The organism is Micromonospora sp. NPDC023633, assembly GCF_040640035.1.
GTDB lineage: Bacteria > Actinomycetota > Actinomycetes > Mycobacteriales > Micromonosporaceae > Micromonospora.
Genome location: NZ_JBFABB010000027.1, coordinates 1 through 56,556, shown reverse-complemented (window position 1 = coordinate 56,556; position 56,556 = coordinate 1). Strand labels below are relative to the sequence as shown.

Below are 56,556 nucleotides of genomic sequence, written 5' to 3'. Positions count from 1 at the left end.
GGCGAGATCGACACCGTGGTGCTGGCCCTGGTCGACATGCAGGGCCGGTTGCAGGGCAAGCGGTTCCACGCGCCCTACTTCCTCGACGAGGTGGTCGCGCACGGCAGCGAGGGCTGCAACTACCTGCTGGCCGTCGACGTCGACATGAACACGGTCGACGGCTACGCGATGTCCAGCTGGGAACGCGGCTACGGCGACTTCGCCATGGTGCCGGACCTCGACACGCTGCGCCGGGTGCCCTGGCAGCCGGGCAGCGCGCTGCTCCTGGCCGACCTGGCCTGGCTGGACGGGTCCCCGGTGGTCGCCTCGCCCCGGCAGATCCTGCGCCGGCAGCTCGACCGGCTGGCCGCGCACGGGCTGACCGCGTACGCCGGCACCGAGTTGGAGTTCGTGCTGTTCCGCGACTCGTACGAGGACGCCTGGCAGCGCGGCTACCGGGACCTGACCCCGGCCAACCAGTACAACGTGGACTACTCGCTGCTCGGCACCGCCCGGGTGGAGCCGCTGCTGCGCCGCATCCGGCGGGAGATGGCCGGGGCGGGGCTGACGCCGGAGAGCGCGAAGGGGGAGTGCAACCTCGGCCAGCACGAGATCGCCTTCCGCTACGACGAGGCGGTGGCCTGCGCCGACCACCACGTGATCTACAAGAACGGGGCGAAGGAGATCGCCGCCCAGGAGGGCATGTCGATCACCTTCATGGCCAAGCCGAACGCGCGGGAGGGCAACTCCTGCCACATCCACTTCTCGCTGCGGGACGCCGACGGCCGGTCGGCGATGCTCGGCGACGGGCCGGCGCACCTGTCGGTGACCGGGCAGCGGGTGCTGGCCGGGCTGCTGGCCACCATGCGCGAGTTCAGCCTCCTGTTCGCGCCGAACATCAACTCGTACAAGCGCTACCAGCCCGGGTCGTTCGCGCCCACCGCGCTGCGCTGGGGCACGGACAACCGCACCTGCGCGCTGCGCCTGGTCGGGCACGGGCAGGGCATGCGGGTGGAGAACCGGGTGCCGGGGGCGGACGTGAACCCGTACCTGGCGATCGCCGCCCTCGTCGCCGGCGCGGTGCACGGCATCGAGCGGGAGTTGGAACTGGGCGAGGAGTGCACCGGCAACGCGTACGACGACCCGGCCGCCGAGCGGGTCCCCGGCACGCTCCGCGACGCCCTGGCCCTCTGGGAGGGCTCGACGGTGGCCGCCGAGGCGTTCGGCGACGAGGTGGCAGCGCACTACGCCAACCAGGCACGGATCGAGCTGACGGCCTACGACGCCGCCGTCACGGACTGGGAACTCTTCCGTGGCTTCGAACGCCTCTAACCCACCCCCACCCCATCGATCATGGAGTTCTGGTGGGCGACTGATGGCGATCGGCGGCTTTCGTGAGGCGCCACAACTGCATGATCGACGCCGCCCGGGGGCCGGGGGCGTGGGGCGCGGGCTCGGGGTGCGGGGGTGCGGGGGTGCGGGGGTGTTGCGATGGAGGGAGGAGGTGGGCGCGTGAGTGAGGTGGTGGATCCGGCAACCGGGGAGGTCGTGGGGTTCGTGGCCGACACGTCGGTCGAGGAGGTCGACGCGGCGATCGCGCGGGCGGACGCGGCCTTCCGGCGCTGGCGGGGGGTGGCGCCGGGGGAGCGGGCGCGGGTGCTGCGGCGGTTCGCGGCGGTGGTCGACGCGCACCTGGAGGAGCTGGCGCAGCTGGAGGTGCGCAACGCCGGGCACACCATCGGCAACGCGCGGTGGGAGGCGGGCAACGTCCGGGACGTGCTCGACTACTACGCGGGCGCGCCGGAGCGGCTGACCGGGCGGCAGATCCCCGTGCCGGGCGGGCTGGACGTGACGTTCCACGAGCCGCTGGGCGTGGTCGGGGTGATCGTGCCGTGGAACTTCCCGATGCCGATCGCCGCCTGGGGCTTCGCGCCGGCGCTCGCGGCCGGCAACGCCGTGGTGCTCAAGCCCGCCGAGCTGACCCCGCTGACCGCGCTGCGCCTGGCCGAGCTGGCGCGCGAGGCGGGCGTGCCCGACGACGTGTTCACCGTGCTGCCGGGCCGAGGGTCCGTGGTGGGGGAGCGGTTCGTCGCCCACCCCGCCGTCCGCAAGGTCTGCTTCACCGGCTCCACCGAGGTGGGCACCCGGATCATGGCCGGCTGCGCCGCGCAGGTGAAGCGGCTCACCCTGGAGCTGGGCGGCAAGAGCGCCAACCTCGTCTTCGCCGACGCGGACCTGGAGCGGGCGGCGGCCACCGCCCCGTACGCCGTCTTCGACAACGCCGGTCAGGACTGCTGCGCCCGGTCGCGGATCCTGGTCCAGCGGCCGGTGTACGACCGGTTCCTGGAGCTGCTCGAACCGGCGGTGCGCGCGCTGCGGGTGGAGGACCCGGCCCGGGAGAGCGCCGAGATGGGCCCGCTGATCTCCGCCGCCCAGCGCGACCGGGTGGCCGGGTACGTCGACGGGGCGACGGTCGCCTTCACCGGCTCCCGCCCCGACGGTCCGGGCTTCTGGTACGCCCCGACGGTGCTGCTCGCCGACTCGGCCGCGGACCGGCACTGGCGCGAGGAGATCTTCGGCCCGGTCGTCTCGGTGCTCCCGTTCGACGACGAGGCCGACGCGATCCGCCTCGCCAACGACACCGAGTACGGCCTGTCCGGTTCGATCTGGACCCGGGACGTGGGCCGGGCGGTGCGGGTGGCGCGGGCCGTGGAGGCGGGCAACCTCAGCGTCAACTCGCACTCCTCGGTGCGGTACTGGACGCCGTTCGGCGGGATGAAGCGTTCCGGGCTGGGCCGCGAGCTGGGCCCGGACGCGCTGCACGCCTTCACCGACGTCAAGAACGTGTTCATCGCAACGGAGGAGTGAGCAGGTGCGGGGTCGTCTTGAGGACCGGGTGGCCGTGGTCACCGGAGCGGGCAGCGGGATCGGGCTGGCCACCGTGCGGCGGTTCGCCGCCGAGGGGGCCCGGGTGGTCTGCGTGGACGTCGACCCGGAGGCGGGTGGGCGGGCCGCCGAGGAGGTCGGCGGCGAGTTCGTCGCCACGGACGTCGCCGACGAGGCGGCCGTGCGGGACCTCTTCGACGGGGTGGCCGAGCGGCACGGGCGGATCGACGTGGCGTTCAACAACGCCGGCATCTCCCCGCCGGAGGACGACTCCATCCTGGCCACCGGGCTGGACGCCTGGGAGCGCGTGCTGCGGGTCAACACCACGAGCGTCTACCTCTGCTGCAAGCACGTCATCCCGCACATGCGCCGGCAGGGCCGGGGCTCGATCATCAACACCGCGTCGTTCGTGGCGCTGATGGGGGCGGCCACCTCGCAGATCGCGTACACGGCGAGCAAGGGCGGGGTGCTGGCGATGACGAGGGAGCTGGGCGTGCAGTTCGCCCGCGAGGGCATCCGCGTCAACGCGCTCTGCCCCGGCCCGGTCGCCACCCCGCTGCTGCTGGAGCTCTTCGCCGCCGACCCGGAGCGGGCCGCCCGCCGGCTGGTGCACGTGCCGATGGGGCGGTTCGGGAAGCCGGAGGAGATCGCCGCCGCGGTGGCGTTCCTGGCCAGCGACGACTCGTCCTTCATGACCGCCGCGCAGTTCGTCGTGGACGGCGGCATCACCGGCGCGTACGTCACCCCGCTGTGAGCCGGCCACTGATCGGGATCTCCGCGTACGCCGAGCCGGTCGCCTGGGGGGTGTGGCGGGACGTGCCGGCGGTGCTGGTGCCCGAGGCGTACGTCCGGGCGGTCACCGCGGCCGGGGGCCGGGCGGTGGTGCTCCCCCCGGACGACCGCGACGCGGACGTGCTGCGGGTGCTCGACGGGCTTCTCCTGGCCGGCGGCGCGGACGTCGACCCGGCCCGGTACGGCCAGTCACCGGCGCCCCGCACCGAGAGCCGGCCGGGGCGCGACGCGGGCGAGCTGACCCTGCTCACCGCCGCGCTCGACACCGACCTGCCGGTGCTCGGCGTCTGCCGGGGGATGCAGCTGCTCGCCGTCGCCGCGGGCGGGTCGTTGCACCAGCACCTGCCGGACCTGGTGGGGCACGACCTGCACCGCCCCGCCCCGGGCGTCTACGGCGGGCACGGCGTGCGTTTCGCCCCGGGGAGCCTGGCCGCCACGGTGATGGCCGGCGTAAGCCGGGTCAACTCCTACCACCACCAGGCGGTGGCCGACCCGGGCCGGCTGACGGTGACCGGCTGGTCCGACGACGGGGTGGTCGAGGCGGTCGAGGATCCGCACCGGCCCTTCCTGCTCGGCGTGCAGTGGCACCCGGAGAACGAGCCCGACCCCCGACCGATCGCCGCGCTGGTCCGGGCCGCCGGGGAAGGCTGAGCCACCCGGGAGGGCCGGGCCGGACCGGCGCGTCGGTGACACCCTTCCCCCCACCGCCGGGGAACGGGCGGGGGTGTCGCACATCACAGTCGCCCGCCGGGCAATACCTGGGCGGCGCGGTATCGTCCCGTGCACGGGACTGAAAATGTCGCGCTGGTGCGGATTCGGCTGACCAGCCGTCCCGTGTGGACCCGACCCCACGACGCCGCTGTCGGAAGATGGCAGCCGGTGAGGCGAACGTAAACAGCGCACGCCGGGCTGTATGCGTTACGTTGCTCGTCCGTCGGGGTACCAAGCGGGCACGGCCGGTTGGATCACCGGGCCGAGGCGGTGATGGCCGGAGCGGGAGGAACTATGAGCTCGGCCCAGGGGGGCGTGGACGGGGGTTGCCCGTCCGAGGCAGGCCGGGACGCCGAGTTCCCCCCGTTGCTGGCCGCCGCCTTCGCGAGCGGCGGTGAGATGGGCGACCTGCTGCGGCGACTCGACTGGTCCGCCCATCCGCTCGGCACCCCCGACCGCTGGCCGACGACGCTCTGCGCGGCGATCGGCATGATGCTCGCCTCCAGCGCGCAGATCGTCGTGTTCTGGGGCGAGGACGAGCTCGCCTTCTACAACGACGCCTACCGCCCCGCCATCGGTGACAAGCACCCCGACGTGCTGGGCCGGCCGGCCCGCGAGCACTGGGCGGAGACCTGGAGCGTGCTCGGGCCGCTGCTGGCGGGCGTCCGGCGCGACAGCCGGTCCTACCGCGCGCAGGACCACCCCTTCCCGCTCGACCGCCGCGGGTTCCTGGAGGAGACGTACTTCGACGTCTCCTACGACCCGATCCTGGGCGCCGACGGCACCGTCGACGGTGTCTTCTGCATCGTCAACGAGACCACGGACCGGGTGATCGGGGAGCGCCGGCTGCGGCTGCTGGCCGAGCTGGGCACCGAGCTGGCCGAGGTGGACAGCAGGCCCGAGCTCGGTCGGGTCGCTGCGGCGGTGCTCGACCGGCACCGGTCGGACGTGCCGTTCGCACTGGTGCACCTGCCCGACGAGGCCGGCGGCGTGGCGTTGGCCGGGTGCAGCGGCGTCGCCCCCCGGGCCGTCACCACACCCCCACCGGCGCGGCTCGCCCAGGTCACCGCCGGCGCCGCCGCCGTCGCCGTGGCGGACCTGCTCGCCGAGGCCCCGGTCGACGCGACCGGCCAGGCGCTGGTGCTGCCGGTCACCGCCGGGAACGAGACCGTCGGCACGCTGGCGGTCGGCGTCGCCCGCCAGCTGCCGCTCACCGACGAGTACCGGGACTTCTTCGACCTGGTCGCCGCGCAGATCTCCCGGGCCGTCGGGCGGCAGCAGGCGTACGAGCAGGAACGCGCCCGCGCCGCCGAGCTGGCCGCCCTGGACCGGGCCAAGACCAACTTCTTCGCCAACGTCAGCCACGAGTTCCGCACCCCGCTGACCCTGGTGCTCGGCCCGCTGGAGGACCTGCTGGCCGACCCGGCGCTGCCCGAGGCGTACACCGACCGGCTGACCACCATGCACCGCAACGCGCTGCGGCTGCTCAAGCTGGTCAACACGGTGCTCGACTTCTCCCGGCTGGAGTCCGGGCGGCTCGCCGCCCGCTACCAGCCCACCGACCTCGCCGACTACACCGCCCGCCTGGCCAGCACGTTCCGGTCGGCCACCGAGCGGACCGGGCTGCGCCTGGTCGTGGACTGCCCGCCGCTGCCGGCGCCGGTCTTCGTGGACCGGGACATGTGGGAGAAGGTCGTCCTCAACCTGGTCTCGAACGCGGTGAAGTTCACCTTCGACGGCGAGATCCGGGTGCGGATCCGCGCGGTCGACGGGGCCGCCCGGCTGGAGGTCACCGACACCGGCGTCGGCATCGTGCCGGAGGAGCTGCCCCAGATATTCGAGCGCTTCCACCGGGTGCCCGGCGTGCGGTCGCGCAGCCACGAAGGCACCGGGATCGGCCTGGCGCTGGTCCGCGAGCTGGTCGAGATGCACGGCGGCGAGGTGGCCGTGCGCAGCCGGGTCGACGAGGGCAGCAGGTTCACGGTGACCGTTCCGTTCGGCGCCGGGCACCTGCCGGCCGAGCGGGTCGTCGACTCCGGCACCCCGGCGCAGGTCGAGCTGGCGCAGGCCGACCTCTACGTCACGGAGACGGCGCTCTGGACCGGCGCCACCGGATCGGCCGGCGGCGGTGGGTCGACCCGGGGGACCGGCGCGGCCGGCCGGATCCTGGTCGCCGACGACAACGCCGACCTCCGCGAGCACGTCACCCGGCTGCTCTCCCCGTCCTGGGAGGTGGTCGCGGTCTCCGACGGCGTGGAGGCGCTGCGGCACGCCGTCGACGGCTCGTTCGACCTGGTGCTGACCGACGTGATGATGCCCCGGCTGGACGGGTTCGGGCTGGTCGCCGCGTTGCGCGCGGATCCGCGTACCCGGCACGTGCCGATCGTGCTGCTCTCCGCCCGGGCCGGTTCCGCCGAGGAGGTCGCCGGGCTCGCGGCCGGCGCCGACGACTACCTGACCAAGCCCTTCTCCGGCCAGGAGCTGACCGCCCGGGTGCGGGCCAACGTCGAGCTGGGCCAGCTGCGCGGCCAGATCATCCGTGGGCTGCGGGGCCTGGCCGACGCGGCGGTCGCGGTCAACACCGCCCGCTCCACCGCCGACGTGCTCCAGGTCGCCGCGCGGCACGCCCTGAGCCTCGCCGAGGCCGCCCGGGTGGTGGTCTCGGCCACCGGGATGCGCTTCGAGGCCGACGGCGGCGGGCTGGCCTCGATCGAGCCGTCCTTCGTGCTGCCGCTGACCGGCACCACCGGCGAACGGCTCGGGGAGCTGCGGGTCTGGCGCCCGGACGGCGACGGGACCTACACCGACGAGGCCGCGCTCACCCAGCTCGCCCGGCTGGTCGGGGTGCGGCTGGAGAACGCCCAGCTCTACGAGGCCGAGCACCGCATCGCCACCACGCTCCAGCACAGCCTGCTGCCCCGGTCGCTGCCGCAGCTGCCGGGCGCCGTGGTCGCCAGCCGCTACCTGCCGGGCAGCGCGGACGTGGAGGTCGGCGGGGACTGGTACGACGTGATCGCGCTCGGCGACGACGAGCTCGTGCTGGCCATCGGCGACGTGGTCGGCAAGGGCGTGCGGGCGGCCGCGGCGATGGGCCAGCTCCGCAACGGGCTGCGGGCGTACGTCCTGGAGGGCTTCGACCCCGGCGAGTCGCTGACCCGGCTCAACCGGCTCGTCGGCACCACCGAGGGCCGCTCCTTCGCGACCGTGTTCTGCCTGTGGTTCAGCCCCCGCACCGGCCGGCTGCGGTACGCCAGCGCCGGTCACCCGTCCCCCCTTCTGATCCGAGGAGACGACGTGGCGTTCCTGCACGACCGGGCGCTCGGGCCGCCGGTCGGGGCGATCCCCGACACGACCTACCGGATGGTCGAGGGGGCTCTGACCGCCGGGAACCGGCTGCTGCTCTACACCGACGGGCTGATCGAGGACCGGCAGCGCGGCATCGACGCCTCGCTGGACCTGCTGCGGCAGGACGCGGCCACCCCTGGCGAGCACGTGACCGACCTGATCGACGCCGTGGTGGAACGGGTCGCCGGTCGGCCCCTGCGCGACGACGTCGCGGTGCTCGCCCTGGAGGCGGCGGAACTCAACCGGTTCGCGCTGCGGCTGCCGGCCGATCCCACCCGGCTCAGCCTGCTGCGCAAGCGGCTGGAGGACTTCCTCGTCGCGCACCGGGTCACCGAGACGGACCTGTTCGACCTGACCGTCGCCGTCTCCGAGGCGGCCGCCAACGCCATCGAGCACCCGGTCGAGCCGGCCGAGCCGACGATCAGCGTCGAGGTGACCATCTCCGACCGCACGGTGGTCGCCACCGTGCGCGACAGCGGCCGGTGGCGGGAGTCGACGGGATCGGGCTTCCGGGGCCGGGGACTGTCCCTGATCGAGGCCCTGGGGGAGCTGTCGGTGACCCGTACCGCCGAGGGGACCGAGGTGACGCTGCGCCGGCGGCTGGCGGACTGACCGCGCGGCCGGCGGCGCTCCGGCGCGCGAAGGCGGCGGGCCCGGTGACGGGAGGGCTCAGGCCGGGCGCAGCCAGGCCTGGTCGCCCAGGCCGGAGATGTCCAGCACCCGGTGGACCTGCCGCGACGGCAGCACGGTGAGCGCGTCGGGGAGGTGCTGGGCCAGCCGGACCACGGCGTGGATCGCCGCCGAGTCGAAGAAGGTGACCGCCCGGAGGTCGAGCGTCACCCGCTCGGCCGGCTCCCGCAGCGCGGTCTGGTACATGACGTCGGCGGTGGCCATGTCGACCTCGCCGGTCACCAGGACGCGAAGGTGGCCGCCGTCGATCTCCGCCTGGGCGGAGAAGACGGGAGTCGCGCCACCCCCTTGATCCACGGAGCCACAATGGCACAGCGGGCCTGCCGCGGCAACAACCGCTCCGGGCGGCCGGTGGCGGCGGTCACCACCGCGCGCGGCGATAAACTCGCCTCATGACCGTCCGTGCGCCGCTGACCCCAGGCACGCTCACCCCGTTGCGGCCCGTGCCCGCCCACATCGTCCGCCCGGAGTACGTGGGCAAGAAGCGTCCGCAGGAGTGGCGCGGTTCGCACGTGCAGACCCCGGAGACCATCGAGAAGATGCGGGTCGCCGGTCGGCTCGCCGCGCAGGCCACCCAGCTCGCCGGCGAGCACTGCAAGCCCGGCGTGACCACCGACGAGATCGACCGGGTCGTGCACGAGTTCCTCTGCGACCACGGCGCCTACCCGTCGACGCTGGGCTACAGGGGCTTCCCCAAGTCCTGCTGCACCAGCCTCAACGAGGTGATCTGCCACGGCATCCCCGACTCCACGGTGCTCGCGGACGGCGACATCATCAACGTCGACGTCACCGCGTACCTCGACGGCGTGCACGGTGACACGGACGCCACCTTCTGCGTGGGCGAGGTCAGCGAGGAGGCCCGGCTGCTGGTCGAGCGGACCCACGAGGCGATGATGCGCGGCATCCGCGCGGTCGCCCCGGGCCGCCAGATCAACGTGATCGGCCGGGTCATCGAGTCGTACGCGAAGCGCTTCGGCTACGGCGTCGTGCGCGACTTCACCGGCCACGGCATCGGCGAGGCCTTCCACAGCGGGCTCTACGTGCCGCACTACGACAGCCCCCGCCCCACGGACGTCATGGAGCCGGGGATGACCTTCACCATCGAGCCGATGATCACCCTCGGCACCCATGAGTACGACATGTGGGACGACGGCTGGACCGTGGTGACGAAGGACCGCAGGTGGACGGCCCAGTTCGAGCACACCATCGTGGTGACGGAGGACGGTCACGAGATCCTCACGCTGCCGTGACGGACACCCCGGCGGCGCTGCGTGAGGCGCACCACGCCGACGTCTCCGGCGGCTGGCTGCGCCCCGCCGTCTTCGGAGCGATGGACGGGCTGGTCACCAACATCGCCCTGATCGCCGGCGTGGCGGGTGGCGGGGTGTCGCCCCGCAACGTCGTGCTCACCGGCGTGGCCGGCCTGGTGGCCGGTGCCATCTCGATGGGGCTGGGGGAGTACACCAGCGTCCGTTCGGCCAACGAACAGGTCGCGGCCGAGGTCGCCAAGGAGCGCCGCGAGCTGGAGCGGCACCCCGAGGCCGAGGCGCGCGAGCTGGCCCAGGCGTGGATCGCCCGGGGGCTCCCGCACGACCTCGCCATGGAGGTCGCCCAGGCCGTCCGGCGCAACCCGCAGGAGGCGCTGCGGGTGCACGTGCGGGAGGAACTCGGCGTCGACCCGGACGAGCAGCCCAGCCCCTGGGCGGCCGCGATCTCGTCGTTCGTGTTCTTCTCGGTCGGGGCGCTGGTGCCGCTGCTGACCTACCTGTTCGGCGCGACGAGCCTGTGGCTGGCGCTCGCGGTCGGCGGGCTCGGGCTCTTCGTGGCCGGGGCGGTGGTCGCCCGGTTCACCGCCCGACCCTGGTGGTCCGGTGGTCTGCGTCAGCTCCTGCTCGGCGCGGCGGCGGCCGGCGCCACGTACCTCATCGGCGCCCTCATCGGCGTCCAGGGCGGCCTCGGCTGACGGTCAGCCGTCGAGCAGGTCGTCGACCGTGCCGTCGACGGGGCGGCCCCGGGCCGCCAACTCGTCGGCCTGGCGGGTCAGGACGGCGCCCACCTCGGTCATGTCCGCGCCCGCCAGGCCCGTCCGGCGCACCGCGTCGCCGGGGTCGCGGAAGTAGGTGCGGCTGAGCAGGCCGTTGACCGTGGCCGCCGCCAGTCGCGCCTCGCCGAGCATCAGCAGCGCCTGGTCGGTCTCGTACCACTCGGCCAGCCGGGCGGCCCGGGCGTGCGCCGCGCCGCCCCGGTACCAGGCCCGGCGGGCCGCCGTGCTGAACTCGGCCGGCCGGGCCCGGGCCAGCCGACCGAGGTGCTCGTCGCGGAGCGTGCGCAGCCAGCCGGTCGGGTCGTGCAGCGCCCGGGTGCTGACGTACCGGTCGGCGGTCAACGGCCAGAGCGGGGAGATCACCCGGGCCTGGCGCAGGTAGTCGTCCGCGCCGGCCACGGTCAGGTCGACCAGCACGCCGTCGACCCGCCGGGTCGACGGGGACGGCCCGCCGCCGGGCCGGTACGTCACCACCAGCAGCCCGACCTCGCCGTTGCCGCCGCCGTCGTCGTCGCCGTGGGCGAGCGGGCCGTGCACCGCGACGGCCAGCACGTCGGCCGGGAACCGGCGGCGCACGGCGTCGGCGACGCGCCCGGCCACCGCCCACCGTGGATCGTCGGAGTGGACTCCGCCATCGGCGCCGGTCACCGCACCACCCTATTCGCGGGCGGCCGGCCCGCCCGGCACGCCGCGCCCGGTGGGCACCAGCCGGAAGACGAGGATCTCCCGGCCGCCGGCCCGCTGCGCGTACGCCCGGTAGGCGGGCCACTCGGTGACCAGCAGCGCCCAGAGGCGGTCCCGTTCGGCGCCGGTGGCGACCTGCGCGCGCACCGGGACGCGGCGGCCCTTGACGGCCACCTCGGCGGCGGGATCGGCGCGCAGGTTCATCGCCCAGCCGGGCTGGTGGGCCTGGCCGAAGTTGGAGCCGACCACCACGTACGCGTCGCCGTCGGGCACGTAGAGCAGCGGATTGCTGCGCGGCTTGCCGGAGCGGCGGCCGGTGGTCGTGATGACCAGCGACGGGATGAGCCCGAGCGCGACCACCCGCCCACGGGTGAGCCGCCCCACCAGCCGGTCGGCGGGGACGAGCAGGCGGACGGCGGCGCCGAACCAGCGGTGGTGACCGACCCGGCGGGTGAGGGCTCCCAGTACGGGCACGGCGACCAGTGTGCCCGCTTGCGGCCCGTCAGTCGAGACGTCGCTCGACCGGCAGCCGGGACCGGGTGAAGAGGCCCGCGCCGAGCATCGCGACCAGCGGCACCACCACCAGGACGCCGAGCGTGGTCCACGGGACCACCACGGGGTACGGCTCCGCGACGGGCCACAGGCCGGCGTACCGGCGGTTGAGGGCGGTCAGGATGATCGTCGCGGAGCCGAGGCCGGCGACGATGCCGAGCGCGGAGCCCAGCACGGCGATCACCCCGGACTGGCAGAGCGAGAGCAGCCGGCGCAGCCCCGGGCCGGCGCCGACCGCCGCGAGGGTGGACAGGTCCGCCCGACCCTCGGCGGCGGCCAGCCCGGTGGCGATGCCGGCGGCGCCCAGGGTGATCACCCCGGCCGCGGCGGCCAGCAGGAGCAGCAGCGGCCGGCCCGCGTTGGCCTGGTCGCCCCCCTCGATCTCCACCTGCGCGCCCAGCGGGCGCACGGCGGCGAGGAACCGGTCCTGCCGGTCCTCGTCGGGCACGCCGTCGGCGGTGATCGCCCAGCCGAGCGGGTGGACGGTCAGCCCGAGCCGCTCGGCGGCCGGCCGGGAGAGCAGCAGCCGGTGCGCGCCCAGCCCGGTGGGCAACGGGTACCCGGCGACGGTGGTGGTGGCCGGGGTGTCGGGCCGGGCCTGCCCGGGGCGGGTCACCCTGACCTCGACCCGTCCGTCCACCACGTAGCGCGGATCGGTCACCACCGCGCCGCCGGCCCGCAGCACGGCGGTGGCGGCGGCGACGTCGGCGGGGGCGGCGCCGGTGAGCACCGGCAGCGCCGTTCCGTCGTCCACCACCACGTGGAAGTACCCGCCGAAGTGGTCCTCCGGTCCGGTGCGGCAGCGGGCGTCCGCGCGGGCCCGTCGCTGCTGCGCCGGGCTCAGCCGGTCGTCCGGCGCCCACGGGCAGACGCGCTCGGCCGGCAGCACCGGCGAGACCACGCACAGCTCGGTCTCCGGGCCGCAACGGGGCTCCGCGAGCGGCGCCACCGCCCGGACCCCCAGGTGGGCGCGGGCCGCCTCGGCGACCCGGGGCAGCGCGGGCGGGCCGTCCGCGCCGGGGTTGGTCACCAGCACGGTGCCGGGCGGCAGGGCGGGCCGGTAGATCGTGGCAGACCGGGCGTCGTCGCTGGCCAGGTACACGCCGATGGCGACGCTGCCGGCGACCGCCGCCATCACGGCGGAGATCGCCGGCGCGGTCGACGACCGGTTGCGGCTGGCGTCGCGCAGCGCGATCCGGGGCGCCAGCGGCAGCGACCGCCCGAGGTGGGCGAGCAGGCCGACCAGCGTCGGGGTGGCGAAGACCAGGCCCAGCTCACCGAGGACGAGGCCGGCGAGGATCACCGCCGGCGCCGTCCGGGCCGCCCCGAACGCGGCCACCGCGGCCCCGCCGACAGCCAGGGCCACCCCGGCGGTCAGCCAGCGCCGCCGGTGCGCCGGCGGGGTGCGCCGGCCGGCCAGCCCCGCCACCACGTCCTGCCGGGCGGCCGTCCAGGCCGGGGCGAGCGCGGCCAACACCCCGGCCAGCACCGCGACGGCCGCGATCGCCGCGAGCGCCTCCGGCCAGCAGCGGTACCCGCCGAAGCGCGCGCCGTAGAGGTGCTGCTCCACCAGCGGGCGACCGGCGAACGCGGCGGCGACGCCCAGCGTGACGCCGACGGCGGCGCCGAGGGCGCCCAGCACCACGCCGTCGGCCAGCACGATGCGGCGCAGGTGGGCGTCGTCCCCGCCGGCCACGGCGACCAGCGCGAGCTCCCGGCGTCGCCGCCGTACGCCGACCGCGAAGGCCGGCCCGACGAGCAGCACCACCTCCAGCAGTCCCAGCCCGCCGACGAGCACCGAGACGCTCATCCCCTCCACGTCCATCGAGGAGTGGCCGTCCGGTGGGAACGTGACGGCGTCCGACGCGAGGGCGGGGGTGCGGGCGTGGACCAGGACGCCGTGCTCGTTGAGCCGGCGGAACAGTCCCTCGTCGACGGTCCCGGGCAGGTCGACCAGCCAGCTCGTGTCCGGCTCGGTCTCCGTCGGCGCCGCCGTCGGGTACAGCGTCACGACCGGGCCCAGGTGGTCGGGGTACTCGGCCACCCCGACCACCCGCCAGGAGCGGGCGCCGTCGCCGGAGGTGACGGTGCCGCCGAGGCGGACGTCGAGGCGGCGCAGCGCCGCCGGGCTGACCGCGATCTCGTCCGGCCCGGCGGGCGCCCGCCCCGAGTGGAACCGGACCAGCCCTCGACCGAGCGGGTCGGCGAGGTCCACGGCGCGTCCCGTGAGGTCGTCGTCGACCCGCTCGCCGACCCGGGCGTCGAACGACACCCAGCGGCGCAGCGGGACCACCCGGCTCCCGGCCGGCAGGAGGGCGGCCACCTGCTCGGCGGTGACGGCCCCGGCCGGGGGCGGGTCCTCCCGGCCGGCGTGCCAGACGTCGCCCCAGGCGCTCTGCGCGATCGGGTGCCGCACCACCCAGAGCAGCTCCGCGTCGGCCGCGCCGAGCTGGCGGTCGGTCCGCTCGGCCGGCGTCAGCTCGGACATCCGCCAGCTCACCGCGGTGAAGGTCAGCACCAGCACCGGCAGCGTGATCATCGCCAGCACCAGCGCCGTACGCCCCCGGGCCCGCCGGGCCTCCCGCCGGGCGATGCGCAGCGCGGCCCACCAGGAGCCGGTCGCCCGGGCGAGTCGGCCGCCCCGGCCCGGGCTCACCGACCGCTGCCGCTCAGCAGCTGCTCCACGCTGCCCAGCGGGGCCGTCGTGTCGACCAGCACCCCGTCGCGGAGGAAGACCACCCGGTCGGCCCAGGCGGCGTGCCGCGCCTCGTGGGTCACCAGCACGGCGGCGGCCCCCGCGTCGACCCGCCGGCGCAGCAGGTGCAGCACCGCCTCGCCGGTCTGCGAGTCCAGCGCGCCGGTCGGTTCGTCGGCGAGCACCAGCCGGCGCTCGCCGACGAGTGCGCGGGCGATCGCCACCCGCTGCTGCTGCCCGCCCGAGAGCTGGTCGGGAAACCGGTCGCCCAGCTCGGTCAGGCCCACCTCGGCCAGCGCGTCCAGCGCCAGCCGGCGGGCCCGCCGGACGCCCGTCCCGTCGAGTTCGAGGGGGAGGGCGACGTTCTCCACGGCGCTGAGGCTGCCGAGCAGGTTGAGGTCCTGGAAGACGTAGCCGATCCGGCGGCGCCGCACCTGGGCCAGCCGCCGCCGGTCCAGCGCGCCGAGCGGCTGTCCCTCCACGTGGACCTCGCCGGCGGTCGGGCCGTCCAGCCCGCCGGCCAGGGCGAGCAGGGTCGACTTGCCCGAGCCGGACGGTCCCATCACGGCGACGAGTTCCCCCGCGTGGACGGCGAGGCTCACCCCGCGCAGCGCGTGCACGGCCGCCGCGCCGGCACCGTGGGTGCGATGCACGTCACGCACGTCGAGCACGGGCGTGGTCGGGCTCCCGCCCGCCGGCCCGTTCCCCGTGCTCACCGTCGCGCCTCCTCGTCCGCCCGGTCCACCGCCTCGGCAGGCGTCGGCGGGACGCGGCCGGGCTCCGCCGGACGGTAGCGCACGAGGCTGGTCTCGCAGTGGTCCAGCCAGCGCACCTCGGCCTCGGCCTGGAAGACCATGGCGTCGAGCACCAGCCGCCACGGCAGGTCCTCGGGGCGGTCGCTGGCGTACTTCAACCGGGTCAACTCCTGCAACGCCCGCATGGTCGCGCTGCGCTGGGTCTGCACCACCGACCGGACGTCGACCCCCGGGGTGGTCAGCGCGAGGGCCAGCTTGATCGCCAGCTCGTCCCGGGGCCGGTCGGTGCGGCTGATCGGGGTGGCGAACCACAGGGCCAGGTCCGCCCGCCCGGCGTCGGTGATCTCGTACGGGCGCTGCCCCGCCTCGCTCTCGGGCAGCGACCGGACCAGCCCGTCCCGCTCCAGGCGGGACAGGGTGGTGTAGACCTGCCCGATGTTCAGCGGCCAGGTCGAGCCGGTCGACTCCTCGAACGCGGCGCGGAGCTGGTAGCCGTACATCTGGCCGCGTTCGAGCAGGGCGAGCAGCCCGTGACGGATGGACATGGCAACGGAGTATGCATACCTGGTATGCGACCCGCAACCGGAGCGGGGCCGACGGGCCGACCGGTCAGGCGGGTCGGCCCGGGAACGGCACCGTCAGCGGGGTGATCCCGGCCGCCCGCCGCCAGCGGGTGGCCCGCAGGGCGTACTCGACCAGGGCGGCCAGGGCCCGGTCCCGGTCGGCGCCGGTGGTGGCCGGCACCGCCGCCCGCCAGAACGCGGCCGTGCGCTCCTCCACCTCGACGGCCAGTCGCAGCGCGCTCGCCTGATCGGTGACCGGGAACGGCAGCGTGTAGCCGGCCCGGTCCGGCGGGACGCTCCCGCCACCGGCGCTCAGCTGCACGATCAGGTCGTCGCGGCGGCGCCGGTGCGCGGCCTCGGCCTCCCTCGCGGCGGTCCGGACGGCGCCGGTGAGGCGTACCCCGATGGGCCCGTACGCCCAGATCGCGGCGTACTCGGCGGAGAGCGCCGCGGCGAGCGCCCCGGCCGGCCCGGACGGTGTCGGTGCGGTCACTTCAGCGCCTCCACGTGCGTGGCCCGGGCGGCGGCGATCGAGGCGAGCAGCGCGGCCCGCTCGGCCGGCGCCGCCGCGCAGGCCCTGGTCGCGGCCTCGCGGCCGGCGCGCTCGTCCTCGCGCAGCGCGGCCCGCGCCACCGCCGGGTCGCCCGGCGCGGCGGGCGTGGCCGTGGCGGACCCCGAGGGCGGCGCGATGCCGATGACCCGGGCCAGCTCGGCCGCGTGCGCGCGGTGCGCCTCGGCGATCGGGGTGAGCAGGCCGGCGAGCGTGGGGTGCGCGGCGGCGGCGTTCCGGTGCCCGGCGGCGAGCCGGAGCGACTCGTCGAGCAGCGGCGTGAGCGGGTCGGGCCCGGGCGTGGGGTCGTCGTCGCGGTCGAGGAGGCCGCAGCCGGTCAGCGGCGCGGCCGCCCCGCCGAGCGCCAGGAGTGCCCCGGCGCGCAGCACGTTTCGCCGGGAATGCCCGGTTGTTTCGCCGCGTCGTGTCGTTCTGCCCGTCGCCACCGGACAAGTCAACACCATCACCGGCCGTACGTGGGTCACCGGCGTCGGTGCGCCGCCCGGCCCGGCGCCCGGCAGGCGCGTTACGCTCTGCGCAGCCACCGGCGCGTCAGCTCCGGTGGCGTGCCGGCATGGCGGCCGACCGGGTGCCGTCGATCAGCAGGAGGGTGCGGAGATGACGCAGCGTGGCCGTGCCACGAGGTCGACGGGTCCGGCGGGGAGGCCCCGACGCGCCGACGCCCCACGGGGCGGGGAGCGTGCCGGCGGCCCGCGCGGCGACCTCGCCGCCCGGCGGGCCCGGCTGCGTGAGGTGATCGAGCCGGTGGTCACCGCCGCCGGCTACGACCTGGAGGAGCTCTCCGTCTCCCGCGCCGGCCGGCGGCACGTGGTGCGGGTGATCGTGGACGCCGACGGCGGGATCAGGCTGGATGCCGTCGCCGAGGTCTCCCGGGCCGTCTCCGCGGCCCTCGACGCGGCCGAGGAGGCCGGGGGCGACATCGTCGCCGGGGAGTACCAGCTGGAGGTCAGCTCCCCCGGCGTGGACCGGCCGCTCACCCTGCCCCGGCACTGGCGGCGCAACGTCGGCCGGCTGGTGAAGGTGACCGCCCGCGGCGCGGGCGCCCTGCCCGGCCGGCCCGCCGAGCAGCCCGCCGGTGACCGGCAGGTCACCGGCCGGGTGGTGGAGGCCGACGACGAGCGCGTGGTGCTGGAGACCGACGCCGGCCGCGCCGCCTGGACGTACGCAGAGCTCGGCCCCGGCCGGGTGCAGGTCGAGTTCCACCGCCTCGAGGAGATCGAGGAGACGGACGAACCCGACGACATGGACGACACCGACGACGACTTCGACGACGAAGATGATGTGGAGGACGAGGAGAGGTGAACATCGACCTCGCGGCGCTGCGCGCACTCGAGCGCGAGCGGGAGATCCCGTTCGACACGATCCTCGCGGCGATCGAGACCGCGCTGCTGACCGCCTACCGGCACACCGAGGGGGCGGAGTCGCACGCCCGGGTGGAGATCGACCGCAAGTCCGGCGCGGCCCTGGTCTACGCGCAGGAGCTGGACGACGACGGCACCGTGGTGCGGGAGTGGGACGACACCCCGCACGACTTCGGCCGGATCGCCGCCATGACCGCCAAGCAGGTGATCCTCCAGCGGCTGCGGGAGGCCACCGACGAGGTGCACTTCGGCGAGTACGTGGGCCGCGACGGTGACCTGGTCACCGGCGTCGTGCAGGCCCACGAGGCGCGCAGCGAGAAGGGCATCGTCAGCGTCGACCTCGGCAAGCTGGAGGGCGTCCTGCCCCAGTCCGAGCAGGTGCCCGGCGAGCGCTACGCGCACGGCGAGCGGATCCGCTGCGTGGTGGTGCACGTGGCCAAGGGGATGCGCGGGCCGCAGATCACCCTCTCCCGGTCCCACCCGGCGCTGGTCAAGAAGCTCTTCGCGCTCGAGGTGCCGGAGATCGCCGACGGCACGGTCGAGATCGGCGCGATCGCACGTGAGGCGGGTCACCGTACGAAGATCGCGGTCCGCTCCACCACCCAGGGCGTCAACGCCAAGGGCGCCTGCATCGGGCCGATGGGGCAGCGGGTCCGCGCGGTGATGAGCGAGCTGCACGGCGAGAAGATCGACATCATCGACTGGTCGGACGACCCGGCGACGTTCGTCGGCAACGCCCTGTCGCCGGCCAAGGCCCTGCGGGTCGAGGTGGTCGACCTCGCCAGCCGCACCGCCAGGGTCACCGTGCCGGACTTCCAGCTCTCCCTCGCCATCGGCCGGGAGGGGCAGAACGCCCGACTTGCTGCCCGGTTGACCGGTTGGCGGATCGACATCCGGTCGGACGCCGAGCAGTCCGGCGCGGCCGGCCGGGGCGGGGCTGATCACGTCCCGGAGCCGGGCGGCGCGATCTCGGGCGCCTAGGGGTAGACTTTCTCCAGTGGTACGACGCGCGCTGCCGGAGCGCACCTGTGTGGGTTGCCGGCGACGTGCGCCGGCCAGCGAATTGCTGCGGATCGTCGCGGTCGGCGACGAGGCTGGTCACAGCCTTCGGCCCGATCCGGCCCGCAGGCTGCCGGGTCGGGGAGCGAACATGCACCCGGATCCGGCCTGCTTCGCGCAAGCGGTGCGGCGACGCGCTTTCGGGCGTGCGTTGCGCATCACCGGGGTCCCCGACCACGGTGAGCTCGCGGAGCACGTCGATGCGCCAACCACTACGTCCGGTCAGCCCGACCGGGCGAGGGTCGCTAGCAGGGTAGGACGACCGACATGAGCACACGATGAAGTCCCTGAAATGACCAGGCTTCAAGTGCACGAGTGAGGTCGCTGCGGGTGCTGCCCGCACGACCTCGGAGTGAGGAGTGCAGTGGCAGGTAAGGCCCGCGTACACGAGCTTGCAAAAGAGCTCGGGGTCGAAAGCAAGACCGTTCTCGCCAAGCTCAAGGAGATGGGCGAGTTCGTGAAGTCCGCGTCCAGCACCGTCGAGGCGCCCGTCGCCCGACGGCTGCGCAGCGCGTTCGTCGCCTCCGCCGGTTCGCCGGCGCCGGCCGCCCCACCGGCGGCCGCCCCGGCGCCGACCCCGACCCCGACGCCCTCCCCGGCCCCCGGTGGGCCCCGGGTCTCGGCCAAGCCGATGCCGCCCCGGCGGCCGGCCGCGCCGACGCCCGGCCCGAAGCCCAAGGGCCCGGTGCCCGGTCCGCCGCAGCCCGCGGCCCCGGTCGCCAAGCCGGCGAGTGCCCACGACATCGAGGTGGCGGCCGCCGAGGCGCGTGCCGCCGCGCTGAAGGCCGAGCAGGAGGCGGCGGTCAAGGCCGCCCAGGCCGCTCGGCAGCAGCAGCGTGAGAACGTCCGCCGGGAGCCCCCGGCGGACGGTGGCAACCGTCCCGGTCCCCGACCGGGTCCGGGTGCCATGCCGCCCCGCCCGGGTTCCCCGGCCGCCGGTCGTCCCGGCGCGCCGGCGCCGGGCCCGGGTGGTCGTCCGGGCGGGCGTCCGCCGGCGCGCGGCGCCGGTAACAACCCGTTCGGCATCCAGGGCAGCCAGCAGCAGCAGCGGCCCCCGGCCGCCGGTGCGGGTGGTCCCCGGCCCAGCCCGGCCGGCATGCCGCCGCGCCCCAGCCCGGCCTCCATGCCGCCCCGTCCGAGCCCGGCCTCCATGCCGAGCCAGCGTCCCGCTACCGGTCGCCCCGGCCCCGGTGGCGCCGGTCGCGGTCCCGGTGGCGGCGCGGGTCGTCCCGGTGGCGGCGCCGGTGGCGGTGGCTTCCGCGGCGGTCCCGGTGGCGGCGGCGGCGGTGCGCCGGGCGGCGGTTTCCGGCCGGGTGCTCCGGCCGGCGGCGGTGGTCGTCCGGGTGGTGGCGGTCGTGGCCGTGGCGGCGGCGCCGCGGGTGCCTTCGGGCGTCCGGGTGGCCGGCCGACGCGTGGTCGCAAGTCCAAGAAGCAGCGCAGACAGGAGTTCGACAACCTGTCGGCTCCGACCATGAGCTCGGGTGCCCCCCGGGGTCAGGGTCAGGTCGTCAGGCTCTCCCGTGGCGCCTCGCTGTCGGACTTCGCCGACAAGATCAACGCCAACCCGGGTTCGCTGGTCCAGGAGATGTTCAACCTGGGCGAGATGGTCACGGCGACCCAGTCGTGCTCCGACGACACCCTGCTCCTGCTGGGTGAGCACCTCGGCTTCAACGTGCAGATCGTCAGCCCGGAGGACGAGGACCGCGAGCTGCTCGCGCAGTTCAACATCGACCTCGACGCCGAGGTCGCGGAGGACCGCCTGGTCGACCGTGCGCCGGTAGTGACCGTCATGGGTCACGTCGACCACGGTAAGACCAAGCTGCTCGACGCGATCCGCAAGGCGAACGTCGTGGCCGGCGAGGCGGGTGGCATCACCCAGCACATCGGTGCCTACCAGGTCCACGTGCCGCACGAGGGCGAGGACCGCGCGGTGACCTTCATCGACACCCCGGGTCACGAGGCGTTCACCGCCATGCGTGCCCGTGGTGCCCAGGTCACCGACATCGTGGTGCTCGTCGTCGCGGCCGACGACGGTGTCATGCCGCAGACGATCGAGGCGTTGAACCACGCCAAGGCGGCCGACGTGCCGATCGTGGTGGCGGTCAACAAGGTCGACAAGCCCGAGGCGAACCCGGACAAGGTCCGCCAGCAGCTGACCGAGTACGGCCTGGTCGCCGAGGAGTACGGCGGCGACACCATGTTCGTCAACGTGGCGGCGAAGCCGGGCATCGGCATCGACGAGCTGCTCGAGGCGGTCCTGCTGACCGCCGACGCGTCGCTGGAGCTGACCGCTCCGATCGACGGGCCGGCGCAGGGTGTGGCCATCGAGGCGCACCTGGACAAGGGCCGCGGTGCGGTGGCGACGGTGCTGGTGCAGAAGGGCACCCTGCGGGCGGGCGACTCGATCGTCGCCGGTGGGGCGCACGGCCGGGTCCGGGCGATGCTCGACGAGAACGGCAACCAGGTCGCCGAGGCCGGTCCGGCCCGTCCGGTCCTGGTGCTCGGTCTGACCGCGGTGCCCGGTGCCGGCGACACGTTCCTGGCGGCCGAGGACGACCGCACGGTGCGCCAGATCGCCGAGCAGCGGCAGGCACGGCGGCGGGCGGCGTCGTTCGCCAACTCCCGCGGCCGGGCCACCCTCGAGACGCTCATGGAGCAGCTCAAGGAGGGCGAGAAGACCTCGCTCAACCTGGTGCTCAAGGGCGACGTCTCCGGTTCCGTGGAGGCCCTCGAGGACGCGCTGTTCAACCTCGACATCCCGGAGGAGGTCCAGCTCAGGATCATCCACCGGGGCGTGGGCGCGATCACCGAGAGCGACGTCATGCTCGCGAGCGCGTCTTCCGAGCCGGTCACGATCATCGGTTTCAACGTGCGGGCCGCCAACAAGGTCCGCGAGATCGCCGACCGCGAGGCTGTGGAGATCCGGTACTACACCGTGATCTACCAGGCCATCGAGGAGATCGAGGCGGCGCTCAAGGGCCTGCTCAAGCCGGAGTACGAGGAGGTCGAGCTGGGCACCGCGGAGATCCGCGACGTCTTCCGCTCGTCCAAGATCGGCAACATCTCCGGCTGCATCGTCCGGTCGGGCATCATCCGGCGCAACGCCAAGGCGCGCCTGCTGCGGGACGGGTCGGTGGTGGCGGACAACCTCACCGTCAGCTCGCTCAAGCGGTTCAAGGACGACGCCACGGAGGTGCGCGAGGGCTTCGAGTGTGGTCTGACCCTGGGTGGTTTCAACAACGTCCAGGTCGGCGACATCATCGAGACCTTCGAGATGCGGGAGAAGGTTCGCGCCTGATCCGCTGAACCACTGATCGGGGGGTTTACGCCGAAAGGCGTAAACCCCTTGATCATGTGGGGGTCCGTGCGGGTATCGTCCGGGGCGATGTTCACCGGAACCGCGGTCTTCGACCTGCTGCTGCCGGGCGACTCCCGGTCGCTCAAGGCCAAGAGATCATACGTACGGCCGATCGTCGCGGCGTTGCGCCGCTTCGAGGTCTCGGCCGCCGAAGTGGGAGCGCTCGACCTGCACGGTCGGGCCGAGATAGCCGTGGCCGTGGTGGCCGCCGAGGCGTCGCACGTCCGCGAGGTGCTGGACTCCTGCGAGCGCCTGGTGGCCGGCCGGCCGGAGACCGAGTTGCTCTCGGTGCGCCGGCGGCTGTACGGCGAAGAGGACTGACCCGGCGGCGCCCGTCCGCCGGAAGCCGGTACGCAGCCGGCGCCGCGCGACGCGGGTGGCCGCGCGGGTAGTGTTCGAGTTTGTTGGGCCGTCGGCTCCGGGGCGCTCCGCGTCGCCCGGACGGCGGCCGGGAGCGGGACGCCGTGGAGGTGGCGAAGATGTCGGATCCGGCCAAGGTACGCCGGCACGCGGAGCGGGTGCGTGAACTGGTCGCGTCGGTGGTGCGCAGCCAGATCAAGGACCCCCGGCTCGGCATGATCACGATCACCGACGCCCGGATCACCGCCGACCTGCGCGACGCCACCGTCTTCTACACGGTGCTCGGCGACGCGGCGGCCCAGGCGGGCACGGCGGCGGCGCTGGAGAGCGCCAAGGGCATGCTGCGCAGCACCGTCGGCAAGGCGCTCGGGCTGCGGCACTCGCCGACGCTGACCTTCGTCCTGGACGACGTGCAGGACCAGGTCAAGCACATCGACGACCTGCTCGCCCAGGCCCGCAACGCCGACGCCGAGGTGCAGCGCCTCGCCGCCCGGGCCGAGTACGCGGGCGAGCCCCAGCCGTACCGGCTGGACGAGGACGAGGACGGCGACGAGGCGCGCGACGAGGACGGCGACGAGGACGAGGACGAGACCCCGCCCCGGGGCGGGGACCCGCGGTGACGCAGTCCTCCGGCGGACCGGCCGGTGGCGCCCTCGCCGAGGCGACGCCACCGGCCGACTCCGGCCCGACCGAGGCGGAGTGGGCCGCCGGCGTCGCGGCCGTGCGGGACCTGCCGCCGGACGGGCGGGTGCTGCTGATCTGCCACGTCAACCCGGACGGGGACGCGCTGGGCAGCATGCTCGGCTTCGGGCTCGGGCTGCGTCGGCTGGGTGTGCGGCGGATGCAGGCGACCTTCCCCGGTCCGCCGGAGGTGCCGGAGCCGTTCCGCGGGCTGCCCGGGCTCGACCTGCTGGTGCCGGCGACCGAGGCATACCCGGACCCGGACCTGGTCATCTGCTTCGACGCGGCCAGCGAGTCGCGGCTCGGCGAGCTGGTCGACCGGCTGGAGACCGCCGGCGCCGCGCTGGTGCTCGACCACCACGCGTCGAACACCCGCTTCGGCCGGACCAACCTGGTGGACCCGCACGCGGCGGCCACCTCGGTGGTCGCCGAAGGGCTGCTCGCCCGGCTCGGCGTCCCGCTGGACGCCGGGATCGCGGAGTGCCTCTATGTCGCACTGAGCACCGACACCGGCTCGTTCCGGTTCGAGGCGACCACCCCGGCGGTGCACCAGTTGGCGGCCCGCCTGCTGGCGACCGGCATCCGGCCCGGTGACATCTCCCGCCGGATCTTCGACACCCGGCCGTTCGGCGCCGTCCGCCTCTTCGGCGAGGTGCTCGGCCGGGCCCGCCTGGAGCCCGCCGCAGCCGCCGGGCACGGTCTGGTGTGGACGTACGCGACCCAGGACGACCTGGCCCGGCACGACCAGCGTGCGTACGTGCTGGAGGCGCTGATCGACTCGGTCCGGTGCACCGCCGAGGCCGACGTCAGCTGCGTGGTCAAGCAGACGTCGACCGGCGACTGGGCGGTGTCGATGCGCAGCAAGGGCGCGGTGGACGTCAGCCGGGTGGCGGTCGCGCTGGGCGGCGGTGGGCACCGCTTCGCCGCCGGCTTCACCGGTTCGGGGACGGTCGACGAGGTCGTCGACCGGATCCGCGCGGAGCTCGACGGCGCGCTGACCGGCCCCGGCCGGCACTGATCCGGAAGGGCCGGGCGCGGGAAGATCAGGGTGAGCCTGGGGAGTGTCCGTCTTCCCGGTTCCGCCCGGTACGGGGAGAATCGCGGGATGGAACAGCCCCACGACCTCACCGTCGAGGCGCCCCGTGCCTGGGACCGTCCCGCCGTCACCGTGCCGGTGCTCGTCTGCCTCTCGCTGGTCGGCGGCCGGTTCCCGTCCTTCTCGACCGAGGCCAATCTCTGGACCCTCGGCACCGGCGGGGTGCTGATCTGGCTGGGCCTGAGCAACCGGGTGCCCCGGCGGCCCGCCCCACGCCGGTTGGGTGCCCCGGCGGCCTGGTGGGCCCTGCCGGTGGTGGTCTTCGGGGTCTTCGAGGGGACCACGTTCGTGCTGGCTGCGGGGGACGACTTTCCCACCTTCTCGCGGCTGGCCGATCCGCTGCTGGAGGACCACCTGGTCCGCTCGGCGGCCTGGTTGGGCTGGCTGTCGGCGTTCTGGGGGTTGGTGCGGCGATGATGCGGACCTTGGCCATCGGTGGCTTCCTGGCCTCCCTGCTGCTCTTCGCCGCCGTCGAGTGGGCGGCCCGTCGCGAGGGCTCCCGGATCCCCACGCTCGGCGAGGTCTGCGCCTACGTGATGCGCTACGAGGTGGGCCCGGTGCCGGTCGGCCGAATCGGCGTGTTCGGCTTCTGGTGGTGGCTGGGCTGGCACTTCCTGGCCCGCTGACCGGGTGCCCCGCGTTCCCCGTGGATCCGTGCCGCGCGCCGGCCCGGACGCGAACACGAGTCCAAATCGCGGGAACACTGGGCAGCATGTGGAACTGAACGATAGCTTGGGAATCGGCCGGCGTCGTGTGGCGGCGCGGGCCGTGGGCGGTGTCGCCACACCCGGCGGCGCCTCCCTCCAGGGTCGGACCGACCCGGGCTTCCGCTGCCCACAGCCGCTCCGGTGACCCCGGACCGCTGCCGGGCGCTCAGCACCACCGCCCGTGAGGGCTGCCGCCCGTCGGCGGCCCACGCCCTGGAAGGGGACCACCATGCCGAGCAAGCCCAAGCCGCAGACCACCGACGAGGCCCGCGAGCAGATGCGCCGCGCGCTGCAGACGTCCATGGACACCCGTCAGTGACCGACGCCGACCGGCGGTGACGCCGCCGGCGTCCCACGCCGACAGCGTCACCGCCCACCCGGCCCCCGGGTTCGGGTCGCGAGCGTCCGCCCCCGCTGCCGGACCGGCCTTCCCTCCCCCCGGACCGTCACGGTCCCCGCATGCGCCGGACTCCCGTCGTCGGCGGCGCGGGCGCCGGTAAGAGCACCCCCCTTCCGCGCCGACCTGCTGGTCCTCCACGACCCCGGCCGGCTGCCCAGCGCCGTCGCCACGCACGCGCCCGCGCTGCCGGTGGTCCGGTTCCGCCGCCGCGCCGAGGTGCGCCGCTGGCTCGACTCCCTGCCCCCGGCCTGAGCGTCCGCGTCCGCCCGCTCCCGGCCGTCGCCCGCGACGTCACCGCCGAGCAGGGGCGACCTGCTCGACGAGGACGTCTGGGCCGCGCCCCGACCACCGCCACCCACAACGCCGAGGCACGCCGGGACGGCTCTCCGCTAGGGTTCGGGCATGAGGTCGTTCCGGGGCGTGCTGCCCCCGCCGCGCTCCTGACCGGAGCGCCACGCCACCGGCCCGCCTCCCCCCGCGGGACGGCCGCCGGTCCACTCGCAGGGCGGCCCGCCTGAGCGGCGCCCCCCGCAGGACCCGGGTGGAAACGCCCGCCGCCTGTCCGTCGTGCGTGCGCTCCGACTGACGTCAACCCTGTCAGCGGCCCATCCTGCCTGGAGCGCACCCGTGACTAGATCGTCTTCTCTTTCGTCGTTCACGTCCCCGTCCACCCCGCGCCGCCCCCGTCCCCTGCCGAGCATCGGCGCTCGCCGGGGGCTGCTCCACGTCACCGGCGCCGCCGTGCTCTGGGGCACCACCGGCGTCGCGGTGCACCTCGTCCGCGAGTCCACCACGCTCACCCCGACGGGCGTCGGCTTCTACCGCCTCGCCATCGGCGCGGTGGTGCTGGTCGCCCTGGTGGCGCACCGGCTGGGCCCGGTGCTCGCGGCGCTGCGGTCGGAACCGGTGGCCCTCGTCCTGATCGGGGTCGGCCTCGGGGGCTACCAGGCGCTGTACTTCCTCGCCGTCGCGGCGGGCGGCGTCGGGGTGGCCACCGTGGTCAGCCTGGGCCTCGCCCCCGTCCTCATCTTCGGGTGGGAGTCCCTGCGCGCGCGCCGGCTGCCCGGGCGGACCATGCTGGGCGCCCTGGTGGCCGGCGTCGCCGGCCTCGCCCTGATCACGGTGTCGGTCGGGGAGCCGGGCGCGACGGCGCCGCGCCCGCTGCTCGGCCTGCTCGCGGCGTTCGGCTCCGGCGTCGGCTACGCCGCCAGCACCGTGCTGAGCCGGCACGCCGCGCAGCGCGTCGCGCCGATGACGCTCACCACCGTCTCCGCCGTCGTCGGCGCGTTGGCGTTGGCCCCGATCGCGCTGGCCGAGGGGATCGGCGTCCCGGCCCGGCTCGCGCCGATCGGCCTGCTCGTCCACCTCGGGGTGGTCACCACGGCGGTGGCGTACGCCCTGTTCTACGCCGGGCTGCGCACCACCACCGGTAGCGCCGCCGCGCTGGCCACGCTGGCGGAGCCGCTCACCGCCGTGCTGCTCGCGGCCTGGCTGGTCGGGGAGTCGCTGCCCGGGCCGGTGCTCGTCGGGGGGGTGCTCCTGCTCGGCGCCGTGAGCGTCGTCCACCTGACTCCGGGCCGGCCCACCCCCGGTAAGTGATCGTCTACCTTGCGATCCTTACCGAGCCGTGCCAGGATCGGCGGCGATGAGCCAATCCGTCCTCTCCGCGCCCCGGGCCGTCGCGCCCCGTCGGATCGCCGCGCTGGCCCTGCCGGCGCTGGTGGTGCTGGCCGCCGAACCGATCTACGTGCTCGTGGACACGGCGGTGGTGGGGCACCTCGGCCGGGTGCCGCTGGCCGCCCTCGCCGTCGGCGGGACGGTGCTGACGCTGATCGCCTGGCTCGGCACCGTCGTCGCGTACGGCACCACGGGGCGCTCGGCCCGGCGGTTCGGGGCGGGCGACCGGGCGTCCGCCGTCGCCGAGGGCGTCCAGTCATCCTGGCTGGCCCTCGGGGTGGGGGTGCTTGTCGCGCTCGGCATGCAGGTCGGCGGCGGGGCGCTGGCGCGTACCCTCGCCGGAGGCCCGGGCGAGGTGGCCGACGCCGCCGCGCAGTGGCTGCGGGTCGCGGCGCTCGGCGCCCCCGGCCTCCTGCTCGCCGCCGCCGGCAACGGCTGGCTGCGCGGCGTGCAGGACACCCGCCGCCCGCTGGTGTTCGTGCTCGGCCCGAACCTGCTCTCCGCCGTGCTCTGCCCGCTGCTGGTCTATCCGGCCGGGCTGGGACTGGTCGGCTCCGCGGTGGCCAACGTGATCGCCCAGACCATCGGCGGGGCGCTCTTCGCCGGGGCGCTGGTCGCCGAGCGGGTCCCGCTGCGGCCCCGGCCGAGGCTGATCGGGCAGCAGTTGGCGCTCAGCCGGGACCTGCTGATCCGGGGCGTCGCGTTCCAGGCCAGCTTCCTCTCCGCCACCGCCGTCGCCGCCCGCTTCGGGGTCGCCGCCGTGGGCGCGCACCAGATCGCCCTGCAACTGTGGTTCTTCACCGCCCTGGTGCTCGACGCGCTCGCCATCGCCGCCCAGTCACTGGTCGGCGCCGCCCTCGGGGCCGGCGACGACGTGGCGGCCCGGGACCTCGCGCGCCGGATCGGGCTGCTCGGCGGCGCCTGCGGCGTGGCGTTCGCCGTGCTCATCGCCGCCGGCGCCGGCGTGGTCCCCGGCTGGTTCAGCTCCGATCCGCAGGTACGCGACCAGGCCATGCTCGCCTGGCCGTGGTTCGTGGCGATGCAGCCGCTGGCCGGTGTGGTGTTCGCCCTCGACGGCGTGCTGATCGGCGCCGGGGACGTCCGCTACCTGCGCAACCTCACCATCGTGGCCGCGCTCGGCGGCTTCCTGCCCGCGATCTGGCTGGCCTACGGGCTCGACCTCGGGCTCGGCGGCATCTGGGCGGGGCTCACGCTGTTCGTGGTGATCCGGCTGGTCGCGCTGCTGCTGCGGCTGCGCTCCGGGGGCTGGGCCGTGGTCGGCGCGGTGCGTTGAGCCTCAGCACCGCCTGGTGACCGGCCGGGGCGCGTCCAGGTCGAAGATGGCACCCGGGTCGCCGCCAGGCGGACGCACGACGGCGGCGGCGGGGCGTCCGGCCCGGTCTGGCAGGCTTGGGTGTCGTGAGCACAGACGGTCTGATCGTGGTCGACAAGCCCGGCGGCATGACGTCGCACGACGTGGTGGCGCGGATCCGCCGGTTGGCGCGGACCCGTCGGGTGGGGCACGGCGGCACCCTCGACCCGATGGCGACGGGCGTCCTGGTGATCGGGGTCGGGCGGGCCACCCGCCTGCTCACCTACGTGATCGGCGCGGGCAAGAGCTACACCGCCACCGTCCGGCTCGGCCAGGCCACCGTCACCGACGACGCCGAGGGCGACGTGATCGCCACCACCCCGGCCGGCCAGGTCAGCGACGGGGCGATCCGGGCGGCCCTGGCCGCGCTGACCGGCGAGATCGACCAGGTGCCGAGCGCGGTCAGCGCCATCAAGATCGACGGGCAGCGGGCGTACAAGCGGGTGCGCGAGGGCGAGAGCGTCGAGCTGCCCGCCCGCCGGGTCACCGTGTCCCGGCTGGAACTGCTGGCGGTACGCCGGGACGCGCCGGACGTCGTGGACGTGGACATCGACGTGACCTGCTCCTCCGGCACGTACATCCGGGCGATCGCCCGCGACGCGGGCCTGGCGCTCGGGGTCGGCGGCCACCTGACGGCGCTGCGCCGTACCGCCGTCGGCAACTTCGCCCTCGCGGAGGCCGCCACCCTCGACGAGCTGGCGGAGCGCGCCCCCGAGGTGGTGAACCTGCCGCTGGCCGCGGCGGCCGAGCGGTTCTTCCCGCGCCGCGACGCCGGCGCCGACGAGGCGAAGGTCCTCTCCCACGGCGGGCCGCTCGACCCGGCGGGAATTTCCGGCCCCTACGCGGTCTTCGGCCCGGACGGCGGGCTGATCGCTATCGTCAGCGAGCGGGACGGCCGGGCCCGCGCGGAGATCGTGTTCGCCCCCGCCTGACGGGGGCGCGGGAGCGGCGGCCGGCGCGGGCCGCCGGAGAGGCAGGGGAGGAACGGCATGCAGCGGTGGCGGGGGTACGACGCGGCGCCCGGTGGCTGGGGGCGGTCGGTCGTCACCATCGGCGTCTTCGACGGAGTGCACAAGGGACACCAGGCGACCATCGGGCACGCCGTGTCCCGGGCTCGCGAGCTGGGCGTGCAGTCGGTGGTGGTCACCTTCGACCCGCACCCGGCCGAGGTGGTGCGCCCCGGCTCGCACCCGGCGGTGCTCACCGAGACCGCCCGCAAGGCCGAGCTGATCGAGGCGCTCGGCGTGGACGTGCTCTGTGTGGTGCCGTTCACCCCGGAGTTCTCCCGGCTGCCCGCCGAGGCGTTCGTGCACGACATCCTGGTCGAGCACCTGCACGCCGCCCTGGTCGTGGTGGGGGACAACTTCCGCTTCGGGCACCGGGCCGCCGGCGACGTGGCGCTGCTGGAGCGGCTCGGCCGCACCTTCGGCTTCGCCGTGGAGGGGGCCCCGCTGGTCGCCGAGGCGGGCACGGTCTACTCCTCCACGTACATCCGCTCCTGCGTCGACGCGGGGGACGTGGCGGCGGCGGCCGCCGCGCTCGGCCGCCCGCACCGGGTGGAGGGCGTGGTGGTCCGCGGCGACCAGCGCGGCCGCGAGCTGGGCTTCCCCACCGCCAACCTGCTCTGCCACCGGTACGCGGCGATGCCTGCCGACGGCGTCTACGCCGCGCGGCTGGTGCGCCGGGGCCACGCCGAGCCGCTGGCGGCGGCGGTGTCCGTGGGCACCAACCCGACGTTCTCCGGCCGGGAACGGCGGGTGGAAGCGTACGTGCTCGACTTCACCGGCGACCTCTACGGCGAGCGGCTGGCGCTGGACTTCGTGGCGCACCTGCGCGGGCAGATCCGTTACGACGCGATCGAGCCGCTGATCGCCCAGATGGGGCAGGACGTCGAGCGGACCCGGCGCGCTCTCGACTGACCGCTTCGCGGCCCTTGACTGACCGCTTCGCGGCCCTTGACTGACCGCTTCGCGGCCCTTGACTGACCGCTTCGCGGCCCTTGACAGGCCGCCGCCCGGCAGGGCTGGTAGTCTGGCGGGGACGTCGGCTGACCGACGTGGGGCCTCGCGTGCCTGCACGACGCCGCGGGTGCGAGGTACCGGTCCGTTTCCGGTCCACAGACCGATCCGACGGACATCATCGAACAACCCACGAAACAGGGAGAACATGGCGCTCGACCAGGAAGCCAAGGCCAAGATCCGCGCGGAGTACGCGACCGCCGACGGCGACACCGGTTCGCCGGAGGTGCAGGTCGCGGTCCTCACCAAGCGGATCGCCGAGCTGACCGAGCACCTGAAGGTGCACAAGCACGACCACCACAGCCGCCGTGGGCTGCTGCTGCTGGTCGGCCGTCGCCGTCGGCTGCTCAACTACGTCCAGAAGAAGGACATCAACCGCTACCGGTCGCTCATCGAGCGGCTCGGTCTGCGCCGGTGACGTGACGGGGGAGTGGCCCGACCGGGCCGCTCCCCCGCTCCGCCACCACACGAAAACCGGGCCGCGCGACCACCCGAGAAGGGAGCCGGTCAGCGTACCGGTCTCCGGTAGTGGCCCCCGGGCACTCCGGCATCCCGCCGGTCACCCGGGCGCTTCGATCGAAGACCGGCCGTCTGAGCAGCTCCCCGCGTCGTGGGCCCCCGATGCGAAGGAGCACGACAGCACCATGACCGAGACCAACCTCGGCACCGAATCCCGCACCGCCGTGATCGACAACGGGTCCTTCGGCACCCGTGAGATCACCTTCTCCACCGGTCGGCTGGCCCGTCAGGCCGCCGGCTCCGTCGTCGCCCAGCTCGGCGAGACGGTCGTCCTCTCCGCCACCACCGCCGGCAAGCAGCCGAAGGAGCAGTTCGACTTCTTCCCGCTGACCGTCGACGTCGAGGAGCGGATGTACGCCGCGGGCCGCATCCCCGGCTCGTTCTTCCGCCGCGAGGGCCGCCCCAGCGAGGACGCGATCCTCACCTGCCGGCTGATCGACCGGCCGCTGCGCCCGTCGTTCGTCAAGGGCCTGCGCAACGAGGTCCAGGTCGTCGAGACCATCCTCGCGCTCGACCCGCAGCACCCCTACGACGTCGTGGCGATCAACGCCGCCTCGATGTCGACCAAGCTCTCCGGCCTGCCGTTCTCCGGCCCGATCGGGGCGACCCGCGTCGCGCACATCGACGGCCAGTGGGTCGCCTTCCCGACCCTGGAGGAGCTGGCCCGGGCCACCTTCGACATGGTCGTGGCCGGCCGCTCGCTGCCGGACGGCGACGTCGCGATCATGATGGTCGAGGCCGAGGCGACGCCGAACGCCGTGACCCTGATCGCGGGCGGGGCGACCGCGCCGACCGAGGAGATCGTGGCCAGCGGCCTGGAGGCCGCGAAGCCGGCGATCCGCGAGCTGTGCCGCGCGCAGAGCGAGCTGGCCGAGGTGGCCGCCAAGCCCGTCGCCGAGTTCCCGGTGTTCCTCGACTACCAGGACGACGTCTACGAGGCGGTGGCCGACCTGGCCCGCGCCGAGGTCGCCGAGGCTCTCCAGATCGCCGGCAAGGCCGACCGCGAGGAGGCCCTCGACCGGGTCAAGGCCCGGGTCGCCGAGGAGCTCGGCGGTCGCTTCGAGGGCCGGGAGAAGGAGCTCAGCGCCGCCTTCCGGTCGCTCACCAAGTCCGAGGTGCGCAACCGGGTGCTGCGCGAGCAGGTCCGCATCGACGGCCGCGGCCCGCGTGACATCCGCCCGCTGACCGCCGAGGTCGGCGTGCTGCCCCGGGTGCACGGTTCGGCGCTGTTCGAGCGCGGCGAGACCCAGATCCTGGGCGTCACCACGCTGAACATGCTGCGCATGGAGCAGATGGTGGACACCCTGTCCCCGGAGAACCGCAAGCGCTACATGCACAACTACAACTTCCCGCCGTACTCGACCGGTGAGACCGGCCGGGTCGGCTCGCCGAAGCGGCGCGAGATCGGCCACGGCGCGCTCGCCGAGCGGGCGCTGATCCCGGTGCTGCCGTCGCGCGAGGAGTTCCCGTACGCCATCCGGCAGGTCTCCGAGGCGCTCGGCTCCAACGGCTCCACCTCGATGGGCTCGGTCTGCGCCTCGACGCTGGGCCTGCTCTCCGCCGGTGTGCCGCTGAAGGCGCCGGTGGCCGGCATCGCCATGGGGCTCATCTCGGACGAGGTGGATGGCAAGACCCAGTACGTGACGCTGACCGACATCCTCGGTGCCGAGGACGCGTTCGGTGACATGGACTTCAAGGTCGCCGGTACGCCGGAGTTCGTCACCGCGCTCCAGCTCGACACCAAGCTCAACGGCATCCCGTCGGACGTGCTGGCCGCCGCGCTGCAGCAGGCGTACGAGGCCCGGCAGACCATCCTCGGCGTGATGCAGGCGGCGATCGAGGGCCCGGCCGAGATGTCGGAGTACGCGCCGCGGGTCACCACCGTCAAGATCCCGGTCGACAAGATCGGCATGGTGATCGGCCCGAAGGGGCAGACCATCAACGCGATCCAGGACGAGACCGGCGCCGAGATCTCCATCGAGGACGACGGCACGATCTACGTCGGCGCCACCAACGGCCCGTCGGCCCAGGCGGCGGTGGACCGGATCAACGGGATCGCCAACCCGACCCTGCCGAAGGCCGGGGAGCGGTTCCTCGGCACCGTCGTGAAGACCGCCGCGTTCGGGGCGTTCATCTCGCTGCTGCCGGGCCGCGACGGCCTGCTGCACATCTCCAAGGTGGGCGACGGCAAGCGGGTCGAGAGGGTCGAGGACTTCCTCAACGTCGGCGACCGGGTCGAGGTCGAGATCGCGGACATCGACGCCCGCGGCAAGATCTACCTGGACAAGGTCCGCCCGGAGGGCGCCGAGGCGCCGGCCGCCGGCGAGGCCGCTGGCGGCGAGCGTCCGGCCGGCCGGGACCGGGACGACCGGGCTCCGCGCGACCGGGGCGACCGTGAGCGCGGCGGCGACCGGGGCGGTCGTGGCCCGGGCGGCGGCGAGCGCGGCGAGGGCGGCGGCGAGGGTGGCGAGGGCGGCGAGCGTCCGCGCCGCCGCACCCGGCGCAGCTGACGCACCGCACCATCGCATCACCCACCCCTCGTCGATCTGGGAGCAACACGTGAGTCGGGCCGTCAGCGCGCCGTTTCCGCCGGATCGACGGGGGGTGGCGTCCGTCCCGGGCCCCGCAGGGGCCTCCCCCCGCAGCAACGGGGCGGCCCGCTCCGGCGCCGCCCGGGCGGTGACCCGCACCATCAGCGACGACCCGCTGGGCGGCACGGTACGACGTACCGTGCTGCCCAGCGGGCTGCGTGTGCTCACCGAGGCGATCCCGGCGATGCGCAGCGTCTCGTTCGGCGTCTGGGTGGCGGTCGGCTCCCGGGACGAGACCGGCCCGCAGGCCGGCGCGGCGCACTTCCTGGAGCACCTGCTCTTCAAGGGCACCAACAAGCGCAGCGCGCTGGACATCTCCTCCGAGATCGAGGCGGTGGGGGGCGAGACCAACGCCTTCACCACCAAGGAATACACCTGCTACTACGCCCGCGTGCTGGACGAGGACCTGCCGCTGGCCATCGACGTGATGTGCGACCTGGTCGCCGACTCGGTGCTGGAACCGGCCGACGTGGAGACCGAGCGGGGCGTGATCCTCGAGGAGATCGCCATGCACGACGACGAGCCCGGCGACGAGGTGCACGACCTCTTCGCCCGGGCCGTCTACGGCGACCACCCGCTGGGCCGACTGATCTCCGGCACCGAGGAGACCGTCACCCCGATGACCCGGCGGCAGATCCAGGGCTTCTACCGCCGCCGCTACACCGCCCCGCAGATCGTCGTCGCCGCCGCCGGCAACCTGGACCACGCCACGGTGGTCAGGCTGGTCCGCCAGGCACTGCACGGCACCCCGCTGGACACCGACCCGGCGGCGCCCGCGTCGCACCGGTCGGCCACCCCGGCCGTACGCACGAAGCCCGCCACCACCCTGGTGGAGCCGAAGGAGACCGAGCAGGCGCACGTCATCCTCGGCTGCCCCGGCATCGACCGGCTCGACGAGCGGCGCTTCGCCCTGGGCGTGCTCAACAACATCCTCGGCGGCGGCATGTCGAGCCGGCTGTTCCAGGAGATCCGCGAGCGGCGCGGCCTCGCCTACTCGGTCTACTCCTACGCCAGCCAGTACGCCGACAGCGGCCTCTTCGCCGTCTACGCGGGCTGCGCCCCGGGCAAGGTCGACGAGGTGCTGGAGCTGACCCGGGCGGAACTGGCCCGAGTGGCCGCCGACGGCCTGACGGAGGCCGAGGTGGCCCGCGGCAAGGGGATGAGCAAGGGCTCGTTCGTGCTGGGCCTGGAGGACACCGGCTCGCGGATGAGCCGGCTGGCCAAGGGCGAGCTGCTCTACGGCCACCTGATGCCGGTCGACGAACTGCTCGGCCGGGTCGACGCGGTCACCGTGGCCGACGTCAACACCCTGGCCGCCGAGCTGCTGAGCCGGCCGATGTCGCTGGCCGTGGTCGGCCCGTTCGGCGCGAACGACTTCTCCGCCCGCTGACCCGTCCCCGCACCACCGCCCGGCGCCGGTCCGCCCGGGTGCGGGCGTCCCGATTGGGATAGGTTGTGCCCCGTGACTGACGAGCAGGAGAAGAGCCCGGACGAGCTGATCCGGGTCGGCGTGCTGGGCGCCCGGGGACGGATGGGCATCGAGGTGTGCCGGGCGGTGGACGCCGCCGCCGACATGGAACTGGTGGCCATGGTGGACCAGGGCGACGGCCTGTTCGCCGCGTCCGACGCCGGGGCCGAGGTGGTCGTGGACTTCACCACCCCGGACGTCGTCATGGACAACCTGCACTGGTGCATCGACCAGGGCATCAACGCGGTGGTCGGCACCACCGGCTTCACCGAGCAGCGGTTGGAGCGGGTGCGCGGCTGGCTGGCCCGCAAGCCCGAGTTGGGCGTGGTCATCGCCCCCAACTTCGGCATCGGCGCGGTGCTGATGATGCAGTTCGCCGCCCGCGCCGCCCGGCACTTCGAGTCGGTCGAGATCGTCGAGCAGCACCATCCCCGCAAGCTGGACGCCCCCAGCGGCACCGCCACGCACACCGCGCGGCTGGTCGCGGCGGCCCGCGCCGAGGCCGGGCTCGGCCCGATGCCGGACGCCACCTCCGCCGAGGTCGCGGGCGCCCGGGGCGCCGACATCGACGGGGTACGCGTGCACGCCGTGCGCGCCACCGGCCTCGTCGCCCACCAGGAGGTGCTCCTCGGCACCGTGGGGGAGACGTTGACCATCCGGCACGACTCGTACGACCGGGTCTCGTTCATGCCCGGCGTGCTGCTGGCTGTCCGCGCGGTCCGCGGCCGGCCCGGGTTGACCGTCGGCCTGGACGCCCTGCTCGACTGACGGGCAAACCCGTCGCGGCGGCAGCAGGCGGCCCCTAGGCTGCCCGGATGATCGATTCTGGGCTCTCCGACCGGGCCGGGCGCCGGATCACCCTGCGCCCGGTGGACGACGACAACTGGCGGGCGGTGGCCGACGTCGCCCCGCGCGACGACCAGCGCGCGTGGGTGGCGGCGCTGGCCGCCCGCTACCTGCTGCTGACCATGCGCTCCGACGTGTGGACCTCGCTGGCGGTGTACGCGGACGAGACCGTCGTCGGGCACGTCATGTGGGGCGTCGACGACGACGGGTCCCGGTGGATCGGCGGCATGGTGGTCGACGCGGCCGAGCAGGACCGGGGCGTGGGCCGGGCGACGGTGCGCACCCTGGCCCCGTGGCTGGGCGGCCAGGACGGCGGGCGCCCCGTCCGGCTCTCCTACCACCCCGACAACGCCCAGGCCGCCCGCCTCTACGCGAGCCTCGGCTTCGTGCCCACCGGGGCGATGGAGGACGACGAACTGGTCGTCGAGCTCCTCGCGCCCGCGCGTTACTGACGCCCCGCCGGGCGGCGGGCACCGCCGCGCCGCGACGGCTCGGCGACCGCGGGTGGCGCCCCGCTCGGGAGGCGGGGTCAGCCCTCCTCGATCACCGACAGGATGTTGCCGGCCGGGTCGGTGAACCACGCGATCGTCGGCCCGTTGCCGCGCATGACGCCCTTCTCGTCCTGGGGCAGGCCGGGGTAGTGCGCGAATCGCACCCCGCGCGCGGTCAGCTCGTCGACGGCCCGGTCGACGTCGTCGATGGGGAAGTTGAGCACCGTGTAGGCCGCGGGGGTGTGGTCCTCCTTCGGGTAGACCATCACGTCCCGGCCGCCGGCGAGGTGCAGCGTCAGCAGGCCGCCCATGGCGTCGTCGCGCGACACCCGCAGGCCGAGCGTGTCGGCGTAGAACCGCTCGGCCCGGCCGGTGTCGTCCACCGAGAAACTGCTCCACGCCCTCGTGTCCGCGAACATGCCCGGTGCCTCCCTCTCGTGGACGCCGTCACCGCGACCATGGGGTCACCGTAGGCGACGCCCCCGACAGTGTCCGGCGTTCCGCCGGCTCGGGCGGGCCGGGGACCACGATCCGGTGCGGTCCGGGCCGGGGCCACCGCCCGTGTCGTCAGTCCCCGGGCGGCGCCGACGACCCACCCGGCGCCAGGTCCGGCAGCGTCGCCTCGGCGGGCGTCGCGTCCGCGGGGTCCGCGTCCGTGGGCACCGCCACGTGCAGGCGCACCTGCGGGACGAGCATGTCCTCCACGTCCAGCGCGCGGGCCGCGCCGTCGGGCTCCCAGCCGGTGCTGGTGAGGAACTTCCGGGTCGCCGCGTCGGCGTCGAAGGCCCAGGCCAGCGCGCGGGTGAACCCGTCGGAACGCCACAGGTCGACGGTCGCCGCGAGCAACCGGCTGCCGTGCCCCCGCCGACCCCAGCGCGGCTCGACCAGCAGGTCCGTCACCGCGGCGACGTCCGGCCCGAGGACCTCCGCCGGCTCGCCCGGGGCGAGGGCCTCGGCGTCGGCCGGACCGGAGGCGGCGAACCCCACCAGATACGATTGCTCGGCCTGTTCGACGGCGACCAGCACCCGATGGGCGCCGGAGGGCGGCTCCTGCACGGCCGCGCTCCACCGCCGGGCGAGCCACGCCTCGTCCAGGTTGTCGAGCACGTGCCGGGGCAGGATCCGACGATAGGCGACCCGCCAGGTCGCGAGTTGGATGCGTGCGATCTCGCCGGCGTCTTCCGGACGCGCCGGGCGGACGTACCCGAGAGCCATGGGACGTGAGCCTACGCAGGGCGAGGGAGGCGATGGTGGCGCAGGGTCCCCGACGGACGATCCAGCAGGTCGTCTGCGTCGTCACGCTCGCCGTCGCGGTGACCGCCTTCCTGTCCGTCGCGGCCGTCCGGCACGGCTTCTTCGACCTCAAGGTCTACTACGGCGCGCTGACCTGGTGGGTGCACGACGGCGGGGAGATCTACGACTTCCTCAAGCCCGGCACCCAGTACGGCTTCACCTACCCGCCGTTCGCGGCCCTGGTCATGCTGCCGATGGCGTACCTGCCGTGGGCGGCGGCGATCGCGGTCAGCGTGGCCGCCAGCGTGCTGGTCACCGCCGTGCTGTTCTGGTGGCTGGTCGACCCGATCTCCCGCCGCTCCGGCTGGACCCGCTGGTTCGTCCTCGCCGTGGCGCTCTGCCTGGCCGCCGCGTACGAGCCGATGCGCGAGACGGTCAACTTCGGCCAGGTCAACATGCTGCTGCTCTTCCTGGTCGCGATCGACCTGCTCCGGCTGCTGCCGGCCGGCAACCGGTGGGCCGGCGTGGGCATCGGCCTGGCCACCGCGATCAAGCTGACCCCGGGCATCTTCATCGTCTACCTGCTGGTCACCGGCCGCTGGCGGGCCGCGGTCACCTCGATGGCCACCGCGGCCGGCGTGACGCTGCTGGCCGCCGCGCTCTTCCCCGACGCCTCGCGGGAGTTCTGGACGGAGGCGCTGTGGAACACCGGCCGGGTGGGTGAGCTGGCGTTCGTCTCCAACCAGTCGCTGCGCGGCGTGGTCGCCCGGCTGAACCCGGAGCACCCGAGCACCCTGGCCTGGCTGGCGCTGGTGCTCGCCACGCTGGCGCTGTGGGCCTGGCGCTCCCGCGCCGCCGTGGCCGTCGGCGACGAGGCGACCGGCCTGGCGCTGACGGGCGCGGTGATGTGCCTGGTCAGCCCGGTCACCTGGGTGCACCACCTGGTGTGGCTGCTGCCCGCGCTGATCCTGCTGGTCGACAACGGGATGGCCGCGCCCGCCGGCAGCCGCCCACGCCGCGTCCTGCTGGGCGCCGCGGTCGTCGGGTACGGCCTCCTGATCAGCCGGATCGTCTGGGCCTGGGAGAAGGACTTCACCGGGCTCGACGGCTTCCTCGGCAGCAACACCTACGTCTGGATCAGCCTGGCGCTGCTGGCGTTCCTGCCCATCCGTCGCCTGGGCGACGGCGGCCGGATCAGCCGCCGCTGGGCGGGGCCGGCCGGGTCAGCCGTCGAGGCGCCCGGCGTACCGCAGCTCGACCAGCCCGACCGGCGGTCGCCCGCCGGCCAGCGGCACCGGATAGGTCGACCGCTCACCGTCCGGTGACAGCCCGGCCCGCTCGTAGAACCGGCGGGCCCGGTGGTTGTCCGCCAGCACCCAGACGCGGTAGTCGGACCAGCCCCGTTCGACCAGCCCGGCCCGCGCCGCCGCCAGTAGCGCCCGCGCCGTGCCGTCGCCCCAGCGGGCCGGCTCGACGTACATCGCCAGCACCTCGCCGTGCGTGGGGTCGAGGTCGGCCCGGTCCTGGTTGTTGCGGTACGGGCCGAACGTGGTGAACCCGGCCAGCGTCCCGTCGACCTCGGCGAGCAGGGTGGTGAAGGGGTGCTCCGGGTCGGCGGTGCCGAGGTCCCGGCGGCGCTGCGCCCAGGCCGTGACGTTGAGCCGCCGCAGCACCTCCTCGGGCATGATCCCGGCATAGCCGGCCTGCCAGCCGTGGATGTGCACCCGGGCGAGCGCCTCGGCGTCGTCGGGTTCCTCGCGGCGGATCGTGAGCATGCGTCCGTTCTATGCCCCGCCGGGTGATCGGTCCAGCGTCCGCACCGGTGTCGTACCGGTGGAATAGGGTGCCCGACGATGGCCGCACCGGAATCGCTCTCGCTCGCCCAGGCCCGTCGGGTGGCGCTCGCCGCCCAGGGCTTCGCCGACCCCGCGCCCACCAGCGCGCCCACCCGCCGGCACCTGCGTCGGGTGCTCGACCGGGTCGGGCTGATCCAGATGGATTCGGTCAACGTGCTGCAACGGGCGCACTACCTGCCGCTCTACAGCCGGCTCGGGCCCTACCCGACCGCGCTGCTCGACGACGCCGCCTACCGCCGCCCCCGGGAGCTGTTCGAATACTGGGGGCACGAGGCGTCGCTGGTCCCCGTCGGGCTGCACCCGGCACTTCGCTGGCGGATGGCCCGGGCCCGCTCGGAGTCCTGGGGCGGGATGCGGCGGATCGCCCAGGAGCAGCCCGGCCTGGTCGCCTGGGTGCGCGACGAGGTGGCCGCCCGGGGGCCGCTCACGGCCGCCGACATCGAGCACGACGCGCCCCGGGAGAGCGGCAACTGGGGGTGGAACTGGTCGGCGGTGAAGCGGGCGCTGGAGTTCCTGTTCTGGGCGGGGGAGGTCACCGCCGCCGACCGCACCACGTCGTTCGCCCGCCGCTACGACCTGCCGGAGCGGGTGCTGCCGGCCGCCGTGCTCGACGCGCCCACGCCGACCGACGCGGAGGCACACCGCGCGCTGGTGGGCATCGCCGCGCGGTCGCTCGGGGTGGCCGCCGAGCCGGAGCTGCGCGACTACTTCCGGCTGCCGGTGGCCGGCGCCCGGCAGGCCATCGCCGACCTGGTCGAGGCGGGCGAGCTGCTGCCGGTCGCCGTGCAGGGCTGGCGGCGGCCCGCCTGGCTGCACGCCGGGGCGCGGTTGCCCCGCTGGGTGCGCGGCAACACCCTGGTGAGCCCGTTCGACCCGTTGGTCTGGGAGCGGGCCCGCACCGAGCGGCTCTTCGACTTCAGCTACCGCATCGAGATCTACGTGCCCGCGCCGCAGCGGGTGCACGGCTACTACGTGCTGCCGTTCCTGCAGGGGGAGCGGTTCACCGCCCGGGTCGACCTGAAGGCCGACCGGAAGGCCGGCGTGCTGCTGGTGCCGGCCGCCTGGGGCGAGCCGGGCGTGGACCGGGGCGAGACCGCGCTGGCGCTCGCCGCCGAGCTGCACCGCCTCGCCGGCTGGCTGGGCCTGGACGCGGTGGCCCCGCCCGCCGCCGGCGACCTGGCCGTCCCGCTGGCCGCCGCGCTGGCGGGCGTGGCCGGTGTACGGTGAGCGACGTGACGAGCGTTGACGGACCGGCCCCTCAGCCGCCTCCGCAGGCCGGCGGGGTCGAGGCCCCGCCCCAGGAGTTTCCGGTGCCGCCGGGCGGCGGATGGCCCGCGGGCCAGGTGCCGCACTACCCGGTGCCCGAGCCGGACCGGCTCACCCGCTTCGTCGTCCGTCTCTACGAGCGCTCCCCGCGCTGGGCGGTGCCGCTGGCCGCGCTCGGCTGCGTCGCCGCCGGCATCGGCTACGCGCTGCTCAGCGACCCCACGCGCTCGGCGCCCGACGCCGCACCGACCTGCCTGCTCAAGCTCACCACGGGGCTGGACTGCCCGGGCTGTGGCGGCACCCGCGCGCTCTGGTACGTGCTGCACGCAGACCTCCCGGCCGCCGCCCGGCACCACTTCCTCTTCGTCTTCGCGCTGCCCTTCCTGGCCTACCTCTTCGTCGCCTGGGCGGGGCGGCAGGCGTTCGGTTGGCGTCTGCCCGAGCTGCGGATCAGCTCCCGGGCGATCGGCGTCTTCCTGGCCGCCTGGCTGGCCTTCTCGGTGCTGCGCAACCTCCCCTGGGCACCCTTCACCTCCCTCTACGTCTGAGCCTCGCCGCCCGCCCTGCCCGCGTCGCCGGCCGGCCCGTGCGCCAGTCGCGGCGTCCGAGAGCGGAACGAGGCGCGCCCCGCGTGTTCGACAGCCCGGCCGCGTGATCGACGTTGCACCGTCATCGACCTTGCACCGTGATCGACCTTGCACCGTGATCGACATTGCACCGGGCGAGCCTGGCTTGGGCGGGCCGGGTCCACGCCACTACAGTGCCAGGAATGCCGGAGATGGTGCAGCCCCAGGTCAAGCTCATCGCGTGGACCCACTTCGAGGCTCCCGACGAGGTGCCGTGGTCGACCGACGCCGAGGGCGGCCAGGCCCTCGCGGAGTTCGCCGGCCGGGCCTGCTACCAGAGCTGGAAGAAGCCGAACCCGGCCACCGCCACCAACGCCGGCTACCTCGCGCACATCCTGGAGGTCGGCCACCTGAGCGTGCTGGAGCACGGCTCGGTCAGCTTCTACTTCAGCGGGGTGTCCCGCTCCTTCACCCACGAGCTGATCCGGCACCGGCACTTCTCGTACTCCCAGCTCTCCCAGCGGTACGTGCCGGAGCGCGACGCCGCCATGGTCGAGCCCTCGGTGATCGCCGACGACCCGGAGCTGCACAAGAAGTTCGTGGAGGCCGCCGAGGCGAGCGTGCGCGCGTACAACGAGTTGCTGGAGGGGCTGGAGCGGCGCTTCGCCGACGTGGAGAACGCCACGCTGCGGCGCAAGCAGGCCCGCCAGGCGGCCCGGGCGGTGCTGCCCAACGCCACCGAGACCCGCATCGTGGTCACCGGCAACTACCGGGCCTGGCGGCACTTCATCGCCATGCGCGCGACGGAGCACGCCGACGTGGAGATCCGCGAGCTGGCGGTGGAGTGCCTGCGGCAGCTCCAGGGCGTCGCCCCGAACGTCTTCGCCGACTTCGTCATCTCGGCCCTGCCCGACGGCACCGAGGTCGCGGCGAGCCCGCACGCCGAGCTGTCCTGAGCCCTTCCCCGGCGGGGCGTCGGTGGTCGTCCGCTAGGTTGGTGGCATGACGCACGACCACCCTGACACGCCCGCCCGGGCGGTGTCCCGCCCCTTCGGGCGAGTGCTCACGGCCATGGTGACCCCGTTCACCGCCGACGGCTCGCTCGACCTCGACGGCGCCGCGCGGCTCGCCAGCTACCTGGTCGACGAGCAGGGCAACGACGCGCTGGTGGTCAACGGCACCACCGGCGAGTCGCCGACCACCACCGAGGCGGAGAAGGAACAGCTGATCCGGGCCGTGGTGGAGGCCGTCGGTGACCGCGCCAAGGTCGTGGCCGGGGTCGGCACCAACGACACCCGGCACACCATCGAGCTCTCCGCGGCCGCCGAGAAGGCGGGCGCGCACGGCCTGCTCGTGGTCACCCCCTACTACAACAAGCCGCCGCAGAGCGGGCTGCTGCGGCACTTCACCGCCGTCGCGGACGCCACCGGCCTGCCGGTGATGCTCTACGACATCCCGCACCGCGCGGGCGTGCCGATCGACACCGAGACGATGGTGCGCCTGGCCGAACACGGCCGGATCGTCGCGGTGAAGGACGCCAAGGGCGACCTGACCGCCACGAGCTGGGTCACCAGCCGGACGAACCTCGCCTTCTACAGCGGCGAGGACTCGCTCACCCTGCCCTCGCTGGCCGTGGGCGGCGTCGGCGTGGTCGGCACCTCGACCCACTTCACCGGCGCGCTCACCAAGCAGATGATCGAGGCGTACGACGCGGGGGACACCGCCACCGCGCTGAGCCTGCACCGGCGGCTGCTGCCGCTGTTCACCGGCATCTTCCGTACCCAGGGCGTGATCCTGGTGAAGGCGGGCCTGGCGGCCGCCGGGAAGCCCGCCGGGCCGGTGCGTTCGCCGCTGGTCGACGCCACCGAGGACGAGATCGCCCAGCTCCGCGCCGACAGCGCGGCGGCGGGCCTGGAACTGCCCGAATGACCCAACGACACGATGGACGCCGGATGCCGGCGTCGCAGAATGAGGTGGACGCGTGACCGAGGCGCACTTCGAGACGGAACTGCCCCCGCCACTGCCGGAGGGTGGGCTGCGGATCATCCCGCTCGGCGGGCTCGGCGCCATCGGTCGCAACATGACCGTCTTCGAGTACGACGGCAAGCTGCTGGTGGTCGACTGCGGGGTGCTCTTCCCCGACGTCGAGCAGCCCGGGGTCGACCTGATCCTGCCCGACTTCGGTCCGATCCTGGACCGGCTCGACGACGTCCAGGCGATCGTGCTGACCCACGGCCACGAGGACCACATCGGCGCGGTGCCCTACCTGCTCGCGCACAAGCCCGACATCCCGCTGGTCGGCTCCCAGTTCACCCTCGCCCTGGTCGAGGCGAAGCTCGCCGAGCGGCGGATCCAGCCCTACACGCTGACCGTGCGGGAGGGCGGCCGGGAGCGGCTCGGCCCGTTCGAGTGCGAGTTCTTCGCGGTCAACCACTCGATCCCCGACGCGCTCGCGGTGGCCATCCGCACGCCGGCCGGCCTGGTGCTGCACACCGGCGACTTCAAGATGGACCAGCTCCCGCTGGACGGCCGGATCACCGACCTGGCCGGGTTCGCCCGGCTCGGCGCCGAGGGCGTGGACCTGCTGCTCTCGGACTCCACCAACGCGGAGATCCCCGGCTTCGTCACGCCCGAGCGGGAGATCGGGCCGGTGCTCGACTCGATCTTCGCGAAGGCCAAGGGGCGGATCATCGTCGCGTCGTTCGCCTCGCACGTGCACCGGGTGCAGCAGGTCTTCGACTCCGCCGCCGAGCACGGCCGCAAGGTCGCCCTCATCGGCCGCTCCATGGTCCGCAACATGGGCATCGCCCGCGACCTGGGGCTGCTCAACATCCCGGCCGGGCTGGTCATCGGGATCGAAGAGGCGACGAACATGCCGCCCGAGCAGATCGTGCTGATGTCCACCGGCTCGCAGGGCGAGCCGATGAGCGCCCTGGGCCGGATGGCCAGCGGCGACCACCGGCACATCACCATCGCCCCCGGCGACACGGTGGTGCTCGCCTCGTCGCTGGTGCCCGGCAACGAGACCTCGGTCTACCGGGTGATCAACCGGCTGGCCCGGGCCGGCGCCGTGGTGGTGCACAAGGACGTGGCCAAGGTGCACGTCTCCGGTCACGCCCCCGCCGGCGAGCTGCTCTACCTGCTCAACGTGGTCCGTCCCAGCAACCTGATGCCGGTGCACGGCGAGTGGCGGCACCTGCGCGCGCACGCCCGGCTCGGCATCGAGTCCGGCGTCGCCCCCGACCGGGTGGTGCTCTGCGAGGACGGCGACGTCGTCGACCTCGTCGAGGGCCGGGCCAGCCTCGTCGGGCACGTGAAGAGCCGCTACGTCTACGTCGACGGCCTCGCCGTCGGCGACGTCAGCGAGTCGCTGCTCACCGAGCGCCGGATCCTCGGCGACGGCGGGTTCATCGCCACCACCGTGGTGGTCGACTCGGTGACCGGCAAGGTGGTGGGCGGCCCGACCCTGTCGGCGAAGGGCTTCTCCGAGGACCCGGAGGCGTTCAGCCCGGTGATCCCGCTGGTCACCGAGGCCCTGAACCGGGCGGCCTCCGACGGCATCACCGACCCGCACCAGCTCCAGCAGATCGTCCGGCGCACCGTGGGGCGGTGGGTGAACGACGCGTACCGGCGTCGGCCCATGATCGTCCCCACCGTCGTCGAGGTCTGACCCGCGCCGCCGCGACGCCCGCCCGCACCCCGTGTGCCGGCGGGCGTCGCCGTGCGCCGGGCCGGCGGCGTCAGGGCAGCGCGGCCACCGCCTCGGCGTACGCGACGGCAGTCTCCACGGCCGCGTCGAGCAGGACCGTGAGCTGGGCGGGGGCCACCCCGTGCGCCAGGTCGGTGGCGACGTGGCCCGCCAGCATCAGCTCGCCCTCCTGCTCGTGCACGTACGCCTTCGGCAGCAGCCGGTCGTGGTTCCAGGCGTTGCAGAAGGCGTACGCCTCCACGAGCCGGTCGGCCGGCAGCCGGCGGCTCGCCACGGACCGGGCCTGGAGGATCTCGCCCCGCTCGCCGGCCCGCCGGAACTGGATCAGCGCCTCGCCCCAGCGGCCCGTCACGGCCCCCCGGTCGTCCACGGCGTACCGGTCTCCGCGCCGGTCCAGCGCGGCGGTGATCATCGCCACGCTCAGCGGGCGGGGCTCCCCGTCCGGCGGCTCCTCGTCGGGCGGGTCGCCAGCGTCGTCGCCGGCCTCGTCGGGCGGCAGGGGCACCGGTGCGGCGGCGGGCCGCTCGGCCAGCCAGGACGCGATCCGGCCGGACTGGTGGCCGGTGCCGTTGCGGGCGTCGAAGCTGCCGGCCAGCGCGGTGGCCACCCCGAGCAGGGTGGCGCCGAGCGTGGCCACGTCGAGCTCGGCGGCCGGCCGCACCCCGTACGCCGGGCGGTGCACCGTCCGGCCGCCGAGCCCCGCCTCCACGGCCAGGGCGCAGACCAGCGCCCCGGCGGCGGCGAACTCCATCGCGGACAGGTCGTCGTGCGGCCGGTCCAGCCGGGGCAGTTGCTCGGCGAGGACGTCGAGGCCCCGGGCGGGGTGCCCGGCCAGCGCGCACCACCGCAGGTGCGCGGCGAGGAACGGGAAGGCGGCCCGCTCCCGCCGGTGCCGCCGGTACGCCCGGACGTGCGCCTCGGCCGCCCGCTCCGGCTCCCCGGCCCGCAGCCAGGACAGCAGCCCGGCGGCCAGCGTCCGCTCCGGCTGCTCGGTGCAGTCGACGGCGTCGTGCGGGGTGTCCGCCAGGGCGGCCAGCGCGGCCGGATGGTCGCCCCACCCGGCGAGCAGTTCCGCCCGGCGGGCCGACGCGCAGTCCGGGCAGCCGCCGACCGGCCCCGGGTCGGCCGTCGACCACTTGTCGTACCACCGGCGGGCCGTCGGCTCGTCGCCGAGATGGTCGGCGACGCGGCAGCGCAGCTCGGCGACCGCCGCCGGGTCGTCGGCGGCGCGCGCGGCGAGGTCGTCCAGCATGGCACGCGCCTGGTCCAGCCCGACCCGCGGCGAGCCGAGCAGGGCCTCGACCGCGTGCCGCCGGTAGCGCCGCAGCAGCTCGGCCTCGTCGCCCGCCAGCAGGTCGGGGCGGCGGTCCGTGGCGGCGAGGCAGCGGCGCACCGGCTCGACCAGCCGCCACCGCTCCCCGTGCAGGAGGTACGCCTCGATCAGCGCGAACCGGGCCGCCAGCGCGCTCCGGTCGTCGCCCGTGGCGTCGGCGTGCGCGGCGATCCGTTCCAGCTCGCTGCTGCGGGCCTCGCCGTCGGGGGTGTCCCGGGCGTCGGCCAGCGCCCCGGCCAGCGCCGGGTCGGGCGCCCGGCCCCCGCGCCGCAGCCCGCTCCACCAGCCGGGCAGCCCGAACGGGTCGAGGCCGCGACCGGCCAGGTCCCCGCCGCGGCCCGTCACGCCACCACCCCGCCGGGCAGCCGGGCCACCTCGGTGGCGAGCTGGCAGCCGGTGGCGATGCCGCAGTCGAGCAGCTGGTCGAGCTGGTGCGCGGTGACGCCGCGTTCCAGGTCGGTGATGACCTCGCCGCAGACCCGGGCCCGCCCGTCGTCCTCGACGTGCACGAACGCCTTGGGCCAGAGCCGGTCGTGGTTCCAGGCGTTGCAGAAGGCGTGCAGCGCCGGCACGTACTCGATCGGGAACGTCGGCGCGGTCAGGGTGCGGACCTGGAGCACCTCCCCGGCGGTGCCGGGGCGCAGGAACCAGATCGAGCTGTCGTCCCAGCGGCCGACCAGGTCGCCGTCGGCGTCGGCCTCGACGCGGTAGCCCCGGCTGCGCAGCACGGCGGCGATCAGCTCGCCGGTCAGCGGTTCCAGCGCCCCCGGGTGCCCGGACAGGGGGCCGTCCCGACCGTCCTCGATTCCCGGCGACGCCATGGGGGCATCCCTTCTGAGGCAGATATCACGCGACGCGGCGGGGCCCGCGCTGCGACACGCGGACACGACCCGGAAAGGCGGCGATCTGCCGGGTCACGCCATTAGGTTGATGCTATGGCGGGCCGTACCTCTCAGGCGAGCCGGCGACGCGGCGCGTCGCCGCGTGGCACCACGAACAGTCGTGCCCGTCAGCCGGCGAAGAAGACCGCCCGCGCGGCGCCCCGGCGGCGGCCGGCGGCCCGGCCGGGTCCGGGGCTGGTCGTCGGGCAGGCCGCCCGCGCGCTGTGGATGGGGCTGGCGCACGGCCTCGGCTGGGCCTTCCGGCAGGCCGGCTCCGCCCGGGGCCTCGACCCGGAGCAGCGCCGCGACGGCGCGGGCCTGCTGGTCTTCGGCCTCGCCCTGCTCAGCGCGGTGGCCGTCTGGTTCTCCGGCGCCGGCCCGGTCGGCGCGCGGCTGGCCGACACCTTCCGGCTCTTCCTCGGGGCGATCTCGGTCGTGGTGCCGGTGCTGCTGATGATCGGCGCCTGGCGGCTGATGCGCGAGCCCGTCGATCCCGAGCACCGCGGCCGGGGCCTGGTCGGCTGGACCTCGATGCTGGTCGCCACCGCCGCGATGCTGCACATCGGGCAGGACCCGGCCGACGCGGGCCAGCGCGACTTCGCCGGCGGCCTGGTCGGCGCCGGCGTCGGCAGCCTGATGGAGCGCGCGGTCACCGCCTGGGTGGCCGTGCCGCTGCTGATCCTGCTGCTGGTCTTCGGCCTGCTGGTGGTCACCGCGACCCCGATCAACAAGGTCCCGGAGCGGCTCGGCCTGCTGTTCGGCACCCGGATCGCCCCGGTCGTGGAGGAGACGGACGAGGCGCCCGCCAAACCCGCCCCCCGCAAGCGCGCGACGAAGCGGGCGGCCCCGCCGCCGCTCGACCCGGAGGAGTTCGACGAGGACCTCGACGGGGTGGACCTCCAGGAGACCCTGGTGCTGCCCCGCAAGCCCCCGGGCAGGGTCCCGGCGAGCCGCAAGCCGGCCGAGCCGCCGGAGCACTCGCCCGCCCCGACCCGGGCCGAGCAGCTCGCCCTGACCGGGCTGGCGGGCGACTACACGCTGCCGCCGGCGAACATGCTCGGCAGCGGCGCGGCCCCGAAGTCCCGGAGCAAGGCCAACGACGAGGTGATCGTCGCGCTCACCGGCGTCTTCGAGCAGTTCGGCGTGGACGCCGCCGTCACCGGCTTCACCCGCGGGCCGACCGTCACCCGCTACGAGGTGGAGCTGGGACCGGGCGTCAAGGTGGAGCGGATCACCCAGCTCTCCCGCAACATCGCGTACGCGGTGAAGTCGCCCGACGTGCGGATCCTCAGCCCGATCCCGGGCAAGAGCGCGGTCGGGGTGGAGATCCCGAACACCGATCCGGAGAACGTGGCGCTCGGCGACGTGCTGCGGTCGCGGGCGGCCACCAGCGACCACCACCCGATGGTGGTGGCGCTCGGCAAGGACATCGAGGGCGGCTACGTGGTGGCCAACCTCGCCAAGATGCCGCACATCCTGATCGCCGGCGCGACCGGCGCGGGCAAGTCGTCCTGCCTGAACTCGCTGCTGGTGTCCATCCTGACCCGGGCCACCCCGGACGAGGTGCGGCTGCTGCTGATCGACCCGAAGCGGGTCGAGATGACCGGCTACGAGGGCATCCCGCACCTGGTCACCCCGATCGTGACCAACGCCAAGAAGGCGGCCGACTCGCTGGAGTGGGTCGTCCGCGAGATGGACATGCGCTACGACGACCTCGCCGCCAACGGGGTCCGGCACATCGACGACTTCAACCGCAAGGTGCGCAACGGCGAGATCAAGGCGCCGCCGGGCAGCGAGCGGGAGATGCGCCCGTACCCGTACCTGCTGGTGATCGTGGACGAGCTGGCCGACCTGATGATGGTCGCCCCGCGCGACGTGGAGGACTCGGTCGTCCGGATCACCCAGCTCGCCCGCGCGGCCGGCATCCACCTGGTGCTGGCCACCCAGCGCCCGTCGGTCGACGTGGTCACCGGCCTGATCAAGGCGAACGTGCCGTCCCGGCTGGCGTTCGCCACCTCCTCGCTGGCCGATTCCCGGGTCATCCTCGACCAGCCGGGCGCGGAGAAGCTGCTCGGCCGCGGCGACGGACTGTTCCTGCCGATGGGCGCCTCGAAGCCGATCCGGATCCAGGGCGCCTGGGTGACCGAGCGCGAGATCGCCGACGTGGTCAAGTTCTGCAAGGACCAGCGCGAGCCGGAGTTCCGCCCGGACGTGCTGGCCCCGGCGCAGGACAACAAGAAGAAGGTCGACGAGGAGATCGGCGACGACCTCGACCTGCTGGTGCAGGCGGTCGAGCTGGTGGTCACCTCGCAGTTCGGTTCGACCTCGATGCTCCAGCGCAAGCTGCGGGTCGGCTTCGCCAAGGCGGGGCGGCTGATGGACCTCATGGAGACCCGCGGCGTGGTCGGCCCGTCGGAGGGCTCCAAGGCCCGCGACGTGCTGGTCAAGCCGGACGAGCTGGAGGAGGTCCTGGCCGGCCTGCGCGGCGGCGAGGACTAGCCCCCCCCGCCCCCCCCTGGCGGGAAGGCGGGGACCAGCCCCGCCGACGCCCGCTGGCGGGAGGGCGCCGCGCACGCGACGGGCCCGCCGGCTCGCCGGCGGGCCCGTTCTCCGCTGGGGGAGCGGCGGGGTCAGTTGACGATCGCGTTGATGATCAGCAGGCTGAGGACGATGGCGACCACGTTGGCGGCCGCGGCGTACCAGCCGAGCGGCTTGTCGCCCAGCACGGCGCCGACGATGCCCAGGACCAGCCCGATCACGCCGAAGATGAGTGGGTTGAGCAGGAGCGCGAGGACCGCGAAGACGAAGCCCAGGATCGTGCAGATGCGGGCGGCGTTGGTGCGCGGGCGGGCGGTCGAGTGCATGTCGGCCATGTCTGCCTCCGTGGGTGAGAGCCTTCCGGTGCCAGGCACAGCTCTACCCACTGTGGTGGTTCGTCACGCCTCGCCCGGCGCGACGCCGGTCAGTGCAGGACCTTCAGGCCGACGACGCCGGCGACCACCAGCAGCAGGCAGGCGATCCGGGGCAGGCTGGCCGGCTCGTCCAGCGCCACCATGCCGACAACGGCGGTGCCGACCACGCCGATGCCGACCCAGACGGCGTAGCCGGTGCCGACCGGGATCTCGCGCAGCGCGTACGCCAGGCCGGCCATGCTGAGCACCAGGGTCACCCCGAAGACCAGCGACGGGACGAGCCGGGTGAAGCCGGCGCTGCGGTCGAGGGCGACCGCCCACGCGGTCTCGAGAAGTCCGGAGATCACCAACACGATCCAGGCCATGGCGGATCACCTTCGCGTAGCTGCCCGGACCGTCGGGGCCGGGACGAGTGGGCTCGGTATACACACACGCGGGGCGTCTTGGCCTGACCGGGTACGCCCACCACTCGTCCGGGGCGGCCCTCGGGCCGCCAGGACCGACGTTAGCACCGGCTGGACGGCGCCCGGGGTGAGTCGGGCCACCACCGGTTGACCTGAACCTTGCTTCAACTTGCAGTATCGGGTCCATGCCGCTGCTCTTCTCCGATCCCGAGGTCGCCGCCGCGCTGGACGCCCCCACCACGGTGGCCGCGATGCGGGACGCCCTGCTCGCCGCGTACGCCGGCCGCCTGGTGGCCCCGCCCCGGGCCGCCGCGCCGCTGGGCGGGGCACGGATGGTGCTCACCGCCGGCCATCTCACCGGTGAGTGGTACGGCTTCCGCTCGTACGACACGTTCGGGCACCCGGAGGGCGAGCAGGTGGTCGTGCTGCACGACGGGCGTACCGGGGCCGTCCGGGCGGTGGCGGTCGGGGCGGAGCTGGGCTCCCGGCGTACCGGCGGGCTCGGCGGGGTCGCCGTGGACGCCCTGGCCCGGCCGGACGCCGCCACGCTGGGCGTGATCGGCTCGGGCGGGCAGGCGTGGACCCAGGTCTGGGCCGTCGCCGCCGTCCGTCCGCTGCGCGAGGTCACCGTGCACAGCCGCTCCGCCGCCCGGCGGGAGGCGTTCGCCGCCCGGGTCCGCGCCGAGCTGGGCGTGCCGGCGCGGGCCGTGGACTCGGCGCGGGCGGCCGTCCGGGACCGCGACGTCGTGGTGCTCGCCACCACCGCCGTCACCCCGGTGCTCGACGCCGCCGACCTGGCCCCCGGCACCCACGTCAACGCGGTCGGCTTCAAGCAGGTCGACCGGCACGAGTTCGGCACCGACCTGCTGGACGCCGCCGGCCTGCTGGTCACCGACTCGCCGGCGCAGGCCGCCGCGTACGACCCGCCGATGCTGGCGACGCTGCCCGCGTACGCCGGGCGGTTGCGCGACCTGGGGGCGGTGCTGGCCGGCGCCGTCCCCGGCCGGACCGGCGCGGACCAGGTCTCGGTCTTCTGCTCGACCGGCCTGGCCGGCACGGAGGTCTTCCTGCTCGACCGGCTGGTGGGCGTCGGCGCGGCGGTGCTCTGAGCCGGCCGGGCCGGCGGGGAGTGTGCGGCGGCCGGTGCGGGCGGCCCGCCGTTGACGGCCGCCACCCGACCGCCCGGTACCCTCGGATGGTGTCTGCCACCTCCTCCTCCGACGACTCCAGCCCGGCGCGTCCGTCGTCCGACTCGAGCTCGGCGCGTCCGTCGCCGCGTAACGACCTGGAGCCGTCGGCCACCGACGGCCGCCGGGTCGCCCTGCTGACCCTGGGCTGTGCCCGCAACGAGGTCGACTCGGAGGAGCTGGCCGCCCGGCTGCACGCCGACGGCTGGCAGGTCACCACCGACGGCGAGGGCGCCGACGTGGTGGTCGTCAACACGTGCGGCTTCGTGGAGAAGGCGAAGCAGGACTCCATCCAGACCCTGCTGGCCGCCGCCGACACCGGCGCCAAGGTGGTCGCCGCGGGCTGCATGGCCGAGCGGTACGGCCGCGAGCTGGCCGACAGTCTCCCCGAGGCGCAGGCGGTGCTGAGCTTCGACGACTACCCGGACATCGCCGCCCGGCTGGACGCGGTGGTCGCCGGCGAGCGGATCGGCGCGCACACCCCGCGCGACCGGCGCGAGCTGCTCCCGCTGACCCCGGTCTCCCGGCGGGACAGCGGGGTGTCGCTGCCCGGCCACGGCACCCCGGTCCGGGGTGTCACGGAGACCGACGAGCACACCCCCGCCCACCTGCGCCAGGTGCTGCGCCACCGGCTCGACACCGGCCCGGTCGCCTCGCTCAAGCTGGCCAGCGGCTGCGACCGGCGCTGCGCGTTCTGCGCCATCCCCGCCTTCCGCGGCGCGTTCGTCTCCCGCACGCCCGACGAGCTGCTCGCCGAGGCGGAGTGGCTGGCCCGGACCGGCGTACGCGAGCTGGTGCTGGTCAGCGAGAACTCCACCTCCTACGGCAAGGACCTGGGCGACCCCCGGGCGCTGGAGAAGCTGCTGCCCCAGCTCGCCGCGATCGACGGCATCGTCCGGGTGCGGGCGAGCTACCTCCAGCCGGCCGAGACCCGCCCCGGCCTGGTCGAGGCGATCGCCACCACGCCCGGCGTGGCGCCCTACTTCGACCTGTCGTTCCAGCACTCGAGCGAGCCGGTGCTGCGCCGGATGCGCCGCTTCGGCTCCACCGACCGCTTCCTGGAGCTGCTGGCGAGCGCCCGCGCGCTGGCCCCCGCCGCGGGTGCGCGGAGCAACTTCATCGTCGGCTTCCCCGGCGAGACCCGCGCCGACTACCAGGAGCTGGTCCGGTTCCTGACCGAGGCCCGGCTCGACGCGATCGGGGTGTTCGACTACAGCGACGAGGACGGCACCGAGGCCGCCGGGCTGCCCGGCAAGGTCTCCGCCGCCACGGTCAAGCGCCGCTACGACAGGCTCAGCGCGCTCGCCGACGAGCTCTGCTCGCAGCGGGCCGAGGAACGCCTGGGCTCGACGGTCGAGGTGCTCGTCGACTCGGTCGACGACGGCGTGGTCGAGGGCCGGGCGGCCCACCAGGCCCCCGAGGTCGACGGCTCGACCACCCTCGTCGCCCCGTCCGGCGCCGGGGTGGACCTGGCCGCGCTGCGCCCGGGCGACCTGGTGCGGGCCACGGTCACGGGCACCGAAGGGGTGGACCTCGTCGCGGTCCCGGATGAGATGATCTCGGCTGCGCCCGGCGCAACACGGTGACGGCGGGCCCGGACGGAGCGGGGGAGCCACGTGGTGGGGTGCCAGGTGCGCCACGGGGGCCGGAGCAGGGGGCGACGGTGACCGGGGCGACGGACTCGACGCCCGCGCCGGTGGTGGCCCGGGTGCCGGTGCTGAACGCGGCCAACGCGCTCACCGCGCTGCGACTGGCCCTGGTGCCGGTCTTCGCGGCGTCCGTGGTCATCTCCGCGATGACGCACGGCGGCTGGCGGATGGTCGCCTGCCTGGTCTTCGCCGTCGCCTCCGCGACCGACCTGGTGGACGGCTGGATCGCCCGCCGGTTCGCCCTGGTCACCTCGGTGGGCAAGGTCGCCGACCCGATCGCGGACAAGGCGCTCACCGGGGCCGCGCTGCTGCTGCTCTCCTGGTACGACCAGCTGCCCTGGTGGGTGACCGCCATGATCCTCGTCCGCGAGCTGGGCATCACCGCGCTGCGCTTCTGGGTGATCCGGCACGGCGTGATCGCAGCCAGCCGGGGCGGCAAGATCAAGACTGCGCTCCAGATCCTGGCCATCACGTGGTACCTGTGGCCGATGCCGGCCGCGCTCGCCGCCGTCGGCCCGTGGATCATGGCCGCCGCGGTCGGCGTCACGGTGCTCACCGGCTTCGACTACGTCGCCCAGGCCCTCCGGATCCGCCGCCCCGCCGCCTGACCCGCGCCCGTCCCGTCAGCCCGGCCCCCTTCCCGGTCCGGTGCCGTCGCGCTCCCGACGCCGGCACCGTCGCGGTCCCGTCGCCAGCGCCGTCGCGGCGGAGGCGGACGGGCCACCGGGGGTGCCCGCCCGCGCCCACGCCGGTCGGGGGAGGATGAGTAGGGCAGGCAGGGCGGGGAAAGGATCCGGGACATGGACATCGACGCAGACGGAGCGCGGCCGGTCGGGAGTCCTGCGGCCGGCGTGGTGCACAGCCTCTCGGAGCGGCACCAGACCCTGGCCACCGTCGAGTCGCTCACCGGCGGCCTGCTGGCCGCCTCGATCGTGGAGATCGCCGGGGTGAGCGGGGTCTTCCGGGGCGGCCTGGTGGTCTACGCCACCGAGCTCAAGGCGCGGCTCGCCGGCGTGTCGGAGGATCTGCTGGCCGACCGGGGGCCGGTCGACCCGGACGTGGCGGTGGCCCTCGCCGAGGGTGGGCGTCGCCAGTGCGGGGCCGACTGGGGCCTGGCCACCACCGGGGTGGCCGGCCCGGAACCGCAGGACGGCAAGCCGGTCGGGCTGGTCTACGTCGCGGTGGCCGGGCCGTCCGGCACCGACGTCCGGCAGCTCGACCTGGACGGCGGCCGCGACCACGTCCGCTCCGCCGCGGTCGTCGAGGCGCTGCGGCTGCTCGCCGCGCGGATCCACGACACCGACGCGGCGGAGGCCGACGGCGGGCGGGCCGAGGCGGCTGGCGTGGGGCGCCGGTGACCGGTCTGCCGCGATCCGAGGGGCGGGGTGGGATGTCGTGGGGGCCCGTAACGGGTACGGTTGCGGGAAGACTCCGGCGACCGGTCCGGCTCGACACGCCGGACGGGCCGCGTGGACGAGTGGTGTCCCTCAGGGGGAGGTGCGAATGGTCCTGCTACGCCGGGTGATCGGTGACGCACTGCGGGCGCGCCGGCAGGGGCAGCACCGCACCCTGCGCGAGGTCTCCTCCGCCGCCAACGTCAGCCTCGGCTACCTGTCCGAGATCGAGCGCGGCCAGAAGGAGCCCTCCAGCGAGCTGCTGGCGGCGATCTGCGACGCCCTCGGTGCGCGCCTGTCCGAGCTGCTGCGCGAGGTCAGCGACACCGTCGCCCTCGCCGAGCAGATGCCCGGCGTGCTGGTGCCGGTGCAGGACGAGCCGGCCGCGCCCGTCGCCGTGCGCAGGAGCGCCGGTCGGGGCGTCCACCAGGTCAGCTCGGACGGCACGGTCGCCGTCCAGGTCCGCCAGGACTCCCCGCTCAAGGCCACCCTGCGCAGCTCCCGGGTCCGGGGCAGCGAGCGCGACGTGGTCTGCGCCGCCTGAGCCACCCCCTTTCTCGCCACGTGGTCGGCCTCGACCGCGCCGCGTACCCTTGATCGCGGACGGCGTCGGCGCTCGCTTCGCTCGCCGGTACGGACGCCCGGGTGGCGTCCGGCTGGGACGATGGAGCCACTGCCGCGCCGGAGCCGGCCGGGAGCACCGGCGCGGTCGAGGCGGAGCGACGCTACTGAGGGGACAACGCAAAGATGGCGAACCCGTTCGTCAAGGGGTGGAAGTACCTGATGGCGCTCTTCGGCGCCAGGATCGACGAGCACGCCGATCCGAAGGTGCAGATCCAGCAGGCCATCGAGGAGGCCCAGCGCCAGCACCAGGCGCTGGTCCAGCAGGCCGCCGCCGTGATCGGCAACCAGCGGCAGCTGGAGATGAAGCTGTCCCGGCAGATGTCCGAGGTCGAGCGGTTGCAGGCCAACGCCCGCCAGGCACTGGTCCTCGCCGACAAGGCCCGCGCCGGTGGCGACGAGACGGAGGCCGGCCGCTACGAGCAGTCCGCGCAGACCCTCGCCACCCAGCTGGTCTCGGCCGAGCAGGCCACGGAGGACCTCAAGACCCTGCACGACCAGGCGCTCGCCGCCGCCGCCCAGGCCCGCCGGGCGGTCGAGAACAACTCGATGATCCTCCAGCAGAAGCTCGCCGAGCGCACCAAGCTGCTCAGCCAGCTGGAGCAGGCCAAGATGCAGGAGAGCGTGGCCCGCTCGCTGGAGTCGATGTCGGCCCTGACCGCGCCCGCCAACACGCCCTCGCTCGACGAGGTGCGCGACCGCATCGAGCAGCGGTACGCCACGGCGATGGGCCGCGCCGAGCTGGCCGGCAACTCCGTCGAGGGCCGCATGCTGGAGATCCAGAAGGCAACCCTCGACTCGGCCGGCTCCTCCCGCCTGGAGCAGATCCGGTCGAGCATGGCCGGCGAGCAGCTCGGCGGCAAGCAGGAACGACCGGCCGCGCAGCAGACCCAGCCCGCCGCGCCGGCCGCCGACCCGGCGGCCGCCGCCCGGCTGGACGAGATCCGCGCCAGCATGGGCCGCGAGCGCGGCACCGGGGACACCACCGCCGCCGGCTGAGCGGCCGGGTCGAGGAGGCAGAGGTGGCAGACGAGCGCACGCGGTACTTCCGGAGCCTGAGCCGGTTGCGGCGGTCCGCACGCCGGTGGAGCGTCACGGCCGGTGGCCTGGGCGGCGCCGCCGCCGTGCTGACCCCGTACGCCGGGCTGGGGCTGCCCGACGCGGCCTGGGCGGCCGGGGCGGGCGGCGCGTTGGTGCTCGCCGCCTGGCGCTGGGTCGACCTGCGGGCGCTGGCCGCCCAGCCGGCACCGCCGGCGCTCGACCCGGCCGAGGCC

Annotated in this window: 53 protein-coding genes, 1 pseudogene and 1 riboswitch (1 of these 55 only partly in view); of the genes and pseudogenes, 39 read left to right on the top strand and 15 right to left on the bottom strand. The window is 74.7% G+C overall.

The window, feature by feature from the left end; all coding sequences use genetic code 11:
- The 5 genes from AB0G13_RS11445 to AB0G13_RS11425 form a co-directional block, all read left to right on the top strand.
- Window positions 1-1,311, top strand: partial view of a glutamine synthetase family protein gene (locus AB0G13_RS11445; RefSeq protein WP_357872316.1) — the 3' portion only. It extends 51 nt beyond the left edge of the window; 1,311 of the gene's 1,362 nt are visible here — the last part of the coding sequence; the start codon falls outside the window, past its left edge; the stop codon is at window positions 1,309-1,311.
- A gap of 159 nt (window positions 1,312-1,470) precedes the next feature.
- Window positions 1,471-2,847, top strand: coding sequence for an aldehyde dehydrogenase family protein (locus tag AB0G13_RS11440; protein WP_357872313.1), 1,377 nt, complete (start codon window positions 1,471-1,473; stop codon window positions 2,845-2,847).
- Window positions 2,848-2,851: 4 nt separating this feature from the next.
- Complete coding sequence (locus tag AB0G13_RS11435) at window positions 2,852-3,619, top strand: 3-oxoacyl-ACP reductase (RefSeq protein WP_357872310.1); 768 nt, start codon at window positions 2,852-2,854, stop codon at window positions 3,617-3,619.
- Window positions 3,616-4,308: a gamma-glutamyl-gamma-aminobutyrate hydrolase family protein gene (locus AB0G13_RS11430; protein WP_357872307.1), complete on the top strand. Its 693-nt coding sequence runs from the start codon at window positions 3,616-3,618 to the stop codon at window positions 4,306-4,308. Before AB0G13_RS11435 ends, AB0G13_RS11430 begins: the two co-directional genes overlap by 4 nt.
- 354 nt (window positions 4,309-4,662) lie before the next feature.
- Window positions 4,663-8,325 carry a SpoIIE family protein phosphatase gene (locus AB0G13_RS11425; protein ID WP_357872304.1) on the top strand — a complete coding sequence of 1,221 codons (3,663 nt, stop codon included), beginning with the start codon at window positions 4,663-4,665 and terminating at the stop codon, window positions 8,323-8,325.
- A gap of 57 nt (window positions 8,326-8,382) precedes the next feature.
- Here the strand turns inward: AB0G13_RS11425 and AB0G13_RS11420 are convergent, their stop codons facing one another.
- Window positions 8,383-8,700, bottom strand: coding sequence for an STAS domain-containing protein (locus tag AB0G13_RS11420; protein WP_357872301.1), 318 nt, complete (start codon window positions 8,698-8,700; stop codon window positions 8,383-8,385).
- 95 nt (window positions 8,701-8,795) lie between these two features.
- On the opposite strand from AB0G13_RS11420, the gene map reads away from it, so the two are divergent.
- Both map and AB0G13_RS11410 read left to right on the top strand, forming a co-directional pair.
- Window positions 8,796-9,653 (top strand): type I methionyl aminopeptidase, encoded by an 858-nt coding sequence (gene map, locus AB0G13_RS11415; RefSeq protein WP_121396056.1) that lies wholly within the window; start codon window positions 8,796-8,798, stop codon window positions 9,651-9,653.
- Entirely contained in the window at window positions 9,650-10,366 is a 717-nt protein-coding gene (locus AB0G13_RS11410) for a VIT1/CCC1 transporter family protein (protein WP_357872297.1), read from the top strand. Before map ends, AB0G13_RS11410 begins: the two co-directional genes overlap by 4 nt.
- Window positions 10,367-10,369: 3 nt before the next feature.
- Here the strand turns inward: AB0G13_RS11410 and AB0G13_RS11405 are convergent, their stop codons facing one another.
- The 7 genes from AB0G13_RS11405 to AB0G13_RS11375 form a co-directional block, all read right to left on the bottom strand.
- A complete protein-coding gene (locus tag AB0G13_RS11405) occupies window positions 10,370-11,095 on the bottom strand; it encodes a nucleotidyltransferase domain-containing protein (protein ID WP_357872295.1) in 726 nt (241 codons plus the stop codon).
- Window positions 11,096-11,104: 9 nt separating this feature from the next.
- A complete protein-coding gene (locus AB0G13_RS11400) occupies window positions 11,105-11,605 on the bottom strand; it encodes a nitroreductase/quinone reductase family protein (protein WP_357872292.1) in 501 nt (166 codons plus the stop codon).
- 28 nt (window positions 11,606-11,633) lie between these two features.
- Window positions 11,634-14,339 carry an FtsX-like permease family protein gene (locus tag AB0G13_RS11395; RefSeq protein WP_357872289.1) on the bottom strand — a complete coding sequence of 902 codons (2,706 nt, stop codon included), beginning with the start codon at window positions 14,337-14,339 and terminating at the stop codon, window positions 11,634-11,636.
- A complete protein-coding gene (locus tag AB0G13_RS11390) occupies window positions 14,336-15,094 on the bottom strand; it encodes an ABC transporter ATP-binding protein (RefSeq protein ID WP_357872286.1) in 759 nt (252 codons plus the stop codon). The genes AB0G13_RS11395 and AB0G13_RS11390 overlap by 4 nt, the downstream gene beginning before the upstream one ends.
- Entirely contained in the window at window positions 15,091-15,678 is a 588-nt protein-coding gene (locus AB0G13_RS11385) for a PadR family transcriptional regulator (protein WP_357872283.1), read from the bottom strand. The genes AB0G13_RS11390 and AB0G13_RS11385 overlap by 4 nt, the downstream gene beginning before the upstream one ends.
- 64 nt (window positions 15,679-15,742) lie before the next feature.
- Complete coding sequence (locus AB0G13_RS11380; protein WP_357872280.1) at window positions 15,743-16,189, bottom strand: ferritin-like domain-containing protein; 447 nt, start codon at window positions 16,187-16,189, stop codon at window positions 15,743-15,745.
- Window positions 16,186-16,635, bottom strand: a complete 450-nt coding sequence (locus AB0G13_RS11375; protein ID WP_357872277.1) for a hypothetical protein — start codon at window positions 16,633-16,635, stop codon at window positions 16,186-16,188. The genes AB0G13_RS11380 and AB0G13_RS11375 overlap by 4 nt, the downstream gene beginning before the upstream one ends.
- A gap of 229 nt (window positions 16,636-16,864) precedes the next feature.
- Between AB0G13_RS11375 and rimP the strand changes: the two genes are divergently transcribed.
- From rimP to AB0G13_RS11285, 18 genes are all read left to right on the top strand, one after another.
- Complete coding sequence (rimP, locus tag AB0G13_RS11370; RefSeq protein WP_357872274.1) at window positions 16,865-17,569, top strand: ribosome maturation factor RimP; 705 nt, start codon at window positions 16,865-16,867, stop codon at window positions 17,567-17,569.
- Entirely contained in the window at window positions 17,566-18,609 is a 1,044-nt protein-coding gene (nusA, locus tag AB0G13_RS11365) for a transcription termination factor NusA (RefSeq protein ID WP_357872271.1), read from the top strand. The genes rimP and nusA overlap by 4 nt, the downstream gene beginning before the upstream one ends.
- 16 nt (window positions 18,610-18,625) lie before the next feature.
- Window positions 18,626-18,958, top strand: a complete 333-nt coding sequence (locus tag AB0G13_RS11360; RefSeq protein WP_091620735.1) for a YlxR family protein — start codon at window positions 18,626-18,628, stop codon at window positions 18,956-18,958.
- A 93-nt stretch (window positions 18,959-19,051) separates the two neighbouring features.
- Complete coding sequence (infB, locus tag AB0G13_RS11355; RefSeq protein ID WP_357872268.1) at window positions 19,052-21,985, top strand: translation initiation factor IF-2; 2,934 nt, start codon at window positions 19,052-19,054, stop codon at window positions 21,983-21,985.
- A gap of 87 nt (window positions 21,986-22,072) precedes the next feature.
- Window positions 22,073-22,366: a DUF503 domain-containing protein gene (locus AB0G13_RS11350; protein ID WP_101414636.1), complete on the top strand. Its 294-nt coding sequence runs from the start codon at window positions 22,073-22,075 to the stop codon at window positions 22,364-22,366.
- Between the two features lie 158 nt (window positions 22,367-22,524).
- Window positions 22,525-23,025 carry a 30S ribosome-binding factor RbfA gene (gene rbfA, locus AB0G13_RS11345; protein ID WP_357872350.1) on the top strand — a complete coding sequence of 167 codons (501 nt, stop codon included), beginning with the start codon at window positions 22,525-22,527 and terminating at the stop codon, window positions 23,023-23,025.
- A 101-nt stretch (window positions 23,026-23,126) separates the two neighbouring features.
- Window positions 23,127-24,104 carry a bifunctional oligoribonuclease/PAP phosphatase NrnA gene (locus AB0G13_RS11340; RefSeq protein ID WP_357872347.1) on the top strand — a complete coding sequence of 326 codons (978 nt, stop codon included), beginning with the start codon at window positions 23,127-23,129 and terminating at the stop codon, window positions 24,102-24,104.
- A gap of 87 nt (window positions 24,105-24,191) precedes the next feature.
- Complete coding sequence (locus tag AB0G13_RS11335) at window positions 24,192-24,599, top strand: hypothetical protein (RefSeq protein ID WP_357872265.1); 408 nt, start codon at window positions 24,192-24,194, stop codon at window positions 24,597-24,599.
- Window positions 24,599-24,808 (top strand): DUF6186 family protein, encoded by a 210-nt coding sequence (locus tag AB0G13_RS11330; RefSeq protein ID WP_357872344.1) that lies wholly within the window; start codon window positions 24,599-24,601, stop codon window positions 24,806-24,808. The genes AB0G13_RS11335 and AB0G13_RS11330 overlap by 1 nt, the downstream gene beginning before the upstream one ends.
- A 1,108-nt stretch (window positions 24,809-25,916) precedes the next feature.
- Window positions 25,917-26,888, top strand: coding sequence for a DMT family transporter (locus tag AB0G13_RS11325; protein ID WP_357872263.1), 972 nt, complete (start codon window positions 25,917-25,919; stop codon window positions 26,886-26,888).
- 46 nt (window positions 26,889-26,934) lie between these two features.
- Window positions 26,935-28,260: an MATE family efflux transporter gene (locus AB0G13_RS11320; RefSeq protein WP_357872260.1), complete on the top strand. Its 1,326-nt coding sequence runs from the start codon at window positions 26,935-26,937 to the stop codon at window positions 28,258-28,260.
- A gap of 125 nt (window positions 28,261-28,385) precedes the next feature.
- Window positions 28,386-29,270, top strand: a complete 885-nt coding sequence (gene truB / locus AB0G13_RS11315; protein ID WP_357872257.1) for a tRNA pseudouridine(55) synthase TruB — start codon at window positions 28,386-28,388, stop codon at window positions 29,268-29,270.
- 57 nt (window positions 29,271-29,327) lie between these two features.
- Window positions 29,328-30,257, top strand: a complete 930-nt coding sequence (locus AB0G13_RS11310; protein WP_357872254.1) for a bifunctional riboflavin kinase/FAD synthetase — start codon at window positions 29,328-29,330, stop codon at window positions 30,255-30,257.
- 247 nt (window positions 30,258-30,504) lie between these two features.
- Window positions 30,505-30,774: a 30S ribosomal protein S15 gene (rpsO, locus tag AB0G13_RS11305; RefSeq protein WP_121396038.1), complete on the top strand. Its 270-nt coding sequence runs from the start codon at window positions 30,505-30,507 to the stop codon at window positions 30,772-30,774.
- Window positions 30,775-31,000: 226 nt separating this feature from the next.
- Complete coding sequence (locus AB0G13_RS11300; RefSeq protein WP_357872251.1) at window positions 31,001-33,385, top strand: polyribonucleotide nucleotidyltransferase; 2,385 nt, start codon at window positions 31,001-31,003, stop codon at window positions 33,383-33,385.
- 49 nt (window positions 33,386-33,434) lie between these two features.
- Window positions 33,435-34,856, top strand: coding sequence for a pitrilysin family protein (locus AB0G13_RS11295; RefSeq protein WP_357872248.1), 1,422 nt, complete (start codon window positions 33,435-33,437; stop codon window positions 34,854-34,856).
- Window positions 34,857-34,928: 72 nt separating this feature from the next.
- Window positions 34,929-35,702, top strand: coding sequence for a 4-hydroxy-tetrahydrodipicolinate reductase (gene dapB, locus AB0G13_RS11290; RefSeq protein ID WP_357872245.1), 774 nt, complete (start codon window positions 34,929-34,931; stop codon window positions 35,700-35,702).
- A gap of 47 nt (window positions 35,703-35,749) precedes the next feature.
- On the top strand, window positions 35,750-36,232 hold the full coding sequence (locus AB0G13_RS11285; RefSeq protein ID WP_357872242.1) for a GNAT family N-acetyltransferase: 483 nt from the start codon (window positions 35,750-35,752) through the stop codon (window positions 36,230-36,232).
- 77 nt (window positions 36,233-36,309) lie between these two features.
- Here AB0G13_RS11285 and AB0G13_RS11280 read toward each other — a convergent pair whose 3' ends face one another.
- Both AB0G13_RS11280 and AB0G13_RS11275 read right to left on the bottom strand, forming a co-directional pair.
- Window positions 36,310-36,690: a VOC family protein gene (locus AB0G13_RS11280; protein ID WP_357872239.1), complete on the bottom strand. Its 381-nt coding sequence runs from the start codon at window positions 36,688-36,690 to the stop codon at window positions 36,310-36,312.
- Window positions 36,691-36,838: 148 nt separating this feature from the next.
- The gene (locus tag AB0G13_RS11275; protein WP_357872237.1) at window positions 36,839-37,486 is read right to left on the bottom strand and encodes a GNAT family N-acetyltransferase; all 648 of its coding nucleotides are present in this window, start codon (window positions 37,484-37,486) and stop codon (window positions 36,839-36,841) included.
- 35 nt (window positions 37,487-37,521) lie between these two features.
- On the opposite strand from AB0G13_RS11275, the gene AB0G13_RS11270 reads away from it, so the two are divergent.
- Entirely contained in the window at window positions 37,522-38,829 is a 1,308-nt protein-coding gene (locus AB0G13_RS11270) for a glycosyltransferase 87 family protein (protein WP_357872234.1), read from the top strand.
- Here the strand turns inward: AB0G13_RS11270 and AB0G13_RS11265 are convergent.
- The gene (locus tag AB0G13_RS11265; protein WP_357872232.1) at window positions 38,728-39,279 is read right to left on the bottom strand and encodes a GNAT family N-acetyltransferase; all 552 of its coding nucleotides are present in this window, start codon (window positions 39,277-39,279) and stop codon (window positions 38,728-38,730) included. The two genes, AB0G13_RS11270 and AB0G13_RS11265, sit on opposite strands and share 102 nt — an antisense overlap.
- Window positions 39,280-39,357: 78 nt before the next feature.
- On the opposite strand from AB0G13_RS11265, the gene AB0G13_RS11260 reads away from it, so the two are divergent.
- The 5 genes from AB0G13_RS11260 to AB0G13_RS11240 all read left to right on the top strand — a co-directional run bounded on the left by AB0G13_RS11260 (window position 39,358) and on the right by AB0G13_RS11240 (window position 44,862).
- Complete coding sequence (locus tag AB0G13_RS11260) at window positions 39,358-40,587, top strand: crosslink repair DNA glycosylase YcaQ family protein (protein WP_357872230.1); 1,230 nt, start codon at window positions 39,358-39,360, stop codon at window positions 40,585-40,587.
- 83 nt (window positions 40,588-40,670) lie between these two features.
- Window positions 40,671-41,174, top strand: coding sequence for a DUF2752 domain-containing protein (locus AB0G13_RS11255; RefSeq protein WP_357872341.1), 504 nt, complete (start codon window positions 40,671-40,673; stop codon window positions 41,172-41,174).
- 230 nt (window positions 41,175-41,404) lie between these two features.
- Entirely contained in the window at window positions 41,405-42,148 is a 744-nt protein-coding gene (thyX, locus tag AB0G13_RS11250) for an FAD-dependent thymidylate synthase (protein WP_357872338.1), read from the top strand.
- A 46-nt stretch (window positions 42,149-42,194) separates the two neighbouring features.
- Complete coding sequence (gene dapA / locus AB0G13_RS11245; RefSeq protein ID WP_357872227.1) at window positions 42,195-43,121, top strand: 4-hydroxy-tetrahydrodipicolinate synthase; 927 nt, start codon at window positions 42,195-42,197, stop codon at window positions 43,119-43,121.
- A gap of 52 nt (window positions 43,122-43,173) precedes the next feature.
- Window positions 43,174-44,862, top strand: coding sequence for a ribonuclease J (locus tag AB0G13_RS11240; RefSeq protein WP_357872224.1), 1,689 nt, complete (start codon window positions 43,174-43,176; stop codon window positions 44,860-44,862).
- Between the two features lie 70 nt (window positions 44,863-44,932).
- On the opposite strand, the gene AB0G13_RS11235 is transcribed toward AB0G13_RS11240, so the two are convergent.
- Together AB0G13_RS11235 and AB0G13_RS11230 are read right to left on the bottom strand one after the other, a co-directional pair.
- Complete coding sequence (locus AB0G13_RS11235; protein WP_357872221.1) at window positions 44,933-46,579, bottom strand: YbjN domain-containing protein; 1,647 nt, start codon at window positions 46,577-46,579, stop codon at window positions 44,933-44,935.
- A complete protein-coding gene (locus AB0G13_RS11230; protein WP_357872219.1) occupies window positions 46,576-47,055 on the bottom strand; it encodes a YbjN domain-containing protein in 480 nt (159 codons plus the stop codon). Before AB0G13_RS11230 ends, AB0G13_RS11235 begins: the two co-directional genes overlap by 4 nt.
- Before the next feature lie 114 nt (window positions 47,056-47,169).
- On the opposite strand from AB0G13_RS11230, the gene AB0G13_RS11225 reads away from it, so the two are divergent.
- Window positions 47,170-49,614 carry a DNA translocase FtsK 4TM domain-containing protein gene (locus AB0G13_RS11225; protein WP_357872216.1) on the top strand — a complete coding sequence of 815 codons (2,445 nt, stop codon included), beginning with the start codon at window positions 47,170-47,172 and terminating at the stop codon, window positions 49,612-49,614.
- A gap of 131 nt (window positions 49,615-49,745) precedes the next feature.
- On the opposite strand, the gene AB0G13_RS11220 is transcribed toward AB0G13_RS11225, so the two are convergent.
- The gene (locus tag AB0G13_RS11220) at window positions 49,746-49,988 is read right to left on the bottom strand and encodes a hypothetical protein (protein WP_357872213.1); all 243 of its coding nucleotides are present in this window, start codon (window positions 49,986-49,988) and stop codon (window positions 49,746-49,748) included.
- Between the two features lie 89 nt (window positions 49,989-50,077).
- Window positions 50,078-50,392, bottom strand: coding sequence for an SMR family transporter (locus AB0G13_RS11215; protein ID WP_357872210.1), 315 nt, complete (start codon window positions 50,390-50,392; stop codon window positions 50,078-50,080).
- Between the two features lie 67 nt (window positions 50,393-50,459).
- Window positions 50,460-50,525, bottom strand: a riboswitch (guanidine-III (ykkC-III) riboswitch).
- Between the two features lie 91 nt (window positions 50,526-50,616).
- On the opposite strand from AB0G13_RS11215, the gene AB0G13_RS11210 reads away from it, so the two are divergent.
- The 7 genes and pseudogenes from AB0G13_RS11210 to AB0G13_RS11180 all read left to right on the top strand — a co-directional run.
- Complete coding sequence (locus AB0G13_RS11210) at window positions 50,617-51,540, top strand: ornithine cyclodeaminase family protein (protein WP_357872207.1); 924 nt, start codon at window positions 50,617-50,619, stop codon at window positions 51,538-51,540.
- A gap of 86 nt (window positions 51,541-51,626) precedes the next feature.
- A complete protein-coding gene (rimO, locus tag AB0G13_RS11205) occupies window positions 51,627-53,204 on the top strand; it encodes a 30S ribosomal protein S12 methylthiotransferase RimO (RefSeq protein WP_357872205.1) in 1,578 nt (525 codons plus the stop codon).
- A gap of 77 nt (window positions 53,205-53,281) precedes the next feature.
- A complete protein-coding gene (pgsA, locus tag AB0G13_RS11200) occupies window positions 53,282-53,875 on the top strand; it encodes a CDP-diacylglycerol--glycerol-3-phosphate 3-phosphatidyltransferase (protein WP_357872202.1) in 594 nt (197 codons plus the stop codon).
- Between the two features lie 192 nt (window positions 53,876-54,067).
- Window positions 54,068-54,625, top strand: a complete 558-nt coding sequence (locus AB0G13_RS11195) for a CinA family protein (protein WP_357872200.1) — start codon at window positions 54,068-54,070, stop codon at window positions 54,623-54,625.
- A gap of 145 nt (window positions 54,626-54,770) precedes the next feature.
- Complete coding sequence (locus AB0G13_RS11190) at window positions 54,771-55,205, top strand: helix-turn-helix transcriptional regulator (RefSeq protein ID WP_357872197.1); 435 nt, start codon at window positions 54,771-54,773, stop codon at window positions 55,203-55,205.
- Between the two features lie 203 nt (window positions 55,206-55,408).
- Entirely contained in the window at window positions 55,409-56,281 is an 873-nt protein-coding gene (locus AB0G13_RS11185) for a PspA/IM30 family protein (protein WP_357872195.1), read from the top strand.
- Between the two features lie 23 nt (window positions 56,282-56,304).
- Window positions 56,305-56,556 (top strand): annotated as a pseudogene (locus tag AB0G13_RS11180) (hypothetical protein); the annotation flags it as partial.

Bases quoted from the DNA above. Each gene is read 5' to 3' on its own strand.
- AB0G13_RS11440 (WP_357872313.1), top strand. From the start codon at position 1,471: ATGGAGGGAGGAGGTGGGCGCGTGAGTGAGGTGGTGGATCCGGCAACC.
- AB0G13_RS11425 (WP_357872304.1), top strand. From the start codon at position 4,663: ATGAGCTCGGCCCAGGGGGGCGTGGACGGGGGTTGCCCGTCCGAGGCA.
- map (WP_121396056.1), top strand. From the start codon at position 8,796: ATGACCGTCCGTGCGCCGCTGACCCCAGGCACGCTCACCCCGTTGCGG.
- AB0G13_RS11385 (WP_357872283.1), bottom strand. From the start codon at position 15,678: ATGTCCATCCGTCACGGGCTGCTCGCCCTGCTCGAACGCGGCCAGATG.
- rimP (WP_357872274.1), top strand. From the start codon at position 16,865: ATGACGCAGCGTGGCCGTGCCACGAGGTCGACGGGTCCGGCGGGGAGG.
- AB0G13_RS11350 (WP_101414636.1), top strand. From the start codon at position 22,073: ATGTTCACCGGAACCGCGGTCTTCGACCTGCTGCTGCCGGGCGACTCC.
- rbfA (WP_357872350.1), top strand. From the start codon at position 22,525: ATGTCGGATCCGGCCAAGGTACGCCGGCACGCGGAGCGGGTGCGTGAA.
- AB0G13_RS11335 (WP_357872265.1), top strand. From the start codon at position 24,192: ATGGAACAGCCCCACGACCTCACCGTCGAGGCGCCCCGTGCCTGGGAC.
- AB0G13_RS11330 (WP_357872344.1), top strand. From the start codon at position 24,599: ATGCGGACCTTGGCCATCGGTGGCTTCCTGGCCTCCCTGCTGCTCTTC.
- AB0G13_RS11320 (WP_357872260.1), top strand. From the start codon at position 26,935: ATGAGCCAATCCGTCCTCTCCGCGCCCCGGGCCGTCGCGCCCCGTCGG.
- AB0G13_RS11310 (WP_357872254.1), top strand. From the start codon at position 29,328: ATGCAGCGGTGGCGGGGGTACGACGCGGCGCCCGGTGGCTGGGGGCGG.
- rpsO (WP_121396038.1), top strand. From the start codon at position 30,505: ATGGCGCTCGACCAGGAAGCCAAGGCCAAGATCCGCGCGGAGTACGCG.
- AB0G13_RS11300 (WP_357872251.1), top strand. From the start codon at position 31,001: ATGACCGAGACCAACCTCGGCACCGAATCCCGCACCGCCGTGATCGAC.
- AB0G13_RS11285 (WP_357872242.1), top strand. From the start codon at position 35,750: ATGATCGATTCTGGGCTCTCCGACCGGGCCGGGCGCCGGATCACCCTG.
- AB0G13_RS11280 (WP_357872239.1), bottom strand. From the start codon at position 36,690: ATGTTCGCGGACACGAGGGCGTGGAGCAGTTTCTCGGTGGACGACACC.
- AB0G13_RS11275 (WP_357872237.1), bottom strand. From the start codon at position 37,486: ATGGCTCTCGGGTACGTCCGCCCGGCGCGTCCGGAAGACGCCGGCGAG.
- AB0G13_RS11265 (WP_357872232.1), bottom strand. From the start codon at position 39,279: ATGCTCACGATCCGCCGCGAGGAACCCGACGACGCCGAGGCGCTCGCC.
- AB0G13_RS11260 (WP_357872230.1), top strand. From the start codon at position 39,358: ATGGCCGCACCGGAATCGCTCTCGCTCGCCCAGGCCCGTCGGGTGGCG.
- thyX (WP_357872338.1), top strand. From the start codon at position 41,405: ATGGTGCAGCCCCAGGTCAAGCTCATCGCGTGGACCCACTTCGAGGCT.
- dapA (WP_357872227.1), top strand. From the start codon at position 42,195: ATGACGCACGACCACCCTGACACGCCCGCCCGGGCGGTGTCCCGCCCC.
- AB0G13_RS11230 (WP_357872219.1), bottom strand. From the start codon at position 47,055: ATGGCGTCGCCGGGAATCGAGGACGGTCGGGACGGCCCCCTGTCCGGG.
- AB0G13_RS11225 (WP_357872216.1), top strand. From the start codon at position 47,170: ATGGCGGGCCGTACCTCTCAGGCGAGCCGGCGACGCGGCGCGTCGCCG.
- AB0G13_RS11220 (WP_357872213.1), bottom strand. From the start codon at position 49,988: ATGGCCGACATGCACTCGACCGCCCGCCCGCGCACCAACGCCGCCCGC.
- AB0G13_RS11215 (WP_357872210.1), bottom strand. From the start codon at position 50,392: ATGGCCTGGATCGTGTTGGTGATCTCCGGACTTCTCGAGACCGCGTGG.
- AB0G13_RS11210 (WP_357872207.1), top strand. From the start codon at position 50,617: ATGCCGCTGCTCTTCTCCGATCCCGAGGTCGCCGCCGCGCTGGACGCC.
- rimO (WP_357872205.1), top strand. From the start codon at position 51,627: ATGGTGTCTGCCACCTCCTCCTCCGACGACTCCAGCCCGGCGCGTCCG.
- AB0G13_RS11195 (WP_357872200.1), top strand. From the start codon at position 54,068: ATGGACATCGACGCAGACGGAGCGCGGCCGGTCGGGAGTCCTGCGGCC.
- AB0G13_RS11190 (WP_357872197.1), top strand. From the start codon at position 54,771: ATGGTCCTGCTACGCCGGGTGATCGGTGACGCACTGCGGGCGCGCCGG.
- AB0G13_RS11185 (WP_357872195.1), top strand. From the start codon at position 55,409: ATGGCGAACCCGTTCGTCAAGGGGTGGAAGTACCTGATGGCGCTCTTC.